Genomic DNA, 55845 nt, shown 5'->3' with positions numbered 1-55845 from the left:
GACGAGCAGGAAGGCCAGGAAAGCCGCCGACAGCAGCACGGCGAGGAGTCCTGCCAGCTTGAACCGACGCTCGGCGGCGTAGCGCCGGGCGATCCGCCTGCGCATCGCGTCCGACCTCCAGTCGGTGGGGTTGCGTGTCGCGGTCATTCGTAAGCCTCGCGATATTTCTTCACGACCCGCAGGGCCACGATGTTGAGCAGCAGCGTGACGATGAACAGTACCAGCCCCAGGGCAAAGGCCGCCAGCGTCTTGGCGCTGTCGAATTCCTGGTCGCCGGTCAGCAACTGGACGATCTGCGTCGTCACCGTCGTCACGCTGGCAAAGGGGTTGAGGGTGAGGTTGGCGGCCAGACCCGCCGCCATCACCACGATCATCGTCTCACCGATGGCACGGCTGACCGCCAGCAGCACGCCGCCGACCACGCCGGGCAGGGCCGCGGGGATCAGCACGCGACGGATCGTCTCGCTGGTGGTGGCGCCCATGGCCAGGCTGCCGTCGCGCATCGACTGCGGCACGGCGGCGATGCTGTCGTCGGCCATGGAGGAGACGAAGGGGATGATCATCACGCCCATCACCAGACCCGCCGCCAGCGCGCTTTCGGAGGAAGCGCCATGGATGCCGATCTTCACCGCGAAGTCGCGCAGGGCAGGGGCGATGGTGAGCGCCGCGAAATAGCCGTAGACCACCGTCGGCACGCCCGCCAGCATCTCCAGCGTGGGCTTCATCCACTTGCGCACGGTCGGGCTGGCATATTGCGTCAGGTAGATGGCGCTCATCAGGCCGAGCGGGATGGCGACGACCATGGCGATGATCGCGCCGATGAAGATCGTGCCCCAGAAGAGCGGCACGGCGCCGAAGGCATCGTCATTGCCATAGCCGAGCGCTGCCGACTGAGGGCTCCACTTCACGCCGAACAGGAAATCCACGGGGCTGACCATGGAGAAGAAGCGGAAGCTTTCCCACAGCAGCGAGGCGACGATGCCCAAGGTCGTGATGATCGCGAGCAGCGATGCGATCAGCAACGTCGCCATCACCAGCCGTTCGACCCGCGTGCGCGCCCGGAAATCGGGGCGGACGCGGGTGAAGGCATAGGCGCCACCGGCAAAGGCCAGCACCAGCGCAAGGGCTGCGCCCGCTATGCCATATTTGCCGATGGCGTCCTTATAGGGTTCGACAAGGCCCTGCGAGAGCGGGTTGAACGCCCCCGCCTGGTTCCCCGTCGCAATCGCCCGCGCCTCGCCCAGAACGGCCGAGCGCGAGAAATCGTCGGCGGGCAGGCTCTGCGCTGCCGGGCTGCTCAGCACGTCCTGCATGACGAGGCCGGGCGCGACATTCGCCCAGACCGCCAGGAAGATGCCGGCGGGCACCAGCGTCCAGAGCGCGACATACCAGCCATGATAGCCCGGCAGGCTATGCACGGCATCGCGGCGGCCCGAAGCCCGCGCGGCGGTTTGCAGCCGCATCGCACGGGCGCGGGCGCTGACCCAGGCGATGGCGCCAAGGCCTGCCAGCAGCAGGAGGATTGCAGGACCTGTCATATTTCCCGTCTTACTTGAGCTGCGAACCGTCGAGGACGGGCAGCGACTTGACCGCTTCGGCGCTGGCCTTGCGGACGGCTTCGGGCGCCGCGACCATGCCGCGCTTCGTCAGCGCGCCATTGGGGTCCCAGTTCGCCGCGAAGGTGTTGAGATAGGCCTGAAGACCGGGGATCGCCTGCATATGCGCCTTCTTGACGTAGATGTAGAGCGGACGGGCACCCGGATAGGTGCCGGTCGACACGGTTTCATAGCTCGCCTCGACGCCGTTGATCGGTACGTCCTTCAGCGTGTCCTTATTCTCTTCCAGATAGCTGAAGCCGAACACGCCCAGCGCATTGGGGTTGGCGGCCAGCTTCTGGACGATCAGATTGTCGTTCTCGCCCGAGTCGACATATTTGCCGTCCTCGCGGATGCGGGTGCAGGTCGCCTTGAACTCGTCCTCGCTCTTCTTCTTGAGCGCTTCCATCGCCGGATCGGTCTCGCAGCCCTTGGTCAGGATCAGTTCGGCGAGCGAGTCGCGCGTGCCGCTGGTGGACGGCGGGCCGAAGACGCTGATGGCGGTGGCGGGCAGGCTGGGGTCGACATCCTTCCAGGTCTGGGCCTTGTTCGGACCCTTGCCATAGGGGTTGGCGGCCAGCGCCTCATAGACGATCTTGGGCGTCAGCTTGAAGCCGGGACCCTTGTTCGATTCTGCAAAGGCCAGGCCGTCGACGCCGATCTGGATTTCGACGATGTCCTTGACGCCATTCTTCTGGCAGTCCTCATATTCCTTCTTCTTCATCCGGCGCGATGCGTCCGCGATATCGGGATGCTGGGCGCCGACGCCCGCGCAGAACAGCTTCATGCCGCCGCCGGTGCCGGTCGATTCGATGATCGGCGACTTCATGCCGGCATTGCCCTGAACGAACATTTCCGCGATCGCGGTGGCGAAGGGATAGACGGTCGAGGAACCGACCGCGCGGATCTGGTCGCGCGTGCCGCCGGCCGCGCCGCCGGACTGCTGGCCGCAGCCAGCGAGGGTAAGTGCAGCCGCAGTGGTCGCGGCGAGCAGTGCGATACGCTTCACGGGTAATCTCCTTCGTCCAAAGGCCGCGATTCGCTTCTCGCTGCCCCCCTCTGGGCATGCGCCGTAGCCGCGGTACGTCGCGCCTTTGTGACAATCGGATTGCACTTTTATGACAATGGCGCCGGAAGCGCGATCCGGCGTCCTATATTTTTCATCAAGCCCTTGCCGCCACGGCTTTTTCTTCGACGACCATGCGGGGCAGCAGGATGGTGATGGTGGTGCCCTTGCCCAACACGCTGGCGATGTCGAGCCGCCCGCGATGCCGCTCCACTATATGCTTGACGATGGCGAGACCCAGGCCCGTACCGCCCACCGCGCGGCTGCGCCCGGAATCGACGCGATAGAAACGCTCGGTCAGGCGTGGCAGATGATCGGGGCCGATGCCTTCGCCCTCGTCCGCGACGCAAAGGCGCAGCATGCCGCTGGGCCCGTCCGCCAGCGCGACGCGGATCGGCGTTCCGGCGCGGCCATATTTGACCGAATTGCCGATCAGATTGTGCAGCAGTTGCGACAGTTGCGCCCGGTCGCCCTGCACGTCGGGCAGGTCGGGCGCGATCTCCATCTGGACCTCGCGGCCGCGTTCGCCATGGCTGGTGCGGAACACGCCGACCACCTCGGCCACGAGGCCGGACAGGTCGACGGCGCTGTCGGGCGCGCGATATTTCTCCGCTTCGATGCGGGAGAGGGAGATGAGGTCGTCGATCAGCCGCTGCATCCGCCGGGCCTCGCCGTCCATGATCTTCAGGAAGCGCTGGCGGGTCTCCTCGTCCCGGCCCAGTTCCGGGTCGGCCAGCGTCTCGATGAAGCCCAATATCCCGGCCAGCGGCGTGCGCAGTTCGTGGCTTGCATTGGCGACGAAATCGACGCGCATCTTCTCGGCCGCATGGGCGCCGCTATGATCGGCCAGATGGACCAGCCGCCTGACCTGCTCAGGTTCCCCGACCGGTGCGATCCGCATCTGCCAGCGCTGTTCGCGACTGCCCAGGCCCACCAGTTCGACCATCACCGGCTCCGCCATCGGCGCCAGGCTGGCAAGCCGTTCGGCGGCGGCGGGGTGGCGGATGGCGATCCGCGCGTCCTCCCCCTCGATATGCGCACCCAGCAGGCGTTGCGCCGCACGATTGGCGCAGATGATCCGTCCGCGCTCGATCAGCATCAGCGGATCGGATATGCCCTCCAGCAGGCCGCGGGCATCGGGGTGGGCGATAATGTCCGGCATTTCCGCGACCGCCGCGGGTATTTCGTCCGGCCGGTCCTGCCCCCCCGCCGCGATGACGAGCACCACCAGCCCCGCCAGCACGGGCAGGATGATCTCGATCGGCCCCGCACCGATCATCAGCGCGCCCCCTGTCGCCAGCAGGAGGACCGCCAGGGAAGCGGTGATTTGGGAGCTGTTGAGGCGATTCATGGTTACCACGCTGGATATTCGGCGCATTTGCTGCAAAAGGCTGTCGCAATAGCGTGCAATTTTTACATTTTGGCAAGCGCGATAGCGGATCAGTATGACATGAGCGAGTCACTGCCTCATCAGGACAATCCGGAGCCGGACGAAGACGGGCTTGACCTGCCCGCGCCTTCGCGCCGCCAGTTGCTGATGGGTGGGGCGGTGGCGGCTTCGGCCATCGTCTCGATCCGCCCGGCGCTGGCGAATACGGCCGCTTCGGTGCTCAACTGCACGATCCCGGTGCCGGACCAGGGTCGTTCGGGCAATTATATCGCGCCCAATGGGCAGGTCGTGCCGGCGGGCACGCAGGGTGCTTTCCCCGGAGCCGGACGGGGTTATACGGGTGAGCAGGTGAAACAGGCGATGCGCGGCGGTCGTTTGCCGGGCACGGGCTATGAACAGAATCAGGCCTATCTGAACTATATCCGCCGCCTCCAGTCCGGGACGAGCGGCTTTACCTGCTACGCATCGTTGCAAATGCCGCGCTGAACGACGGCGCGATTCCCCGGCGGAATTTTTAAGGCCAGCGAACTTTTACGGCCAACGAACTTTTACGGAATGCCTGCGTTGACGGCGTCGTGAGTTCAACTTCCCGATACGGCGCAACAAGGGCGACCTCATGTTTCATGCACCCCATCGGGTGACGCAATATCATTCGGTTGCGATCTATCTTTACGAACCCAGTGATGGCGGCCTGGATCGGGTGGCGATCCTGCTTGCCAATCATCTGTGGAAAAGCGGCCTCGACGTCGAACTGTGGATGACACGGACGGACGGACCGGCGGCCGATATGATCGACCCCGGCCTGACCGTGCGCTGCCTGCCCGCTCCCCCTTTCAACCGGCGGCTGTCGATGATCGCGCAATTCCCGGCGCTGGCGGCGATGGTGCGGCGGCGCCGTCCCGACATCCTCTATTCGGCGGGCAATCAGAGCAACATGCTGTGCGCGCTCGCCGCAATGGGTACGGCGACGCGGGCGGTCGGCCGTATTTCCAACCCGATCGTCCGTCCCAACCAGCGCGGCCTGTCGGCCTGGATCAGGCGCACCCGCTTTCGCGCTATCGCCAGGGCCAGCGCGATGACGATCGTGATGGGGGAGGCGGACCGGTTGACGCTGGCCCGGGCCGGGCCTCTGGCGGGGCGCCGGGTGACGTTGCTGCCGCGTCCCACCGTCACCCCTTTATTGGAACGGCTGCGGCAGGATCGCGAGCCGAGGCAGAAGGGGGCGCCCTGGCGATTGCTGATGGTCGGGCGGTTGACGGAGCAGAAGGATCAGGCGACGGCGCTTCATGCGCTGGCCCGGCTGAAACATGTCGACTGGCGGCTCGATATCGTGGGGCAGGGGCCTTTGCGCCGCGATCTGGCGGCTCTGTGCGAGCAACTCGACATTGCCGGGCGGGTCGAATTTCATGGCTTCATCGGCGATCCGGCAAGATTAGGCACGCTGATGGCAGGGGCGGACCTGTTGCTCCAGCCGTCCCGTTGGGAGGGACTGGTCGCGACGCTGATCGAGGCGCTGGGTTGCGGGACCGGCGTGGTGGCGACGGATTCCACGCCCAATATCCATTCGGTGCTGGCGGCGGCGGGACAGCATGCACCGGTGCCGGTGGGGGATGCGGCGGCCTTTGCCGATGCCATCCTCTGGGCGCTGGCGCATCCGGTTTCGCCGGCCCGCCTGGGTGAGGCGGTGCGGGAACATGGTGCCGAACGCGCCCTCGACGCCTATTTGCGGGCCTTCGCCCGACTGGTGCCGCCCAATGGCCCTCAATGGAACGGTATCACGCAAAATGGCCTGACGCGTTAGGCACTTGGCTACGCCTTTGCTCTAAGGATGGCGCGACCTTCCCATGCTTGAGGCTCGTGACCATGCCCCGCCGCTATTGCCAGGACAGCCCGGATGCCATCACGTCCTGCGTGCTGGAGGACATGGTGCTGCTCTATCACCGGCCTTCCGGGCAGACCCATATGGTGATCAGCCCGGTGCCGGAGATTTTGGCGACGCTGGACGGCGGAGCGGCGCTGACGGCAGATGAGGTGCTTGGGCAACTGGCCTCGCTCTACGACCTGGGCGCGGCGGAGGAGGCAGGGCCGCAGGTCGAAGCGCACCTCGCCGAACTGACGGAATTGGGATTGGTGCGGATCGCGTGAACCATGCGCTGTCCCTCAGGATCGGTCCGGCGACCTTCCGGATCGGATCGACATGGCGCCGCCCGGTCGAGGCGCTGGTGGCGCTCTACGCCGATTATCCCGCGCCGGTGGACGGGGTCGCCGATTTCACCGTGCGGCTGGAGCCGGCGGGCCCGTTCCGGCGCTGGCTGCGGCCTTCCATCTTCATCACCGGCGATCACGGCCTGGCCGATGCCGCGCCGATGAGCCTTGCCCATGGGCTGCTGGCGGCGGAAATGGGGATGAACCTGCAAATGGCGCTGGGATGGCGGCGGCATCTGCTGCTCCACGCCTCCAGCGTCGAGAAGGACGGGCGGGCCCTGGTGATGACCGGCGAATCCGGTTCCGGCAAGTCCACCCTGGCCGCGCAACTGGGCGAGCGGGGATGGCGGCTGATGGGCGACGAATTCGCGTTGCTCGATCTGGATACGGGCGCGGTCTTTCCCTTTCCCCGCCTCGTCTCGCTCAAGAATCGCGCGATCGACGTGCTGGCGGCGGAAACACCCCAACGGCGTATGGGGCCGCTGCTCGCCGGGACGGCCAAGGGCGATATTCGCCACCTCGTTCCCAACCGCGATGCGATCGGCCGCATGGGGGAGGGCGCCAAGCCCGCGCTGCTGCTGTTCCCCCGGTTCGGCCATGCGGCCGATGTCCGCGCCGTGGGACAGGGCGAGGTCTTCATGCGGCTGACCCAGGCGTCGACCAATTATGTCGCGCTGGGCGAGCCGGGTTTCGCGGCGCTGACCCGTTTCGTCGCAGATGTGCCCGCGCGCGCCATCGACTTCCCGTCGGGGGATGAGGCCGTCGCCTTGGTCGAACGGCTGTGGAAGGAATGCGGATGAGCGCGCGAGGGCTCGTGCGCGCCTTGCGCGATCCCGATGTCGTCACTGCGCTGGACGCGGGCGGCTGGAACGGCCTGATCGCCATGGCGCGGGCGGAACGGCTGGTCGGCACCCTGGCCCTGCGGATCGGCGACCGGCGGGTGCCTGACGCGGTACGGCAGATCCTCGACGATGCGCGGCTCGACGCCGAACGGGAGGCACGGCAGGCGCTGTGGGAGGCGGATCGCGCGACAGAGGCGCTTGCGGGCATCGACGTGCCGGTCCTGCTGCTCAAGGGCACGGCCTATGCGGCGGCGGGGCTGCGGGCCGGGCAGGGACGCTTCATCGGCGATCTCGACATATTGGTGCCGCGCGAGGCCATGGAGCAGGTCGAACATGCCCTGCTCCGCGCGGGCTGGGAATGGGTGAAGGACGATCCCTATGACGACGCCTATTACCGGCAATGGATGCACGAACTGCCACCGATGATCCACGCCGGCCGCGACCGGATGATCGACGTGCACCACAGCATCCTGCCCCTGACCGCGCGGCAGGCACCGGACATGGCGGCGATGATCGCGGATGCGGTTCCCATTGCCAAAGGCCTATACATGCTCTCCCCGGAGGACAGGATCTGCCATGCGGCGGCGCATCTGCTGGCCGACGGCGATCTGGCCGGGGGGCTGCGCAATCTCTGGGACATAGTTTGCCTGCTCGACGGGATCGATCCCTCCGCGCTGGAGGCGCGCGCGGCACGGCACGGCCTTGCGGCCCATGTCGGACAGGCAAGGCGGCTGGCGGCGGCGCTCTATGGTGAGGGCGCAAGGCTGAGCTTCTGGGACCGGATCGTTGCGGCCCGGCTGCTGGCGCGCGACGGCTGGGGGCGAGAACGGCGCAAACCGCTCCGTTTCGCCTTCTCTGTCCGTTCCCACTGGCTGCGGATGCCGCCCGGATTGCTGGCGCGGCATTTGTTCACCAAATGGCGCAAGGGACACCGGCCGGTCTAGAAAGTGCAGCGCCGCGCCCTCTCAATCCCGCTTCAATATGCTCATCGCCAATACCGTCATGGCCTCACTGGCCGTGGCGATGACCTTGTCGGCCTGGGGTGCCCAGAACGGGCTGTGCAGGGTCGGCAGGCTGATTTCGCCCGCCGCCGCCTTGGCCATCTGGTCCGCCGGCACGCCGCCGACCCAGAATATGAAGCTCTCTATGCTCTTGTCGGCGCGGTAATAGCGGCCGAAATCCTCGCCAGCCATGGACGGCCGGGTTTCGCTGACCCTATCCGCAGGGAAATGGGCCTTCAGCACGTCCGCCATCTGGAGGGCAAAGGCCGGCGGGTTGTAGGTGGAAGGCGTGAATTCGTCCTTCACGGACACCACCGGCATCCTGTTGTCGGGAATGCCGGCCGCAATGGCTTCGCCCCTGGCGATACGCTCTATGCCCCGGATCAGCTTTTCGCGCGTTGCGTCCGAATAGCTGCGCACGGTCAGCAGCAATTTCGCGTCGTCGGGAATGATATTATGCTTGGTGCCGCCCATGAAGCTGCCGACGGTGACCACGGCGGGATCGAACGGGTCCTGTTCCCGGCTGACCAGCGTTTGCAGCGACGTCACGATCCTCGCGCCCAGCACGATCGGATCGCGCGTCCCCTGCGGATAGGCACCATGGCCACCCGCGCCGCGCACCAGCAGGTCGACACTGTCCACATTGGCGAGCGCGAAGCCGGGCGTATAGCCGATCTTCCCGGCTTCCAGATTGGCGGCGTCATGGAAGGCGATGGCGTGGGTCGGTCGCGGGAAGCGGGTGTAGAGCCCATCCTCCAGCATCAGCCGGGCGCCGCGCCCCACTTCCTCGGCGGGCTGGAGGATCATGACCAGCGTGCCCTTCCACTTGTCCTTCATCGACGACAGCAGCCGCGCCGTTTCGATGAAGGCCGTCATGTGCGTGTCGTGGCCGCAGGCATGCATCACACCGGTCTCGGTGCCCTCGGCAGTCCTGGCCCTGACCTTGGAGGCGAATTCGAGGCCCGTCTGCTCGGTGACGGGCAGGCCATCCATATCGGCGCGGATCAGCAGCACCGGACCGGACCCGTTCTTCATCACCGCGACGACGCCGGTGCCGCCGACCCTGTCGGTGACCTCGAACTTCATGGCCTTCAGGCGCCGGGCGAGCTTGGCGGCGGTGGCGCTTTCCTGTTCCGACAGTTCGGGATTGGCGTGAAGGTCGCGATAAAGCGCCATCAGCCCGTCCATGTCCTTCGCGATGGTCGCCGCGATTTCATTGGGCGGCGGGGCGGCGGCAGGTGGCGCGGGCGGCGCTGGCTGTGCGGGGGCAATGGAGGTAAGGCTGGCGGCGGCCAATATGGCCGTCAACACATGACGCATCGCTATATTCTCCCTGAACTGGCGCCGACCATAGGGAGATTTTCTCTGGGTTTTAAGAGGGCTTCTCGCTGTGCAAGGCGACCTCGTCCCTTATCGCGCGCCGATGGAATAGCTGGCGGCGGGATCGGGATCGCGCTGGGCCACGCCGCTGGCCGAGGGGCCGTTGGCGCCATTCAGCAGAAGGATTCCCGCCATGTGCGGCGCAGCCATCGACGTTCCTGACAGCGTGGCGTAGCTTCCGTTTTTGTAGGTCGACAGGATCGAACTGCCCGGTTCGGCATAATCGACGGGCGGCTTCCCATAGTTGGAATAGCGGGCGAATATATCTTTGCTGTCGGTCGCAGCCAGCGTGTAGATTCCGGTGCCGTTGACGCGCGCCGGCGAATAATCGGCCGCGTTGACCGAACTGTTGCCGGCCGCAATGGCCACGAATATCCCTTTGCTGGCAGCACCGGTCACCGCCAGGTCCATGGCGGGCATGGGCGATGTGATGAGGCTCAGGTTGATGACGTCGCCCGCCTTGCCGTTGGCGGTGGCATAATCGATACCGCTTACAACGTCGGCATCGGCCCCTGATCCGGTCGAATCCAGCACTTGAACCGCGACCACCGTGGCTCCGGCAGCGACGCCCACGACGCCTGTGCCATTATTCTTCGCGGCGATGATACCGGCGACATGGGTGCCATGGCCATTGCCGTCATTCGCGTTGGATGCACCGGGGACATAGCTGATACTTCTGTCCACATCGACGGCGAGATCGGGATGGGAGAGGTCGATCCCTGTGTCGATGATCCATACCACATTGCTGCCGGCATAATTGACTGGTCCTCCGACCCGCTTGACTCCCCAGGGTGTCGTCTGGGTCGATCCGCCTCCTCCCCCGACTGGACCGCCGCGGCTGATGACGCTTTCGATTATGGTCGGCGGGATGGTGGCGACCCGATCCTGCTGGCAGCCTTGGATCAGCGGGTTCTTTGCCATCATCTTCTGCACGGCGGCGGCGGGCAGATGCGCCGCGAACCCGTTCAGCGCATGGCTGTAGACATGGGTGACCCGGCCGCCGACGGCCGCGACCGATATGCGTGCCTCCGATCCGCTGCTGATCGGACCGGGCTTGAAGGTGCAGATATAGCTGTTGGGGATGGGGTCTCCCGCCTTGGCCAGAGCGATGCCCGGCTGGATCAGGCAAGCCGCGGTGATCAGAAGCATGATCCGGCCAGTCATATGCGGTCCCTCCAAGAGCGCGTCAGGCGCAGGAGGATAAACCGGCGAACAGCGGACCAACATTCCGCCTCGGCTATAGATCGAAGGATAGGAAGGCTGCGGGCGAGGGGCATTGCGCCGTCGCCCGCAGCCTTCACCTCATTGCGCGGTCCAGCCGCCATCGATGCTCATATTGGCGCCGGTGATGTTGGCGGCGGCATCGCTGCACAGGTACATCGCCATCGATGCCACCTGCTCCACGGTCACGAACTGCTTGGTCGGCTGCCCGGCGAGCAGTACGTCGTTCATCACCTGCTCGCGCGTCATCCCGCGCGCCTTCATCGTGTCGGGAATCTGGTTCTCCACCAGCGGCGTCCAGACATAGCCGGGCGAAATGCAGTTGGCCGTGATGCCGAAGGTCGCCAGTTCCAGCGCCAAGGTCTTGGTGAACCCCGCTAACCCATGTTTCGCCGTCACATAGGCGCTCTTGAACGGCGATGCGGTCAGGGAATGCGCCGAAGCGGTCTGGATGATCCGCCCCCACTTCTTCTCCTTCATATAGGGAATGGCGAGGCGGGAGGTGTGGAAGGCGCTGTTGAGGTTGAGCGCGATGATGAGGTTCCATTTGTCGACCGGGAATTCCTCGACCGGGGCGACATGCTGCATGCCCGCATTGTTGATGAGGATGTCGACGCCGCCAAAGGCATGGGCGGCTTCCTGCATCATCGCCTCGATCTGGTCGGTCTTGGTGAGGTCATGGCCGCTGTAAAGCGCCTTCGCCCCGCTCAACGCCTCCAGCCCCAGCCGTTCCTTCTCGATCGCGTCCGCATCGCCAAAGCCGTTGATCACGACATGGGCGCCTTCGCCCGCCAGCGCCTTGGCATAGGCAAGGCCGATGCCGGAGGTCGATCCGGTGATGAGGGCGGTCTTGCCGGCCAAAGATTTACCGGAATCCGATTGGCTCATGCCTGCTTCTCCTTGAGATGGTCGGGGGCGTCGAGGTCGAAAGTCGAGCTTTTCCCGTTGACGATGTTGCGGGCGATGAGGTCGCCCTTGTGCATCACTTCCTCCACCGCGTCGCGGCCCTGGGTCCAGTGATCCAGCATGGTGGAACGGGAAAATTCGAAGTCGCGCGCGCCGCTTTCCCAGGCGCGGCTGCGGTAGATGAGGTGGACGATATTGACCGATCCCGTATCCAGGAACTGACGCAGCCGCTGGGCATCGGCATCGTCCTGCAATTCGGGCGGCAATTTGTCGAGCAGCGCGCGGATCGCCTTATGCTCCTTGCGCAGCCGCAGATACTGGTCCGTCACTTGCCGGGTACGGCTGGAATATTGAATATCCTTGGTGCGGGAATAGACGTCGGTCATCTGCCGCGGCATCGGTCCCTCGGCGGGGAACAGGTCGACCTGGAACACCAGCATGTCCTCCGTCTGGTGGTCCAGCACATGGGCCAGCGGCGTATTGGACACGATGCCGCCGTCCCAATACCAGCGCCCGTCGATCTCGATCGGCGGCAGGCCGGGGGGCAGGGCGCCCGACGCCATGATGTGCCGCGCGTCGATCCGGGTGTTGCCGCCGCGCCCGCGCGTGTCCCAATAGGCGAAATTGCCGCTTTCCACGTCCACCGCGCCCACCGACAGCCGTACCGGCCCGTCATTCAGCAGGTCCCAGTCGACGCAGGCGTCCAGCGTGTCCTTCAGCGGCGCGCTGTCGTAGAAGCTGATCGCCCCCGTCGTGCCTTCGGGCATCAACGGCGCGGGCCACAGACGCGGGCGGAACATGCCCGGCACGCCGAATGTCGCGACGGTGCCCGCCGCCATCAGGTGGGCGGCCTCGCGGATATGGTCGATTTCCGGCAGCACGATATTGGGCATGCCGCCCGAGACGGTGAGCCAGAATTTCTTCAGCCGGCCGATCCGCTTGTGCGGCGGGTTGCCCGCGATGATCGCGGCATTGACCGCGCCGATGGAAATGCCCGCGACCCAGCTTATGTCGACTCCCAGCGCGTCGAGTCGCTGATAGACGCCTGCCTGGAACGATCCGAGCGCGCCGCCGCCCTGCAACAACAGCGCGACTTCGCGGGGTAGGGGCAGGGGCGTATTGGCGCGGTGGCGCGGTTGGGGTTCGGTATCGGCCATGTCGCAGTGCAATATAGAATTCTGCTTCGGCATTCCAACGGAATGTCTCGTGACAACTTGTTCATGGACCATCACGTCCCGCAACCCTCGATGCATCCGGGACGTTCCCACCCGCGGCCGAATGGATTAGGCAGGGCGAGGAAAGAGAGGGACGAGATGCGGCTGGACGACGAACGGGAAAGCACGAATTTCGAGGTGCAGGACGGCCGCGGCGGCGGCATGGGCGGTGGGCTCGGCGGTGGGCTGGGCCTGCTGTTACCGCTGATCGGCAACCGTTTCGGATGCGGCGGAATCGTCGTCGTGCTGATCGTCCTGGCGGTGATGGGCGTCAATCCGCTCAGCCTGATGAACGGCGGCGGCCAGATGCCCCAGGGCGGAGAGGTGAGTCGCGATGCGTCCAAGCTCAGCGACATCCAGCATTGGTCTTTGAAGGTGCTGGGATCGACCGAGCGGGTCTGGGGCCAGACGTTCCAGCAGGCCGGGCAGCAATATCGGCCGACTGTCCTGTCCTTCTATTCGCAGAACGGCGCATCGGGCTGCGGCGCGGCGCAGAGCGCCATGGGGCCCTTCTACTGCCCCAACGACCAGAAAGTGTATCTCGACACGGATTTCTTCACCGAACTCCAGCAGCGTTTCGGCGCGCCGGGCGATTTCGCCCAGGCCTATGTGATCGCGCATGAGGTCGGCCATCATGTGCAGGATCTGGAAGGCACCTTGGGTCAGGTGAACAAGCGGCAGCGCGCGGTCAGCGAGGACGAGGGCAATGCGTTGCAGGTGCGGGTGGAATTGCAGGCGGACTGCTATGCCGGCGTGTGGGCCAAGCGCACGGGCCTGATGGAGCCGGGCGACCTGGAGGAGGGGATGAAGGCGGCACAGGCGATCGGCGACGACACGCTGCAAAAGGCGGCCGGTCGGCGCCCCGTGCCGGAAAGTTTCACCCATGGCACCAGCGAACAGCGGATGACCTGGCTGCGCAGGGGGCTGGACAGTGGCGACCCTGCCCAGTGCGATACGTTCAAGGGGGCCTGAGGCGCCCTTATTGCGGCGCCCCGACCTGTTGCTCCGCGTTTTCGCCCGGCGCCGCTTCCGTTGCCGAAGCGGCGGGCAGACCGGCGGCGGGCAGACCGGCTCCGGGCGCGAGGAACGGCTTTCCCGCATCCGGCATGGGCTGGCCGAAGGATGCCGTGCCCGCATCGCTGACCGCCGGCGGCGGAGGCGGGCCAGGCTGGACCGGCGCAGCGACGGGCGCGATGCTTGCGGCCGGCGCTGCCCCCATGGGTGCTGATGCTGCCGGCTGGCCCGGCACGAAACTCTGTACCGTCAGCACGATGATGGGGGCTGCGATGAGGGTTATGGCGGCAAATGCCTTGTAGATCATGGTCGTGCTTCCCCCGGAAGATGCGCGATCTTAAACCGGGCGGGTAAATAAAGTGCTGATCGGGTGGACGGGGCCCGCCACCGCCTTCGCCAATTTTGACGCGATGCGCCTTCCCCGCCACCCCCGATCTCGTCCGGGTGCCAAAAAAGGGGACCGAATCTAATGCCGGTCGAGCTTCGCGAGCAGGTCCAGCATGTCGTCAGGGACCGAATCCCGCGCCGCGTTGAAGGTGGAACGCAACGCATTGCCGATGCCTTCATAGGGCTGCGGCACGCCGATATTCAGGACGCGGCGGATCGCGCCATCCTGAATGCTCGCCGACCGGCTGAGGGGCTTACGTTGCATTTCCATGTCCAAATAACCGCCAAAGCCGCGAAAAGTTTCTGGCGTTCGTCGTAAACGCACGCAATATCCGCTCCATTATGGGAGAGTTAGGGTGACGGACGGTTTGGCGGCTGCGGCAAGGATGCGGGCGCATTCGCCTTTTCTGGCGCGGCAGATGGATCGCTTTCCGGATGTGGCCGGACTGCTGGAAAATGGGGATTTCGAGGGAGCATGGGCCGCCGCGCAACAGGTTGCCGCGCCCGACGACGGCGTCGCCCGTTCCTTGAGGCGCAGGCGCGGCGCGGTGGCGCTGGTGACGGCGGCGGCCGATCTGGCGGGGGCCTGGGACGTCGACCGCGTGACGCGCACCTTGTCCGACTTTGCCGACCAGGCGCTGGAGGCGGCGTTGGCCGCAGCCATGGCGGAGCGTTATCCCGATGCGGAAAACCGCGGTTTCGTCGTGCTGGCGCTCGGCAAACATGGTAGCCGCGAGCTGAATTATTCCTCCGATATCGATCCGATCCTGCTCTACGATCCCAGGACCCTGCCCCATGGCGAGCGGGAAGACCCGGCCGACGCAGCCGTCAGGATCGGGCGGCGGGTCAGCGAATTGCTGAATGCCCGCGACGGCGACGGCTATGTGTTCCGCGTCGACTTGCGCCTGCGGCCATCCCCGGAGGCGACCCCCATCGCCCTGCCGGTGGAGGCGGCGATCGGCTATTATGAATCGACCGCCCTCGGCTGGGAGCAGGCGGCGTTCATCCGTGCGCGTCCGGCGGCGGGCGATATCGCGTTGGGCGATTATTTCATGCAGGCGATCCGCCCCTTCGTCTGGCGGCGGAGCCTGGATTTCGGCGCGATCGACGCGATCACCGACATTTCGCGCCGCATCCGCGACCATTATTCGCAGGGGCAGGCCTTCGGACCGGGATACGACCTGAAACGCGGGCGCGGCGGCATAAGGGAGGTCGAATTCTTCGCGCAGGTGCATCAGCTCATCCATGGCGGGCGCGATCCCTCGCTGCGGTCGGGCAATACGCGGGAGGCTCTGCGCGCGCTCGCGGCGGCGGGCGTGTTCGAACCTGAAGTGACCGCGAAGCTGGACGAGGCCTATGTCCTCTTCCGCACGATCGAGCATCGCCTGCAAATGGTCGAGGACCGGCAGACCCATGAACTGCCCAAATCGGTGGAGGCGATGGACAATGTCGCGCGGCTCCATGGGCTGGCGGACGGCGCGGCGCTGCTCGACCTGCTTCGCCCGCATGTCCAGTGGGTGGGAAGCAATTATGATCGGCTGACCCCGGCCGCGGCCGATGAATCGCTGTCCCATGACGAGGATCGGTTGAAGGCGCAGCTTGCCGGCATCGGCTTTGCCGATCCGGACACGCCCCTTGCCAGGATCACGCGCTGGCGCTCCGGCACGATCCGGGCGCTGCGCAGCGGGCCGTCACGGGAGGCGCTGGAGGAATTGCTGCCGGGGCTGATGCGCACGCTGGCGGCGGCGCCTGATCCGGCGCGGGCGCTCAACCGGCTGGACGACCTGATCGGACGGCTGCCGAGCGCGATCAACTTCTTCAAGCTGCTGGCGGCGCGGCCGGGCCTTGTCGAACTGCTGGCGGAATTGCTGAGCCATGCGCCGACTTTGGCCGATGCGCTGGGACGGCGGGCGGAACTGCTCGACGGCCTGATCGACACCTCCGCCTTCGACCCGCCGCCCTGCGTGGCCGTGCTGGCCCAGCAGTTCGCCCGGCTGGAGGAGGGCGAGGATTATCAGGCCCTGCTCGACCGGGTGCGGCAGAGGGTGAACGACCGCCGCTTCGCCCTAGGCGCACAGATCATCCGCGGCGGCGATCCGCTGGAGGCGGGGCGGGGCTATTCGCGCGTCGCCGAAGCCGCGATCGAGGCGCTGAGCGCGGCCACCGTCGCGGAGTTCGAACGCGCCCATGGCAAGGTGCCGGGCGGCGAGATGGTGATACTGGCGCTGGGCAGGCTGGGCGGCGGGGTGCTGACCCATGCGTCCGACCTGGACCTCGTCTATCTCTTCACCGGCAGTTTCGAAACCGAATCCGATGGGGCCAAGCCCCTGGGCGCGACGCAATATTTCAACCGCCTCGGCCAGCGGATCACCAATGCGCTCTCCGTCTCGACCGCCGCAGGGCCGCTCTACGAGGTCGACACCCGCCTCCGGCCCTCGGGCGCGCAGGGCCTGCTCGCTGTCAGTCTCGACAGCTTTGCCCGCTACCAGCGGGAGGAAGCCTGGACCTGGGAGCATCTGGCGCTCACCCGTGCCCGGCCTGTCTTCGGCTCCGATGCGGCGCGGGCCGCGCTGGGCGGGATCCTCACCGAAACGCTGGAACGACCGCGCGATTTCGACGAGCTGGCGCGCCATGCGGTGAAGATGCGCGGCGACATCGCCAAACATAAGCCGCCTGCCGGCGACCTCGACGTGAAGCTGGTGCCGGGCGGCCTCGTCGACCTGGAATTCCTGATCCACGTCACCCAGTTCCGCCACAATATGGCCTTCGATCCCGACCTGCGCGCCGCGCTGGAACAGTTGGTCGCGGCCGGTCATCTGCCGGGCGAACTGATCGCGGCGCATGACCTCATCACGCGTTTTCTTGTGGTGTCCCGCCTCGTTTCGCCCAAATCGACCGAGCCGCCCGAAGCCACCCGCCCGCTGGTCGCGCGCGCCTGCGGCGTCGAAAGCTGGAATGCCCTGCTTGAAAGCTATGCGGAGGCCCGGCAAAGCGTCAGCGACGCATGGGCGGCGCTCGCTGCCCCTTTCGAGGAGGACAAGTGATGCTGGATGTGGGCGATACCGTGCCGGACGTGGGCTTGAAGGATGCCGACGGCGCCGATTTCACCCTGGCGCGTTACCGGGGCAAGCCGCTGGTCGTCTATTTCTATCCCAAGGCGGACACACCCGGCTGCACCAACGAAGCCAAGGATTTCACCGCGCTCGGCGCCGATTTCGCGGCATTGGGCGTGCCGGTCGTGGGGATTTCGAAGGACAAGCCCGCCAGGCTCAAGAAATTCGCCGAAAAATATGGCCTGACCGTCACGCTCGCCTCGGACGAACCGGGCGATATGTGCGAGGCATTCGGCACCTGGGTCGAAAAATCGCTCTATGGCCGCAAATATATGGGCATCGAGCGCGCGACCTTCCTAGTCGGCGCCGACGGCAAGATCCTGCGCGTCTGGCCCAAGGTGAAGGTCAAGGGTCATGCCGCCGAGGTGCTGGAGGCGGGGCGGGCGCTTTGAATCTACCCGTTTCCCTCGACAATGTGGGTGCGGCCTGCGCCCATGTGCTGCTGACGCCCGATCCGTTGTCCAAGCTGATGGCGGCGCGGGCGGTGGCGCGGAACTGGCGGCTGGGGCGGTTGGCGCACCGCTTCGACACGGTCATGCCGGATCGCCCGGCCCGGCCGGAAAAGCCCGAACTGCTGCCGCCCAACCGGATGCCCAAGCGCGGCAGGGTCGGCTCGGAACGGGCGCGGATCGCGATGCTCCACGCGCTTGCCCATATCGAATTCGTCGCGATCGATCTCGCCTTCGACCTGATCGGCCGTTTCGGCGCCGAATTTCCGCCCGCATTCACCGACGAATGGATGCGCGTGGGCGCCGACGAAGCGATGCATTTCGCGCTGCTCGACCGGCGGTTGCGCCAACTGGGCAGTTTCTACGGCGCGCTCCCCGCCCATGACGGCCTCTGGCAGGCGGCCGATGAGACGGCGCATGATGCGCTGGCCCGCCTCGCCATCGTGCCCATGGTGTTGGAGGCGCGCGCCCTCGACATCACGCCCGCCACCATGGAACGGTTCGAAGGGGCAGGGGATGCAACGTCCGCACGCATGTTGCAGCGTATTATGACGGACGAGATTCGGCATGTCGCGGCCGGGACGACATGGTTCGGCCATGCGACGAAGCGATTGGGCGTGAACCCCGCAAATCATTACCAAATCCTTGTGAAACGCCACTTTCGCGGGTCGTTGAAGCCTCCGTTCAACGACTCGGCGCGCCGACAAGCCGGTTTAACGCGGGAATTTTACACGCCGCTTGCACAATAGGCCGGGACATGTCCTCTTGAGATCAGCGGGTGGCGGCATCAGCCGCATTTTGGTTAACGTGGGGATAGCCGAGAGGCGCAAAGCCTCCGGTCAATAGTCGGGGTCGGCATGTTGGTTCTTCATTCTGATAATGCGCGCGCTGCGCGATGGTTCCGTTCTGCACTGAAAATTGCCGGCGCGATGGGCATGGCAGGCGCACTTTGCGCCGCTGTCCCGGCCCAGGCGAAGAGTGACGACGATGATCCCTATGGCGATGCGTCGGAAATCAACACCAGTGCGCTCGGCCCGGCCGACGTCGGCTTTTCCAACCTCTTCTCCAGCCTTCAGCGGCTCGATGGCCAGGCCAAGTCGGCCAATTACATCCCCTCCGGACGTCCGGTCGAGAAACTCTCCCTGACCTCCAATTTCGGCGTCCGCTCCGATCCCTTCAACGGCGGTGCCCGGATGCACAAGGGCATCGATATTCCCGGCCCGATCGGCACCAGGATTTACGCGACCGCCGACGGCATTGTCAGCCGCGCCGGATGGGCCAGCGGTTACGGCAATCTGGTCCAGATTTCGCATGGCGGCGGCATGGAAACGCGCTACGGCCATATGTCGAAGCTGCTGGTCGCCGCGAACAGCTATGTCCATCGTGGCCAGTTGATCGGCCTCATGGGTTCGACCGGCCGTTCGACCGGCAGCCATCTTCACTATGAAGTGCGCGTCGACGGCCAGGCGATCAACCCCATCCCCTTCGTCGCCGGTCCCGATTATCTGGTGGCGATGAACACCAAGCCGCCGATCGCCATGGGTGGCCCGACCAAGGCACAGGAAAAGGCCGCCGACGAATAAGCGGCGCTTTCATCTCGCTTTTCAAAGCCCCGGTGCCGATGGGTTGCCGGGGCTTTTGCTTATTCCTATCTAGGCACCATGACCGATATCGATCTGACCCCCTCCGCTGCCGCCCGCGTCGCCGAGATCGCCACCAAGCAGGGCAAGCCCGCGATCCTGCGTCTCGCCGTCGAGGGGGGCGGTTGTTCGGGGTTCCAATATCGTTTCGGCCTGGCCGATGCGGTGGAGGCCGATGATGTCACGGTCGAGCGCGACGGCGTGACGCTGGTGGTCGACGATGTCAGCATCGACCTGGTGCGCGGATCGGCGGTCGATTTCGTGTCCGATCTGGCGGGGAAGGCATTCAAGGTGACCAACCCCAACGCCACCGCCGGTTGCGGCTGCGGCACCAGCTTTTCGATTTAAAATCCATCCGGCCCTTGTCGAAGGGCCGCTCACCTATCTAGGGATGCGCGCAAGGAGATTTCGTCGATGCGCATCGCCACCTTCAACATCAACGGGATCAAGGCGCGCCTGCCGCGCCTGCTGGAGTGGCTGGACGAAACCCGCCCCGACATTGCCTGCCTTCAGGAAATCAAGACGTCGGACGAGACTTTCCCCGTCAAGGACATTGAAGACATCGGCTATGGTGCGATCTGGCATGGGCAGAAAGGGTTCAACGGTGTCGCCATATTGGCGCGCGGCGAAACGCCGGTGGAGGTTCGCCGCGGCCTGGAGGGCGAGCCGGAGGACGAACATAGCCGCTATCTCGAAGCCGATGTGAAGGGCCTGCGCGTCGCCAGCATCTACCTGCCCAACGGCAATCCGCAGCCGGGCCCGAAATTCGACTATAAGCTGCGCTGGATGAAACGCTTGCGGGACCGTGCCGCTGAAATCTGGGCTGAGGAGGTGCCCGCCGTCCTCGCAGGCGATTATAATGTCATTCCGCGCGACAGGGACGTCTATTCGGTCAAGGCCATGGCCGACGACGCGCTGATGCAGCCTGAAAGCCGTGCCGCCTACCGTCGCCTGCTGGGTGATGGCTGGACCGACGCCATCGCTTCGCGCCATCCGGCGGGCGGGGTGTGGACCTATTGGGACTATCAGATGAACGCCTGGCCGCGCGATGCGGGTTTTCGCATCGATCATCTGCTGCTCAGCCCCGCCGCCGCCGACCGGCTCATCGACGCGCAGGTCGACAAGGATTTCCGGGGACGGGAAAAGGCGAGCGATCACGCGCCGACCTGGGTGGAACTGGGCTGATCTTCCCCGATGGCCGTGATGGGCCATGAGCGGAGGTCGACACCATCCGTCTCCCAGCGAAAGCCGGGATCCCGTGAGGTTGGCCCTCCCGCCTGAGATCGCGGCGTTCGCCGGGATAATGGGCGACAGGCAAGAATCCCCCCTTCATCCTCTCGCCGTCTCCGCTATTTTGATGCCAGGCAGGGCCCCGGTATCAACCATATCCTGCCCGATCCACGCATCGTCCTTCCGGAAATAGGCGACATGGTGCCCGCGCTGGAAGCTGGCGCCATCCCACACCACCACCTGCAATTCGACCTCGTCATGGCGGTGGACATGCAGCCAGTTGAAGCTCTGCGGCTCGGCATTGCGCAGCCGGGTGGAGGTCGCCGTTCCCGCCTGGATCACCAGCGCGCCGCCCGCATGGGCCACCATCTTCTCCGCCGCCTCCGCATAGGTGCGATGGAAATGACCGGCGAGGGCGATGTGGATGCCTGCCTGCGCGGCCGCCCGCACGGCATCCTCATGCTGCCCGACGGCTTCGCTCAATTCATTGCCCCGGCCGATCGGCATGGCGAACAGCGGGTGATGGGTGACGAGGATGCGCGTCTTTTCCGGCGCCACATGCGCAAACCGATCCCGCAGCAGCCGCATCTGGTCATGATTGATCCGCCCACCCTTGATCGTCAGGGATCGCGCCGTGTTGAGGCCCAGCATCGCAACCTCGTCATCTTCGAAAAAGGGACAGAGGTCGTTGCTGATGGCGCGTTTGTAGCGGCGCAGCGGCGCCCCGAAACGGCGGGCGAGGTCATAGAGCGGCACGTCGTGATTGCCCGGCACGACCAGCATTTTCATGCCTGCGGCGCGCAGCCGGTTGATCCATGCGCCGGCCTGCCGGAACTGGTCGCGTCGGGCGCGCTGGGTCAGGTCGCCGCTGATGACGACCAGGTCGGGCTGGCGCTGTTGCAGCCAGGCTTCGGCGGCGGCGACGATCCTGGGATCATGCGCGCCGAAATGAATGTCGGACAGGTGGGCGATACGGGCCATGTTTCGGGAACGAGCGTGGCCCGCGATTGGTTTCGGACCTCCTGGGCGCTTTGCGTGTTGTTGAGGCATGGAAACGAAATCGCCCGCCCCCGAAGCGCTGCCGCGAGACGCGGTCCTCATCGTCAATGTCCATTCCCGCCGGGGGGAGGCCCTGTTCCAGAATGCCCGAACCCTGCTGGAAGAGGCCGGCATGCATCTGATCGCGGCCCATGCGGTGAAGGATCCGGATCGCTTGCAGGAAACGGTCCGGCGGGCGGTTGCGGAAGGTGCGCCCATGGTGATCGTCGGCGGCGGCGACGGATCGCTGTCCGGCACGGTGGACGAACTGGTGGGCAAGGATTGCGTCTTCGGCATCCTGCCGCTCGGCACGGCGAACAGCTTTGCCCGGACCCTGGGCATCCCGCTCGATCTGGAGGGCGCGGTGGCGGCCATTGCCGGGGGTCGTCGGCGGCGGATCGACCTTGGCATGATCGACCGGGATTATTTCGTGAATGCCGCGTCGCTCGGCCTGTCGCCGATGATCGGCAAGACGGTGCCGCACAGGCTGAAGCGCTATCTGGGACGGATCGGCTATCTGCTCTGGGCGGTCAAATGTTCGATCGGCTTTCGCGCCTTCCGGCTGGTGCTCGACAATGGCCGGGGCGATCGGCGCATGTGGTCGACGGAGGTGCGCATCCTCAACGGCCCCTATCATGGCGGGGTCGAACTGTCCGATCAGGCTGACGTCGACACGGGGGAGATCGTCATCCAGGCAGTCGTGGGCCGCAGCCACGCACGGCTCGCCTGGGACTGGTACGCCAAATTCTTCAAGCTGCGCGACAGGGACGCGCATACGCAGGAGTTTCGCGGGCGATCCTTCCGCCTGGAGACGGTGCCGCCGCAGCGGATTTCGATCGATGGCGAAGTGCTGGCGAAGACCCCCGTCACCGTCAAGATCGCGGCCGGAGCGGTGGAGGTGGCGGTTCCATAATCCCCTCCCGCAAGCGACAGGGAACGGAAGCGGGGCTTATAAATCCTTCTCGTAAACCTGATAGACCTTGTTCACCCTGCTCTCGATCGCGTCGGCAATGGCGTTCATGCCCTGATTGTCGTCCAGCACCCAGCCGATCTCGCCCCGCGTCGCGCCATAGTGCGTGGTCGCGTTGCGGCGGATATATTCGATCATCATGAAGGCGAGCTGGCTCGCCATGCGCGACGATTGCAGCCGTTGCACCACGCCCATCAGCGGCACGCGCATGGTGCGCACCTTGGGCTTGCGCAGCCACCAGAGCAGCTTCGCCCAGCCGAAGGGGAAGAGCGAGCCGTTGAGCGGCGCGATCGCCTCATTGAGATCGGGCAGCGTCATCATGAACGCCACCGGCTCGCCCTCCAGTTCCGCGATCATGATGAGGTCGTTGAACACGATCGGCTTCAACTGCTTGCCGAAATGCGCGACCTCTTCGTCGGTGATCGGCACGAAGCCCCAATTATTGCCCCAGGCATCGTTCAGGATCGCGAGGATGATCGCCGCCTCGCTGTCGAATTTCGATTTGTCGACCTTGCGGATGCGGATGCGCGCATTCTTCTCGCCCGACTGGACGATGCGCTGGATCAGCGGCGGGAACGGCTGCGTGATGTCCAGCTCATAGGTCTTGAGCTGCTTGACCGGCCGATAGCCCGCACCCTCGACCATGGCCTGATATTCCGGCTTGGCGTGGCCCATCATGACCGTGGGCTTGTGGTCGAAGCCCTCGATCAGCAGGCCTGGCTCCTCCCAGATCGACAGCGAGATCGGCCCGAGCGAGCGGGTCATCCCCTTGGCCCGCAGCCATCCTTCCGCGGTCGCGATCAGCGCCGCGCCGACTTCGGCATCTTCCGCCTCGAACAGACCGAAATTGCCGGTGCCCGGCCCCATGCCCTGTTCGGCGGGCTGCGAAAGCGCGAGGTGATCGAGATGCGCGGACACGCGTCCGACCACCCTGTCACCCCGGCGGGCAAGGAAATATTGCGCCTCGGCATGGCCGAAAAAGGGGTTCTTGCCCGGCGTGATCAGGCTGACCACCTCATCCTTCAGCGGCGGCACCCAATGGGGATCATTGGCATAGAGCCGCCAAGGCAGATCGACGAAAGCCTTGCGGTCGGCCTTCGACATGACGGGGGTGATCACCAGTTCTTGATTGGCCACGGCGGAGCTTTCGCTGGAGCGGGAGGTTTGGGTTAGGACGGATCGTCGCTTGTCCGGCGAATGTCAATCGGGACATGATCGGATGGGATCATGATGGCCAAATCGTCATGTTGCTGCCCCAATTGCAGCGCATTTACCCTTTAGGAACCCCGGCATGACTGTGCACGATCCCCTTGTTGCGGCCGCGTCGCGGACGAAAAGCGCCATTCCCGATGATGCGGCGATGCTGCGCGCGGCGGCGGACCTGACGCGAGAGCTGTCGACGGCAAAGCCCGCCATCTATTGGCCCGACCTGCTGGTGTCGGCGCTGATCGGCTACGCCGCGCTGGCCGGTGCGATCCTGACCGAGGGCGCGACGATGCTGGCGTTCGGACTGGTGGCGATGCTGGCGCTCTACCGCGCGGCGAGCTTCATTCATGAGCTGACCCATATCCGCAAGGGCGCGCTGCCCGGCTTCCGCTTCGGCTGGAACCTGCTCGTCGGCATTCCGCTGATGATCCCCAGCTTCATGTATGAGGACGTGCATACGCAGCATCATGCCCGCACCCGCTACGGCACGGCGAACGACCCGGAATATCTGCCGCTGGCGCTGATGAAGCCCTGGTCGCTGCCTTTGTTCATCCTGGTGGCGGCGCTGGCGCCGATCGGTCTCATCCTGCGCTTCGGCGTCTTGACGCCGCTCAGCCTGATCGTCCCGCCGCTGCGCCGCAAGGTGGTGGCGGAATTTTCCGCGCTCTCGATCAACCCCGCCTATCGCCGCCGCGCGCCGGAGGGCGATTTCGCGCGGATGTGGGCCTGGCAGGAAGCGGGCGCTTGCCTCTTCGCGCTGGCGCTGATCGGCAGCGTCTTCGCCTTCGGCTGGAAACCGCTGCTCACCTATATGGCCGTTCATTCGGCCATGACCGTCATCAACCAGCTCCGCACGCTGGTCGCGCATCTCTGGGAAAATGAGGGCGATGCGATGACCGTCACCGCCCAATATCTGGATTCGGTGAATGTGCCGCCACCATCGCCCTTCGCCGCGATCTGGGCGCCGGTGGGCCTGCGCTACCACGCACTGCATCACCTGCTGCCAAGCGTGCCCTATCACGCGCTGGGCGAGGCGCATAAGCGGCTGGTGGCGACGCTGGCGAGCGATTCGCCCTATCACAAGGGCAATTATCCCGGCATGTGGCCGCTGGTCGGCAAGATCGCGCAGAGCACGATGGTTCGTCGATAAGGGTAAAAAAGGCCGGGCAATCCCGGCCTTTTCTCTATTCCTCCGTCCGGAACAGCACCGTTTCGCCCACCAGCAGGAACAGCAGAAACGGCGCCCAGGCCGCCAGGAACGGCGGATAGGCCCCCAGATTCCCCATGGCGAGCGAGAAATTGTCCGCCACGAAATAGGCAAAGCCCAGTGCCATCCCCATCACCGCCCGCACGAACAACTGCCCCGACCGCGCCAGCCCGAACGCCGCCACGGACCCCAGGATCGGCATCAGCAGCGCGGACAGCGGCCCCGACAGCTTATGCCACAGGCTGCCCTCCAGCTCCGCGGTCGGCCGCCCGGCATCGTGCAGGTCGCCGATCGCCGCCTGCAACTGGCTGAAGGTCAGTGCGTCGGGATCGACCTTGGCCAGGGTGAACTGATCGGGCCGGATGTCATGGCCGAAGCGGACCGTGCCGATCTGCCGTTCGGTCCCCCGCGCCACGTCGAACTGCCGCGCGCCTTCCAGTACCCAGCTCTTGCTGGCCGCGTCATAATGCCCCTTGGGCGCCTGGACGATGGTGGTCAGCGTATTGTTGACGCGGTTGAAGATCTCCACCTTGCGGAGCTGCACCGCCGTGCCGCGCCCGGCGACGATGGCGGCGGTCACCAGATTATTGCCGTCGCGCACCCACGGGCTGGCCTTGATGCCGCTATCGGGAGGGAGGGGGCCGTAATCCACCGCCTGCCAGGCCGAAAGCCGCGCGGTCGATCGCGCCACGATCCGTTCGTTGAAGGCATAGCTGATCATTGCCACGCCCAGCGCCGCCGCCAGCAACGGCGCCAATATCTGATGCGCCGACAGCCCCGCCGCCTTCATCGATATGATCTCGCTGTTCTGGTTGAGGCTGGCGAGCATGATCAGCGTGCCGAGCAGCACGGAGAAGGGCAGGAAGCGGGCAACGATCTGCGGCGCGCGCAAGGCCACATAATGCCAGAGTTGTGCGTCGCCATTGCCTGCATAGGCGAGGATGTCGCCCGATTCGCCCAGCAGATCCAGCGTCTGGAGCACCGCCACCAGCATCGCCAGCACCGCGAAGGTCCGGGTCAGGAACAGCCGCGCCATATACCAGCTAAGCTGGCGCGACGGGAAGAAATTCAGTTGGTGCATGGATCAGACGGCTCCTTCCGCCATGGTTGCCGCCCTTGGTTGCCGCCGCCGGACAAGACCCAGCAGGCGGAGGAATTGCTTGGCGATCTTGGCGAAGGCATATTCCAGCGCGGCGATCGGCTGGCCGCCCGGCCGGTGCGCGATCACATGATACATCCACAGGATCAGCCCGGCGAACAGCAGGAACGGCCCCCATAGCGCGATGATCGGGTCGATCTTGCCCAGCGATCCCACGCCCTGCCCATATTCGTTGATCTTGTGATAGGTCACGATGAACACGATCGAGAGGAACACGCCCAGCGCCGAAGTGGATCGCTTGGGCGGAATGGCGAAGGCGAGCGCGGCCAGCGGCAGCAGCATCATCATCGCCACCTCCACCATGCGGAAATGGAAATTGGCGCGGATCTCGTTGCGCAGCTTGTCGGGCGTACCGGGATCATGGCCGATCGTCACCAGTTCCGGGATGGTCTTTTCCCGGTCGACGTCGCGGCCCCGGAACTTCTCGATCTGCGGCAGGTCGATCGGCAGGTCGTGGCTGGAAAAGGACAGGATTCGCGGCGACTTATATTTGGGCGCGTCGTTCACCAGCACGCCGTCGCGCAGGCGGAAGATGATGGTGTCGGGATCGTCGGTCGCCAGGAATTCGCCCTGCGCCGCCGTCACGGCGACGGTCTGGCCGTCCTTGCCGATGGCGCGGACGAAAATCCCTTGCAGATTGCGGCCTTCGTCCAGGCTGCGCTCGATCCGCAGGGTCATGCGCTTGCCCAGATTGGTGAACTCGCCCACCTTGATCGATGCGCCCAGCGCGCCCGACCGCAGTTCGAAGCGCAGCGCCTCATAGGCATGGCGGGACAGCGGCTGGACGAAGCCGACAATGCCGAAATTGAGCAGCGCCAGCGCGATCGCATACATATAGGGCACGCGCAGCAAGCGGCCGTAGGACAGGCCGACGGCCCGCATCACGTCCAGCTCGGACGACATGGCCAGCTTGCGGAAGGCCAGCAATATGCCCAGCATCAGGCCGATCGGAATGCCCAGCGACAGATATTCGGGCATCATGTTGGCCAGCATCCGCCACACGACGCTGACCGGTCCCCCCTCCGCCGCGACGAAGTCGAACAGGCTCAGCATCTTGTCGAGCACCAGCAGCATGGCCGAGATCACCAGCGTCCCCAGCATGGGGAGGGCGATCAGGCGGGCGAGATATCTGTCGGTGGCTGTCAGCATTTCTCTATGTGGTCGTCCCATCACCATGATTTGGCCGCAAACCCCCCCCATATGCGAGTCAGGTAAGTTGCGGGGCGAACAGGGGCTCGCCGTCCGGTGTCAACGGGCGGCTATAGCTTCACGGAGTTGGATGGTCATGTTCAAAGTTGCAATGGGACTGATGTCGGTGGGGGCCTTGTTCGCGGCCGCCCCGGCCATCGCCCATGGTATGGAGATCGGCAACGACCTGGAACGTTGCTCCGCCACGGCGAAAGGGCCGGCGGTCCTGGTCGACGTGCGCGGCTTTGCCGCCTCGACCGGCACGGTGCGCGTGCAATCCTATCCCGCGACCAAGGCCGCCTGGCTGGCCAAGGGCGAATGGCTGGGCCGCATCGACGTGCCGGTGAAGGCCAGCAATGGCGAGATGCGCTTCTGCATGCCGGTGCCCCAGCCGGGCAAATATGGAATCGCCGTGCGCCATGACCGCGACGGCAACGGCAAGACCGACATTTCCCGCGACGGCGGCGGCTTTTCCAACAATCCGTCGATCAGCATCTTCAACCTGGGCAAGCCGGGGGTCGAGAAGGCGGCCTTCTATGCAGGCCCCGGCGTGACGAAGATCACCATCAACCTCAAATATATGTGATCCCCCGACCATGGTCCGCGTCGCCCTATTGTCCAATCCCAAATCCACGGGCAACCGGCAGACGCTTCCGCGCGTGCGCAGCTATTGCGCGAGCAACCCCGACATCTTCCATTATGAGGTGGAACATGTCGACCAGATCGGCCGGGCGCTCCAGACCATCGCCCGCGTCGATCCGGTCGTCATCGTCATCAACGGCGGCGACGGCACGGTGCAGGCGGCGCTGACCGAACTTTATCAGGGCGAGCATTTCCAGGGCCGCGTGCCGCCGATCGCGGTGCTGCCCAACGGCAAGACCAACCTGATCGCGCTCGACCTCGGCATTCATGGCGATCCGATCAAGGCGCTGGAAAGGATCGTCCAGATCGCCAAGGCGGGCGTCGACGACCATGTCGTGGCGCGCGAACTGATCGCGCTGTCGGACGGGCAGGCGGAAAGCCGGCCGGTGCTGGGCATGTTCCTGGGTGGGGCGGGGTTGGCGGACTATATGCTCTACTGCCGCAACCAGATCTATCCGTTGGGCCTGTCCAACGGCATCAGTCATTTCCTGACGGTCATCGCGGTACTCGTCTCGCTGGTCTTTGGGGTTCGTGCCCGATTCCTGCCGCAATCCAGCCGTCCGGTGCGTATCTCCCTGATCCGCGACGGGCAACTGGCCGGGCGCTTCGCCGTGCTGATCGTGACGACATTGGAACGATTGCTGCTCGGCGTGCAGCCGGGCGACAGCCGGCGCGGCAATATGAAGCTGATGGCCGTCGACCAGAATCTGGCCGCCCTGCTGCGCCTCTTCTGGGCCAGTGTGACCAGGCGTGTGGGCAAGGCCCAGATGCAGGGTATCCATCTGGAACAGGGCGACGTGATCCGCATAGAGGGCGACCACAGCAGCGTCATACTGGACGGCGAACTGTTCGAAGCGTCCGAAGGCAAGCCCATCGTCCTGCGCTCCACCGAGCCGGTGCCGTTCCTTCGCCTGGCGGCCTGATGGCTTCCGGCGGTTGGGGCGGACGGCGGACATCCCCCCTTCATCCCCCCAGGCTCCGGCCCCATGCTCCGGCCCCACGCTCCGGGTAAGGAGGATGTGACGGCCGCTCATGGCCCTTTCCCGACTCTGGCTCAGACCGACGGATGCCCAACGGCAACAGGTTGCTGAAAAACATCCTATTTACCAACGGGTGCCCATTTCACGCTGTCCTATTCCGCGCCCGCGGGTCTATCCCGCATCCCTCTTTGAACCGTCCGATCCTCCTGCCTCCGCACACGCGCGCCCTGGCACGCGCGCGCATACAGTGTGAACTTCGACGTAAAACAGCCATTTCCGGGCGATTGGCGCGCATCGCCGTCAATGCTTCGGCTTGAGCGCCTCCGCCAACGACACGGTCGCACTGCCGCGCCGCGCCGGCTTCGCCTGACCGGGATCGGCCTTCCACCCGCTCAGATAGACGATCGCCATCTGCTCCGCCGTTCGCCCGTCCTCATCCGCGGCGGCAGCGAAATGCCCGGCCGCCCCGGCGATCGCCTCCCGCCGCAATATGGGCGGTCGGGAAACCAGTAGATTGCCCGCCCCCATGCCGCGCAAGTCATGCATCAGCCGCAGCACATCGCCATAGCGCACCGTCAGCATATCCCCATCCGCGACCGGCATGGTAAAGCCCGCCCGCGCCAGCAGGTCGCCCGCCGAACGCACATCGACCTGCGGATGGACATGCTGGCCCGGCCGGTCGCCTTCGCCGGCCATCAGCGCGGCGCGCAGCCGGGGCAGCGACCCCGCGCCGGTGAAGGCCGCCAGCATCAGCCCGTCCGGCCGCAACACCCGCTGCATCAGGATCAGCGCGCCCGGCAGGTCGTTGACGCTGTCGAGCGTGCCGCAGGCGACCACCAGGTCGAAACTCTCGTCGGCAAAGGGCAGGGCGTCCTCATCGACCTGCACCCCGCCCTGCGCGCGCGCCGCGGCAAAGCCGGGATCGGCGCAGACGACCGTCTTCCCCATGGCCTCCAGAGCCGCCCTGGCGCTGCCGTCGGGGCAGCCGATGACCAGCACCTCCTTCAATTCGCGCTGCACGTCGCCCAGCCGGTCGAGCAGTTCGTCCAGCATCGCCCGGTAGAGGAAATCATGGTCGGCAAAGCGCGCCATCATCCGGTCGCGCCGCCTGGCGCGCAGGGTGCGGTCGAAGATGTCGGGATTGGTCATGGCGGGCCTTGTGCATCGGCGACGGAGCGGGAACAAGGGAGATGATGTCCCTCCCGCCGCTTTCCAAGGTCTCCCCCTTGCTCAAGAGCCTGCTGCGTCCCGCGTTCGACTATGCCCTTCCGCCGCGTTGCCCCGGTTGCGGGCTGATCGTGGATGCCGATGACGCCTTCTGCCTGACCTGTTGGACTGGCATGCGTTTCCTGGGCGAGCCTTGCTGCGCGCGCTGCGGCGTCCCCTTCGCCTATGAGCAGGGGCTGGGCGCGGAATGCGGCGCATGCCTTGCCGATCCGCCGCCCTTCGACAGCGCGCGGGCGGTGCTCGCCTATGGCGATGTGGCCCGCGCCGTCGCGCTGCGGCTCAAATATGGGCGGCGTATCGGCCTTGCACGCCTGATCGCCCGGCAGATGGCGCGGCAGCTTCCAGCGGTGGAGGAACCGGTGATCGTGCCGGTGCCGTTGCATCGCTGGCGCCTGTGGTGGCGCGGGTTCAACCAGTCGGCGCTGATCGCCCGGCATCTGGGGCGGATGGCGGGGCTGCCGGTCGATCACCACGCCTTGCTCCGGACCCGGCGGACCATGCCGTTGCGGGGCATGGGCATGAAGGCGCGGGCAAAGGTGGTGCGGGGGGCCTTTGCGCTGGCATCGGACCATGGCCTCCAGGGACGGGCCGTGCTGCTGATCGACGACGTGCATACCAGCGGGGCGACGGCGGCGGCCTGCGCCCGGACGCTGAAACGCGGCGGCGCGGCGAGCGTTCATCTTCTTTGCTGGGCGCGGGTCGTGCCGGATGCGGACGATTGACAAAGGCGCGCCGAGCCACAATTTCGGCAGACAAGGAGTATCGAGACAGATGGCGAAGGTCGAAATCTATACCAAGGCGTGGTGCGGCTATTGTGCCCGCGCCAAGGCGCTACTGGAAGGCAAGGGCGTTCCGTTCGAGGAATATGACATCACCATGGGCGGACCGAAGCGCGAGGAAATGCTGGGCCGTGCCCATGGCGGGACGACAGTGCCCCAGATCTTCATCGACGGCACGCATGTCGGCGGCAGCGACGACTTGGCGGCGCTCGACCGGCAGGGCAAGCTCGACGCATTGCTGGGAGCATAAGTCCGATGCGCGCCGCGATCTTCCAGATGACCAGCGGGGTCGATCCCGCCGCCAACGCCGCCGCGATCGCGGAAATGGCGGCGCGTGCCAAAGGGGAGGGGGCGGATATGCTCTTCACCCCGGAAATGGCGGGATATCTGGACCGCGACCGCCAGCGGGCGGCGGCGACGCTGCGATCCGAGGCTGACGATCCGGTGCTGGCCGCCGTGCGGGAGGCTGCGGCGAAACAGGGCTTGTGGGTGCATCTTGGGTCCCTGCCGCTGAAGGACGAACGCATCGACGGGCGCTGGGCCAATCGCAGTTTCATGATCGACGACAGCGGCGAAATCCGCGCCCGCTACGACAAGATCCATCTCTTCGACGTCGATCTGGCGACGGGCGAGAGCTGGCGCGAATCCTCGGTCTACGGGCCGGGCGAGCGGGTTGTCGCGGTCGACACCCCCTGGGCGCGGATGGGGCTGTCGGTCTGCTATGACATGCGCTTTCCCGACCTTTACCGGGCGCTCACCAATGCCGGCGCGACCGTGCTCCTGATGCCCGCCGCCTTCACCGTGCCGACCGGCAGGGCGCACTGGCACATATTATTGCGGGCGCGGGCGATTGAGGCGGGCTGCTTCGTCATCGCCGCCGCGCAGACCGGCCATCATGCCGACGGCCGCGACACTTATGGCCACAGCCTGATCGTCGACCCCTGGGGGGATATCGTCCTCGACATGGGCGAAACCGCCGGTCTGGCTCTTGCGCAGATCGACTTGTCGCGCATAGAGGAAGTGCGCGGGCGGGTGCCTGCGCTCGCCAACCGGCGATCATTGCCCATGGATGTGACAGTGTCGTGATCGTTTTCGACCTCAAATGCCAATCCCAAGGCCATGTGTTCGAGGCCTGGTTCGGTTCCAGCGCCGATTATGAGGATCAGAAGAGGCGGGGCCTGCTCTCCTGTCCGCTCTGCGGCGACGCCGAAGTGGGAAAGGCCGTGATGGCGCCCGCCGTCGCGCCCAAGGGCAACAGCCGGGCCGAGGCATTGCCGGCCCAGCTCGCCCCGTCCGATGGCGCATCGATCGCCATGGGTGCGGGCGAAGAGGCGAAGATGCGCGAACTGATCCAGGCACTGGCGCGGGCGCAGCAGAAGGCGCTGGAAGGGTCCACCTGGGTCGGGCGCGGCTTTGCCGAACAGGCTCGCGCCATGCATTATGGCGAACAGGACCGCAGCAGCATCCATGGCGAGGTCGCGCTGGAAGAGGCGCGGGCGCTGATCGCCGAGGGTGTGGAGGTCGCCCCGCTGCCTTTTCCGGTGGTTCCCCCTGAAGTGAAGAATTGACCGCATCCTTCGCGCAGCATAGAGCCGTCACGGCGCGCCCATAGCTCAGCAGGATAGAGCGTCGGATTCCTAATCCGAAGGCCACAGGTTCGAATCCTGTTGGGCGCACCATTTTCATCTCATGAATTCAATGGGTTTGAACTCATCCAGTGCGGGAACGGGCGATTTCGTGTTGCCATCGAAACCCGCGCAATTCCGCCATTTTCCCTTGATTTCCGAGATTTCCAAGCGGCTCCATGCAATGGGAATGCAACATGGACCGACCTTTGCCGCCAAGCGTCCGGACTATTTCATCGGGATCAGATGGCGATCATCTGGCAGGCCGCTATAGATTATCCGCGCATCATTTGGAGTACCCAGCGGATATGGGCGACGAATGTTGCGACTGAGGTATGCTCGTCCCCAGAAAGAATTGTCGAATGAATAAGGCGGTAATTGTGTATGAACTGCGTCCAATTATCGCCAGGTGCAAATTCATGGATAAGGGACGTATAAAATCTTATATACGGCCTATTGTAAAAGAATTCCACGAAGTCATTGCCTGATATCTTATTCAAAACGGTATGATAACGATGAAGTGCCGATAGCAGTTCCCGCGCATTCTTCCGTTCGCATTGCTGTTCTATATCCTGGAAAGCCTTCTCGATAAGGGCGATCTCGTCACGCTTGAGCTTTTTGTTCGTGACGCGGCGAACGCCGACGGCGAGCAGGGCCTCTGTGAACTCGAGGAAATTGAATAGCTGCTCCACCCCCAGCTTGCGGATGCGCGCACCTCTGTTGGCGATGAGTTCCACCACGCCCTCGCCCGCCAGAACGTGCAGCGCTTCCCTCACCGGTGCGCGGCTGACTCCATATTCTTCCGCTAAATCTGCTGCGATCAGGCGCTGGCCGGGGACATATTGTCCTTTCAGCACGCCTTCCACGATCGAGTCCACGACGAAACTCACAAGAGACGCGGCGCTCGATTCGTCCGTCTTCGACGGAGTTCCACCTTGGTTCTTCATGGCCGCCCTTTAACGCGGAACAAGCCTGCGGCCAAGCAACATCGTATTCATCATCGACAGACTTGCATGTCTACAAAAATGCATACAATATGGACGGCAAAATGGAAAGGATGTTCATGTCAGCTGCTGATAGGTCGCATAATCCGGAAATCATGGACCGCTTGCGCCAGATAGTGGGCACGGAGCATATGATCGAGGATGCGGAGCGTCGCGATTTCTTCTCCACCGATCTTAGTTGGCGGCCGGGCGAGGTGGCGGATGCGGTGATTCAGCCGGCTAGCATCGAAGAACTGGCCGCGTCCGTGCAGTTGGTGACCCAAGAGGGGCGGGCGGTCGTCGCGCGGGGAGGCGGGATGTCCTATACCAGCGGCTACACGCCCGTCGAGAAGAACAGCGTGCTGGTCGACATGCGGCGGATGAACCGCATTCTCGAAATCAACGAAGACGATATGTACGTGATCGTCGAATGTGGTTGCACGTGGAAGACCTTGCATGAAGCGCTATCGCCGCTCGGCCTGCGTACGCCTTATTGGGGGCCGCTGTCCGGTGCCTATGCCACGGTTGGCGGCGCATTGTCGCAGAACAGCCTGTTTCATGGCTCGGGAACGGGAGGAACAGCGGCGGAAAGCGTGCTTGGCCTGAAGGTGGTGCTGGCGGACGGGACCGTTGTCAGCACGGGATCCTGGGGGCACAAGCATGGCAGTCCGTTCTGGCGGCATTTCGGCCCTGACATGACGGGCATTTTCCTCGCGGACACCGGGGCCATGGGAATAAAGGCGGCCGCTGCTCTTCGCCTCGTTCCGGCGCCGAAGCACACCGGCTATCTTTCCTATCGGTTCGACACGTTGGCGGCGATGCTGGCGGCGCAGGTCCGCATCGCCCGGCTGGGCATCGCCTCTGAATGTTACGGGTTCGATCCCTATTATAATGCGGGTTTCGAGAAGCAGGGCATCACGTTCGAGGAAGGTCTTTCCATCGTCGGCAAGATCGCGCGCAAAGGCGGCCTGAAAGGGTTGAAGCGGGCGGCGAAGGTCGCGTTCGGCGGCAAGAAGATCCTGAAGGACGTGCCCTATTCGCTGCACATGACATTGGATGGTTTGACGGAAGGTGTCGCCGCCGAACATACTGACCTCGCCGCCGAAATCTGCGTCGAAGAAGGCGGAACGGAGATGGCGAGCAGTATTCCGACCGTATTCCGCAATGCTCCCTTTGGTGGCGTGCGTACGATCTTGCTGGGATCTGACGGCGAGATCTGGATTCCCGTCCATGGATATTTCCCTTTGTCGGTCGCGGTGAAGGCTGCCGAGGCCACGGAGAAATTTCTGGCGGAGCGCAAGCCGTTGATGGAGAAGCATGGGATCAAGACCTCCTATCTGACGTGTTTTTCGGGGCCGGAATTCGTGATCGAGCCGAGCTTTTACTGGCGCGATGCGCTCGGGCCGTTCCGCCTTTCACTGATCGAGCCTGAATTTGCGGAAAAGTGGAAGGATATCCCCGCCGATGAGGAACGGCGCGCCGTGGCGCTGGGACTGCGTGACGAATTGCGCGGTCTGTTCGATTCCCTTGGCGCCCTGCACCTGCAGATCGGCAAATATTATCCCTATCAGGAAATGATGGCCGACGGCACGCTGGTCCACCTGCTCAAGGGCGTGAAATCGGTGGTCGATCCGCAACGGCGGGTCAATCCGGGTTCGTTGGGGCTCTGAGAGTCTGTTTTACCATCGGGAGAGTGATAGATGGACGCGATTTCCTGGGGAAAATTCGGTCTTTACAATTGTCGGGACAGCGACCTTGACGAGGCGCCCGACCTGGAGTTTCCTTTTGCCGCAGGGTCCCGTTTCAGGGCAGTCAACACCGGCATCGACGAACCTGCCTGCCAGATCAATTATGAGGACTTCTTCAAGGGCGTCGACATTGTCTGGACACTTGCTCATGACGAAGTTCAATATGTCGTTTCCGGCCGGGCGGAGATCGAATATCATCTGCCACCGCTGATGCTGGAAACCGGCAAGGTCGTCGCCGAAGCCGGATCGGTCTATTTCCTGCCGCGTGGATGCCGCGTCGTGTGGCGCGTTCTGTCCGACGAACCTTTCCGCCATCTGTGCATCACCTATCCCAATCCGGGCTATCCCATATCGGTGGCGGCCAGCGTCGCCGCTCGGAACTGAAGCCCTTTCCTCGGAGATTTTCGAATGGTGCATGTGCGCAAGGCCTATTGCGAAACGGCGGAGGGAGAACAGGTCCATTACAGGCATGCGGCAGGCGACCGTGGCCCGGTGGTTTTCTTTCACCAGACTGCCAGTTCAAGCCAGATGTATCTGAAGACGTTCGAGCGGATCGGCGGTTCCTGGGACTGCTATGCCTTCGATACGCCGGGTTTCGGCGGTTCTTTCGATCCCGCGGCCGATACCAAGCCGCCCATGAGCCAATATGTCGACTGGATGTACCAGGCCGTCCGCTCCGCCGGCATCGATCGTTGCCATCTCGTCGGCCATCATACCGGCGCCTGTATCGCGACGGAGATGGCGGCGCGTTATCCCGATCTGGCCAAGAGCGTCACGCTGGCCGGCCCGGTGCCCCTGACGGCGGAGGAGCGGATCGAATTTTCCCGGCATTTCGGAACGCCGTTCACCCCGACCGTCAGCGGTTCCTATCTGCTCGACAATTGGGACTATCTCCGCGCATTGGGCGCGCATGAGGATGTCATGCTCTTCCATCGCGAAATGGCGGACATGCTGCGGGCATGGTGGGGCCGCGTCCAGTCCTACAACGCGGTATGGGGGCAGGATTTCACCCGCTTCTACCGCGAACTGGCATGTCCGATCCTGATCATGGCGGCGCCGCAGGACGTGCTCCGTCCCTATCTGGACCGTGCCCGTGAAATCCGTCCGGACGCGAGGGTGTTGGATATTGCAGGTGCCAATTTCGAACCCGATCTCGATCCCGACCGGTTCGCTCACGGCATCGCCGCCTTCTTCTCCGCAGTGGAGAAATCATCCTGAGACGAAACGGGGCCGATGTCGTCGGCCCCGTTCGCATTCCGGTCGGATCGTGCCGGCCCTTATCGAGGGCCGGCGACCAGTTCTCCGATGATGGCGTTCGATGCCGGGTCGGACCGGGATATGAAACGGCGCGTGAATCCCGGCGATTGCGCCTGGCCGACGACATTCTGCGTGATCCGCCACTGTTCCCCGACGGAAGAGAGGTCGAGCGATATCTCGATCAGCGGCGCATAGGCACCCGCATCGCCGGATACATATTCCGCCACATAGCATTGATAGTTGAGCGCGGGATCGCCCTCGGGCGCGACGCCCCAGAGCTTCACCCAATTGGCGGCGAATTCGGCGAGCGGTCCGTCGGTCCATACATCGTCCGCCGTCTTGCCCGGCTCGATCAGCAGGAAATCGAAATGGGTATAGGGAAAAGCCTCGGTGGGCCCGCCCGCGACCCGCCAGTTGGTATAATGATGCACCGGCGGGCGACTGTTGAAGAAGGGATTGTCGACATCCTGAAGCCATTGCTCATAGCCGCGCTCCTCCGAATCCGAGCGCGGCGTATAGGGCAGGAAGCAGATCAACCGGCTCATTCGCCGCACTCCTTTCGCGTCCAGCTGGCACGGAATTTCGACGATGTGCCCTGCTTGCCGGGCATATACGGGACCTTGTCGCCCACGTCCTCATCGCCCCACTTGTTGCGGCCTTCACCCTGGCGCCATGCCTGATAGGCGCTCGATTCCTCCTGCATCCGGGCGATCGGATGATCATGCCAGCACACATGTTCGGTCGGAACATCCCATGCGGCGCTGTCCATATAGGCCTGGGCCAGCTTCTCCGCTTCCGGATAGGGGCGTGGCGGCCAGGGATAGCCCATCGGGGCATCGGTATGCACCAGGATGAGCGCGCCGCTCCGTGACGCGAAGGGCGCATGATACCATTCCTGCGGGTGGACCACGACGCTACCGATGCCCATCTGTCCTTCATTGACCAGGAAGCAGTCGCCCTGCAGCAGGATGATTTCCTCGAAACATTCGTGATGGACATGTTCCCCCGCGGCGATCAGGCCGGGTTCCAGATATTGGAACCTTATATATCCGCCGGGCCCGCCGTCGAAACCTTCGTCCGTGGGATGGGGAACGGGGTCAGGCTTGCGCAAGGACTTGTGCATCGCCCCGGTGCAGCCCGGCATGCTGTTGACCCATTGTTCCTCCCACGGGCGGACGACACGGTTGCGCGTGTAGGGGAAGGGGAATGCAGGCATGTTGGGATTCCAGAAGGCGAGCGCGAGCGCGCCTCTTTCGGAATGGAGTTCGCCGCCGCCGCACAGTTGTGGAACATGGACATAGCCGGATGCGCCAACGCGATCGCCGTTGAGCGAGAGGTCGCCGCGCAGCAGGAAGAGCTCCAGGCTCGCGAGCTGGGCATCGGTCCGGCCGCGCCAGCCGGGCGGCAGGTCCAGCACGAAGGTGCGTGAGCCCGAGCGCGGATCGGCGCTCATCAACGATCCATTCAAGCCGTCAAGTATATCGGGAGCGTCGAGGCGGGATCGATTCAATCCCAGCAGATTGTAGAAGCCAGGTTCGTCCCGTCTTGTATGGTCCATGAATCACCTCCTAAATGATAAGCAAGAATGTATGCAAAATTTTGGGGATTGCCATCCCAAATTCGAAATGGCGCTAAAAGCCGTTCTTCAGCCGACATGCGGGGCCATCGGTACGGCAATAGAAAATATGGAATAAATAATTGATTTACAGTAATATTTCGTGATTCCAACCCGCATGCCGGTAGCTATCGCCGCCTCATTGCCGACAGCGTCGGCCTCGCTCGAATTTCCTGGTTCATTCGGAGGTCACGCGTCCCTCGGTCGTCCATCCTGGTTCTGCATCACGCTCCGGGGTCCGACGTTTCGCAGATCTATCGATATTTAATTAAAACACTGAAATATAATGATAAATCTTGATAAATCGAAGATTTTCGCTTGTTCGCATGCGTTCTTTCCATGTCGAAAGGCTGAATTTTACCGGTTGACACCAGGCCAAAATTCCATTCAATAATGTATACAAATAATGAGACACCGAAATGGAGTCCAGCTTATCCGACGCCTGAAGGCGCTGCTATCAAAAGGGGAAGGGAAAAAATGCTCAAGCTCACGACTTCCGTTGCCGCACTTGCCTATGCCGCTTTGGCCATGTCCGCCAATGCGCAGGATGTGGCCGCCGACAATAAACATCCCGTCAGCAAAGCGGCCAGAGCTGATGAGGCCGAGATCGTCGTGACGGGCCTCAAGCGCGATCAGGCCTTCGTGGAAGTGCCGGTTGCCGTCCAGGTGTTTGATGCGACCGCGATCCAGCGGGCCGGGATCACGCGCCCGCAGGATTTCCTTGCCATGACGCCGAACGTGTCGTTCCAGGTCGCCAACCACGCCGGCGAATTCTTCGTCAACATCCGCGGCCAGACCTCCATTCGCCAGTCCGAGGGCGCCGTGGCGGTGGTGATCGACGGGGTGCAACTGGCCACGCAGAATGAATTCAACGGCGAACTGTTCGACATTCAGCAGATCGAAGTGCTGAAAGGACCGCAGGGCGCGCTGTACGGTCGCAACGCGTCGGCCGGCGCGATCGTCATCACGACCAAGGCGCCTACGGACGATTTCGAGGGGCAGGTGACGGCCGGCTATGGCAACTGGAACTCCAGCCGCATGAACGGCAGCGTCAGCGGGGCGATCATTCCCGGCAAGCTCCGCTTCCGCGCCTCGGTGGCGTTCAACGACACGGATGGACCCTACACGAACATCAACACCGGCGAAAAGCCGATGCGGTCGAATGAAAAGCTGGCCAGGTTGCGGCTTGACTGGGAAGCGGGCGAAAACACCAATGTCGATTTCCGGCTCAACGGCAGCCGGCTGCTGGGCGGCGCCATCGCCTATAATGCGCAGGTCGTCGGCACGACCATCGGCGGCGTTCCCGTGACCCGGATCGACACCAACGACACCAGCCTGCCCTTCACCAATGATGTGCCGGGCCGCAATCGCCAGGACAAATTCTCGACATCGCTGAAGATCGATCATGACTTCGGATTTGCGAAGCTGACGTCTGTCACGTCCTACAACATGATCAGCGACAATTATCAGGCCAAGAACTATCCCTATGCAGGATGGTCCTATGGTGGAAACGACTTTGTCAGCGGTGCGCTGGGCGGGATCGATGCCCTGGTGCTGTTCGGCGACAATACGCAGAAATTCCGTATCGCCAACCGCGCCTTCATCCAGGAACTGCGCCTGACATCGTCCAATGACGGGCCGCTGCGCTGGCAGGCTGGTGTCTTCTTCCTGAAGTCCAAGCGCCGGTTCACCACCGAACAGGGATTGAACGGTCGTCTGCCGACGGATGGGGCGGGCAACTTGCTGCCCCCGTTCAGCGGGCTGGTTTCGCCGATCACGCGCAACCTGATCGGCGGCGGCAGCATCCTGCCCACGCGCGGGATCGACGGGCCTGAAACCAATAACGGCACGCTCAACTATGATGACAATCTCTACCGTGCCCGCAACTTCGCGCCGTTCGGCAATATCCAATATGACATTACCGACAATATCGAGTTCCAGGGCGCCCTGCGTTACGATATCGAGCGGCGGTCCATTCGGACGCTGACGCCCGACATCGCCAACCCCTTCTTCGGTGTCGCGACGGGCGCTCCTCAGGCGACCTACAATCTCTGCGTCGCGACGACCGGCCGTGCCGCTGCCGATTGCCATGCGGACCGGACGTTCAAGCAGATGCAGCCAAAGGCTACGCTGACCTATAAATTCCCTGGACGGAACGGGTCCATCTATGCGGGCTATGGCAAGAGCTTCAAGTCGGGCGGTTTCAACCCGATCGGGACGCGCGACACGCTGCTGGTCAGCCTTCCCAATGTTCTGGTCCAGGACAGTTATGGCAAGGAAGTCGCTGACTCCTACGAAATCGGCTTCAAGTCGTTGTGGTTCAACCGCCGGGTGAGCTTCAACGGCGCGGCCTATTACACCAAGGTCAGCAACGCGCAGCAGTTCGAATTCTTCCCGACGGGCGGTATCCAGTCGATTTCGCAGATCAAGCGGACCCGCATCCAGGGCTTTGAATTCGACATCAACGCCCGCTTGACCGACACGCTGACCATCTTCGGCGGCTATGGTCTTGCCGATACCAAGATCGTCGACATCGACAGCCAGGATCCGGTCGATCGGGCCGACATCATCGGCAAGCGCGTCCCGTTCGCCGCCAATTACAATCTCAGCGCCGGTTTCCAACTGACGCAACCGATCAACGACCGGCTGGATTTCCTGCTGCGCGGCGATTATTCGCGGACGGGTTCGATCTGGTACGATCAGCGCAACCAGCCCAATACCAAGCGTGACCCGGTCGATCTGGTCAATGCCCGTATCGGCCTCAGCAGCGATCGCTGGGAACTGGCGCTGTGGTCGAAGAATCTCTTCAACGAGAAATATAATAGCGAAGCCGTCGTGATCCTGCCCATCGCGCACGCCGTGTACCGGGCGCCGGATCGCAGCGTCGGCGTGGAAGCCAAGGTGAAGTTCTGATGGCGATCGGGCTGGCCCCTGCCGCGCGCTCCATATTCGAAGCGCATGACATCGATCATGCGGCGCTGGACCAGGCGCCGCTGTTCGACCTGCCCTTCAATCCGGGCGTGCGGATAAGGGGATATAGCGCGATCAACCAGCCCAATTGTCAGATCATCATCGAAGACTTCATGCCCGGTGACGAGTTCGTCTGGACCTTTGCCCATGACGAGATCCAATATGCCATTTCGGGCGAGATGGAGGTGGAGGTCTATATGCCTCCCCTCTATTCCGAAATGGTCCGGGCGACGATCAGGGCGGGAACAGTGTACAGCTATCCCGTAGGTGCACGAAAACATGTCAGGATCACGAGCAAGGAGCCATTTCGGCACATCTGCTTTTGTCCCCCAAGTCCCGATTATCCGTTCCCGACTCTGGAGGAGATCAGGAACGGCCGAACATAGTGCGGGACAGCCCGAGCCGGCGGTGTCGGCATGCAAGGAATGGCCGGAGACATCCGGCCGGGCAGCCGGCCGCCGGGCGGGTCGGACTGGATGTTGACGTTGCGATGGAAAGGAAAAGCTCATGGAAGCGGCAATTGATCTGAAAACCCAATATCGTCATGCGGTGTTGCCCAAGACGGTCTCCGACGAGGCGTCGCGGCAGGAATTCGTGAAGAGCCTGAAACTGCATCTTGCCAGCAAGGTGGCGCCCGGCAACCGGCTGGCCTATGAGGCGCGGGCGGGCAAGGCCTATGCCGCGGCGACAGGCAGCGCGCCGGCCAACTATCATGAAATCCGCAAGGCCATGGCCGACGATCCCTATTTCCGCTTCTGGTCCGCGCTCCAGCGCAACAGCCAGGAAATGATGTGGAATGCGGTGCAGGTCCCCGTTCAACGCTCGCTCGACACGCTGATCGATGTTGGCCGGACGGAAGGGGATGCGGGCGGCACGCTGACGCTGAATCCCGATATGGAGATTCCGCGCTACCACCGGATGGTCGACATCCATTGCATGCCGGGCGGATACCATACTGATTTCGCGCAGAATGACGTCGCGAACGGTGCGGTCTACGACCGGGCCGTCTATCTCTATGCCATGGGTCGCATGGGGCCATTCAACTCCGATATCGGCGATACGACCATCGCCTATCTGAAGCAGAATTTCCCCGATCTGAAGCCCCGACGCATTCTCGACATGGGCTGCACCGTGGGTCATTCGACGCTGCCCTATTGTGATGCCTATCCCGAGGCGGAGGTCTACGGCATCGATGTCGGCGCTCCGGTTCTGCGCTACGCCCATGCGCGGGCGCAGGATCTGGGCCAGAAGGTCCATTTCAGCCAGCAGAACGCGGAACATACCAATTTCGACGACGGCTTCTTCGACCTGATCGTCAGCCACATCCTGGTTCATGAAACCAGCCACAAGGCGATGCGCAACATCATGCGCGAAGCCCATCGGCTGCTCTCGCCGGGCGGCGTGGTCATTCATGCCGAAACCCCGCCCTATCGGGCGCTGGAGGCCTTCGATGCCTTCATGCTCGATTGGGACACGCGCAACAATAACGAGCCTTATTGGGGGGCGAGCCACGAAATCGTGTCGGCCGACATCGCCCGCGAAACCGGCTTCGACCCGGCGAAGGCGTTCGAGGGCATGCAGACCAGCGTGTTCGACGCTGCGGAAGCGGAGAGAACCAAGGTCTTCCAGGGCGGCGACTTTGGCGGCGCCGGCATGTGGTACGTCTGGGGCGCGCAGAAATAATAGGGAATGGCGGGGCGCACAGCCCCGCCGATATTGGCAGAGAAGACAGTCATCTATGGTAGAATTGCAGAAGAAGGCGCGCGGTCAGCGGCCGAGCTATTTCGAAGATCCCGCCGTCGACAAGCTGATGGCGATCACGCTGGCGCTGACGGGAGAGGTCGCCGTCCTGCGCGACCGGATCGACACGATCGAGCGCCTGTCCGCGGAGGGTAAATCGATCAGCCCCGAGGCGGTCGACGCCTATGAGCCCGATGAGAAGGTGCGCGAGATCCGGAACGCGTTGCGCGACACCTATCTGGATGTGGTGCTGCGCATCGTGCATCAGGAACGGGAGGAACTGGAACATCAGCTCGCGAACCAACCCTATGACGATGTCGTGACGACGGTATCGACCAATTGATTCCCGTCACCGGGACGGGCGCAAGCCTGTTCCCGCGCGGTCGAGAGAAAAATCCCGGCATAAGCCGGGATTTTTGTTTGTGCCGATGTCGGAGGAAATGGTCGGGAAGGCTAAATCCGTTCAAACTCGCCGAAGCAGGTCGATCGCGGCCTGTTCGCCAACCACCTCGGCATATTTGGCCTGGAGATCGAACAGGTTCGCTTCATGGGGGCCGGGATGCCGATCCGCGCAGGCATCGCGTATGACGAACGGGATGAAGCCATGCTGCAACGCGTCCACCGCCGACGCCCGGACGCAGCCGGAGGTGGAAAATCCCGTGATCAGAAGCGTGTCGACCCCCAGGCTGGTGAGCGTGGCGGCCAGCGATGTGCCGAAAAAGGCGGAGGCATATTGTTTGGTGACGACGATTTCGTCGCTGCGGGGCTGAAGCGTCTCCGGGAAGGCGCCCAGCGGCGACCCTTTCACAAACGCCTTGAGGGCGGGCACCTTCCTGAAGAACCGGCCGCCATCCATGCCGCCCGCCTGATATTCGACATTGGTGAATATGACCGGCACTTCCGCCGTCCTCGCGGCGGCCAGCAATCGCTGGTTCGACGCCAGCGCATCCTCTGCCCGGGCATAGAGGCTCGATGCCGGATCGAGATAGGCGCGAACGACGTCGATGATCAACAGCGCTATCCTGCGGCCCGGCCGGAGCGATCCGTCGAACGCTCCGGCATAGTTGGCGGCCAGTTCGTCCTTCATATGGCCGACACGGCCTTCAACCGCTCGAGCTCCGCCGCGTCCAGGCCGAGCAGTTCGCCGTAGATCGCCTCATTATCCTGCCCGATGGTGGCAGGGGCCAGCGTACGGATGCTGCTGGGCGTATCCGACAGTTTGGGGAAGGCGTTCTGCATCTTGAACTTGCCCCAGCGCGGGGAATCCACCTCCACCAGCGCATCGCGCGCCGCGAAATGGGGATCTTCCAGCATCTCCGGCGCGCGGTAGATCTTGCCGGCGGGGACGCTGTGTTTGATCATCAGCGCCTCGACGGCTTCGACGGTCAGCGTGCGCGTCCAGCTTTCGATCAGCTCGTCCAGTTCCTTCTGATTCTGCCCGCGCGCCAGATGGGTGGCATAGCGCGGATCGGACGCCAGTTCGGGCCGGCCCATGGCTTCGCAAAGCCGTGCGAAGACCGCGTCCTGGTTGGCGCCGATCAGATATTCGCCATCGCTGCACTGGTAGACATTGGAAGGCGCGACGCCCTCCAGGACCGATCCGGTGCGCTTCCGGATATGATGGGAGATCATATATTCGGGCACCAGGCTTTCCATGACCTGCAGGACGGCCTCATAGAGGGCGCTGTCGACCACCTGGCCTCTGCCGGTCCGCTCGCGGGCGTGAAGAGCGGCAAGGGCGCCCATGCAGCCATAGGTCGCGGCCAGGCTGTCGCCGATCGACACGCCCACGCGGCTGGGCGGACGGTCCGCGTCGCCGACGATGTAGCGCCAACCGCCCATGGCCTCGCCGATGCCGCCAAAGCCGGCATAGCTGGAATAGGGGCCGGTCTGCCCATATCCCGACACGCGCACGATGATCAGGCGGGGGTTGATGGCGTGCAGCGCATCGGAACCCAGGCCCCATTTCTCCATCGTGCCGGGCTTGAAATTCTCGATCAATATGTCCGCAGTGGCCGCCAGTTTGCGGACGAGTTCCTGCCCCTCGGGGATGCGGAGGTTGGCGGAAACGGATTTCTTGTTCCGCGCCACGACCTCCCACCATAATTTGGCGTCGCCATGCCCCCAGTTGCGCATCGGATCGCCCTGGGCGGGGGGTTCGACCTTGATCACTTCCGCGCCCATGTCGCCCAGAAGCTGGCCGCAGAACGGCCCGGCGATGAGCTGTCCGAGTTCGATCACCCGGATGCCCGCGAGCGCGCCTTCAACATTCTTCGTCATAATCTCACTCGGCTGCGATATGTTGGGAATTCCACCGGGGCTGGACGGGGGCGGGGAGGCCGGTCTCCTCCAGGCTGCGCTCCCTCAGCGTCTCAAGGTCTGGCCCGAAGTCGAAAACCCCGACCGCACCGCGTTCCCGGCGCATATTGTCGCGCAGGTCGGCGGTCGCCCGTTCATCGACGCTGCCCTCGCCATCGAGCACCACGCCATAGGCACGGGCACCCTGGACGGTGACGAGGCCCTGGACGACCTCCTTCGCCACCAGTGCGGGATCGCGGTCGAGCGGGTCGCCCCAGCCGCCGCCGCCCCAGGTGATGAAGTGCAGGACGTCGTCGGTCTCGACCGTGAAATCCTCGACCTTGTTGCCGATGATCGTCCGGGTGCCATCGGGCTTTTCCAGTATCTTGCGCGCCCGCGCGCCGGGGCGGCCGCCATTGACGCCCCAGGGCGGCACGAACCAGCGGTCGTCATGGACGGCGATCACGCCGGGCTCCAGAAAGCGGTAGGACATGACGATCCCGTTGCCGCCGCGATGCAGGCCCGCGCCGCCCGAATCCGCGACCGTGCCATATTGTTCGATGACCAGCGGGAAATAGCGCTCCAGAAATTCATTGGGCACATTGGTGAACCCCGGCCAGAGCGAGTGACCGTCCGGCCCGTCGCCCAGCGGACGGCCGGGAATGCCGCCGAAGCCGATCTGGAACAGTTGGAACCAGTCCCCCTTCCGGTCGGTGCCGGCATAGAAGAGATGGGGCGAGGAAGAGAAACCGGCCGCATTCAGGAATTGCGGCGTCTTCTGGCCGAGCAGGCCGCCCAATATGTCGAAGATCCGGCCCAGGGCATGGGTGCGCCCCGAAAGCGCCGCCGGGAATTTCGGTTTCAGCAACGATCCATCCGGGATCCTGACGTCGATCAGGTCGTAGAAGCCGTCATTGAACAGGATCATCGGATCGAAAACCATGATCATGTAGATGCCGAAGAACATCTTGAACATGTTTTCGTTGAGATAGAAGTTGATCGACCCGACCGATTGGGGATCGGTGCCGGTGAAGTCGAGAATGACCTTCTCGCCCTCGCGCCACATCGTGCATTTCAGCTTATATGGCCCATATCCCATCCCGTCGTCGCAGATATAATCCTCGAAACTGACCTTTTCCTCACTGATGGCCTGACCTAGCAAAGTCTTCATCGCGCGATAATTGCGCGCCAGAAGTTCTCCCGTGGCCGTGACATAAGTGTCGATGCCGAAGCGATCGGCCATCTCCTCGATCCGCCGCGCTGCCACGCGGCAGGAAGCGATGAGGGCATTCAGGTCCGCGGCGCACCAGTCGGGCGTGCGCGACTGGTGGAGCGCGAGCTTCACCAGATCTTCGTTATACAGCCCGTTGCGATAGATCTTCACCGGCGGGATGCGCACCCCTTCCTGGAAGATGCTGGTCGCGTCGATCGGCATCGATCCGGGAACCTTGCCGCCAATGTCGGACTGGTGTCCGAACATCGCCGTATAGGCGAGCAGCCGGCCGTCCTTGAACACCGGCAGCAGCACCAGCCAGTCATTGCTGTGGCTGACGGCGCCTTCCACCGAATAGGGATCGGAAAGAAGGAACATGTCGCCTTCCTCCACCGTGCCGTCATATCCGTTCAGGAAGCCGCCGATGAACGAGCCGAACTGGCCCACGATCATGCGTCCTTCATGGTCGGCGATCAGCGGGAAGGCGTCACCCTGTTCCCGGATGCCGGGCGACATGGCGGTGCGAACCAGGGTCGCGTCCATTTCGGTGCGCGCATTGCGAAGCGCGTTTTCAATGACTTCGAGCGTCACCGGGTCCACGGTCGTCTTGGCGAAGCTCGTCTCGTTGCTCTGGATTATCCGTGCGGGCATGGATCGCGTTCCGTTCAGGCCAGGGTGATCAGGATGTTGCCGACATGGTCGACGGTGGCGACGCAGTCGGCTTCGATGAGGGTCGTGGAGTCCATTTCCACCACGATGGCGGGACCCTTGATGACGTCCTTCGCCTTCAGCTTCGCGCGATCGTAGATGACGGCCGGTTGCATGCGGCCGTCGATCCATAGTTCATGATCGCGGATCTTGGCTTCGCACGGATCGCCATTCCCCTCCGGCAGGCGTGCGGCCGGCAGGTCGAGCGCCTTGCCCAGCCCGATCGCGCGCAGGTTCACGATCTCGTGCTGGCTGTCCATGTTGAAGGTGAACAGGCGGCGATGCTCATCGTCGAACCGGCGGGTGAGGTTGGCGATACCTTCGGCTTCAAGGGCGTCGAGCGTGACCGGCATCGGCACTTCGAAGGCCTGACCGGAATAGCGCACGTCGACCTCGAAATCGACTTCGGTGTCGTCGGCCGTGATGGCATCGGCCATGTCGCGCAGGATACCGCAAAGCTCATCCACCGTCGTGTCCGATGCCAGCTTGGAGAAGGAGCGCGCCGTTTCCGTCCGCATCCGTGTGGTGGCATCGCCCAGGGCGCACAGCACGCCGGGGGAAACCGGCGAAACGGCGGGCCAACTGCCCATCAGCCGCGCCACCGCGTTCACATGGAGCGGACCGGCACCGCCGAACCCCATCAGCGCGAAGTCGCGGGGGTCGTAGCCCTGCTGGACGGAGATCATGCGCAGCGCCCCGAACATATTCTCGTTGACGATGTCGATGATGCCCCGCGCCGCTTCGAACAGGTCGATGCCCAACGCGTCCGCGATGGTCTGGACGGCGGCGACGGCGGCTGGCCGGTCGAGCTTGAAGCTGCCGCCGAGCAGCGCTTCGGGAAGGTAACCGAGCACGACATTGGCGTCGGTCACGGTCGGAAGCGTACCGCCCTTGCCATAGGCGACGGGGCCGGGCACCGCGCCCGCCGATTGCGGGCCGACACGCAGCGCGCCCGTCAACTGGGGCACATAGGCGATCGAACCGCCGCCGGCGCCCACCGTCTTGACGTCCAGCGCGGAGGCGCGGACCGCCAGATGCCCGACTTCGGTGGTGCGTACGCGGCGCGCTTCCAGATTCTCGATGAGCGCGACGTCGGTGGACGTGCCGCCGACATCCAGCGTCAGGATGTTCCTGATCCCGGCATTCTTGCCGACCCAGATCGCGCCGGTGACGCCACCCGCAGGACCGGACATCAGCAGCGATACCGGCTGTTCCTCGGACTTTTCGGACGACATCAGGCCGCCGTCGGAGCGCAGGAGGCTGAGTTGGCCCGCCATGCCCGCATCGCGTAGCTTGGCGCGCAGATTGCGGACGTAACGGCCGACCACAGGACGCACCGCGGCATTGGCGACAGTGGTCAGCGTCCGCTCATATTCCTGCATTTCCGGCAGCACTTCATGGCTGAGGGACACGGGAACATCCGGCAGGATTTCGGCCGCCAGTTCGCCCACGCGGCGTTCATGCGCGCCGTTGAGATAGGCGTTCATCAGCGACACGGTGAGCGCTTCGACGCCCTGCGCCTTGATCTTCAGCAAGGCGGCGCGGATATCGTCGTCGTCGATCGGCCGCAACTCGTTGCCGCGCGCATCCATGCGCCCCATGATCTCGAACGTGTCCTCCAGCGCGGCGAGCGGCTGGGGCTTGGGCCATACGATCCATCCCGCCAGTCCGCCCGGCACGAAACTGCGTGCGATCTGCATGATCTGGCGATAGCCCTGGGTGACGATCAGCCCCACGCGCGCGCCCTTGCCCTCCAGGACGGCGTTGGTCGCGACGGTCGTGCCGTGCAGGAATATCTCCACGTCGGACGGCGTGATCCCGGCCTTGGCGCAGACCGCCTCCACCCCGGTCAGGATGCCGACCGAACTGTCATGCGGAGTCGATGGCGTCTTGTGGCGCCAGAATGTGCCCTTGTCCTCGGCGAACAGGAGCAGGTCGGTAAAGGTGCCTCCGACATCGACACCCAGGCGGTAGCTCATCGATCATCCTTCGTGGCTGGAGAAATGGGACGGGGAAAGGGGCCTGCGCGGCTGAGCAGGGCAGGAACGTCGCGGTCCATCTGCTGTCCCAGCCACAGGGCGGTTTCGATCGCCCGATCGAGCCTGATGCCCGTCGACACGCCGGAGCGGTCGAGCATGTACAGCAGATCCTCGGTGGCGATATTGCCGGTGGCGTTGGGCGCGAACGGACACCCGCCGATGCCGCCGACGGCGGAATCCAGCGTTGCCGCGCCCGCCTGGATGGCTGCCCATGCATTGGCATAGCCGGTGTTGCGGGTATTGTGCAGATGGACCCGAACGGGAAGGGGGGCGATGGCGCGGCGCACCCGTTCCACCAGATCATGGACCTGGGCGGGCACCGCGACGCCGATCGTGTCGGCCAGCGCTATCTCCACCGGTCCCGCTTCCGCCAGGCGGGCCGCCATGGCCACGACCCGATCGGCGGGAACCTCCCCCTCGAACGGGCAGCCGAAAGCGGCGCCGATCGTGATCTGCGCATCCCGGCCGTCCGTGCGGGCGATGCGGACGATGTCGCCCGCAACATCGGCGGATTCGGCGGAGCTTTGTCCCTGGTTCCGCTGCGCGAAGCTGTCGCTGGCCACGCAGACCGCGCCGATCTGGCCGATCTTCGTCTCCAGCGCACGGAACAGGCCCCGCTTGTTCATGACCAGCCCTATCGTCACGACATTGTCGGGCAGGGCGAGACCCGCGATCACGGCTTCGGCGTCCGCCATCTGGGGCACGCGATCGGCCCGGACGAAGCTGACCACCTCGATCCGTCGCGCGCCCGCCGCCGCCATATGCTCGATCAGCATGATTTTCTGTTCCGTCGAGAACAGCGTCTTCTCATTCTGCAGTCCGTCCCGCGGGGCGACCTCGACGATCTCGATGAAGGGTTTGTCCGGAATCATGTAGGCAGTATTGTATACAAAAATAGGGTTGTAAAGGGGAGAAGCTGGGATGTGGGTGAAGAAAGGCCTGTAAATGTGCACAGGCGATGGTATGCGTTGCCGGTCAGGCTTTCATCTGGCCGGGACGGCAAACGGAATTGGAGATCATGAACGCAAGCGAGCGCGCCTATGCGATCATCCGGCAACGCATATTGGACGGGACCTTCCCTCCGGGAAGTCAGCTTCGGGAGGAGGAAATAGCCGAGGCGTGCGGCGTGTCGCGAACGCCCGTGCGGGACGCGATGAGGCGGCTGGAAACCGAGATGTTCGTGGAGCGGAGCGACAGCAACCGGTCCTTCGTGACGGTGTGGAAGGAGAGCGATCTGGAGGAGCTGTTCATGCTCCGATCCGTACTGGAAAGTCATGCCGCGGAGCGGGCGGCGAAAGCGATCACGGCCGATGTCGTGGATCTACTGAAAATCTCCAACAACCGGATAGCCGAGGCCATCGCCAAGGAAACGCCCGACATCGAGACCTTCCTCAAGGAGAATGCGACCTTCCACGAGCTGGTCGTGGGGGCTGCGGCGTCCGAACGGCTGGCGTTCATGATTTCACGGCTGGTGTTCATCCCCGTTGTATACAAAACAGCCATCCGTTACGACCGCGAGGAGCTGCACAAGAGCCTTTCGGACCATCGCGAGATCACCGCGGCACTCGAAGCGGGCGACGCGGAATGGGCGGGTGCCGCCATGAAATCGCATATCCGCCGCGCCTATCATGCGCAGGCAAAGCGATCATGACGGCTGCGATGCCGGGTTCAGGCAGCCGATAACCACGGACGGTCTTGCGCCGTCATATGCTCATGGTCGTCGATCGCGCTTTCCATCGATAATGTCAGGCCGATCTCATCAAGTCCCTGAAGCAGGCACTGGCGACGAAACGCGTCGATCGCGAAAGGGAAGACGTCGCCAAGATTTGATGTAACAGTCATCGTTTCGAGATCCACGATGATCTCATGATTCTTCGTGACCTCGATCAGTCGATCGATTGCAGGCTGCGGCAGTGTAACGGTCAAAATGCCGTTCTTGAACGCGTTGCCGGAAAATATGTCGGAAAAACTCGGTGCGAGAACGGCTTCAATTCCCATGTCGGCCAGGGCCCATGCGGCATGTTCACGGCTGGAGCCGCAACCGAAATTATCGCCCGCGATCAGGATGGGGGCCCCTGCATAGCGTGGATCGTCGAAGATGTTGCCGGGCTGGGCACGCAGGCTTTCGAACGCCCCTTTGCCAAGGCCCCGGCGTGAGATGGTCTTCAGCCACTGTGCGGAGATGATCACATCGGTATCGACATTCTTGGCGCCCCAGGGATAGGCGCGCCCTTCGACCTTGCTGATCGGCTTCATGGGGTCAACTCCCGGGCGTTGCCCATAAGTTCGCGCACGTCGGCCAATCGACCCGTCACGGCGGCGGCCGCCGCCATGGCGGGCGACAGAAGGTGCGTGCGTGACCCGGGTCCCTGTCGGCCGACGAAATTGCGGTTCGACGTCGATGCGCAGCGTTCGCCGGCGGGAATCCTGTCGGGGTTCATGCCCAGGCATGCGGAGCATCCCGGTTCCCGCCATTGAAATCCGCTTTCGATGAAGATGCGGTCCAGCCCTTCCTCCTCGGCCTGGCGCTTGACGAGGCCCGATCCGGGCACGGCCATCGCCTGCCTGATGCGGGAGGAAATCTTCCGCCCCTGCAGCACCGCGGCGGCGGCGCGCAGATCCTCGATCCGGCTGTTGGTGCAACTTCCGATGAAGACATGTTCGATGCCGATATCTTCCATCCGGCGATGGGGAACCAGGCCCATATAATCCAGCGAACGCCTGGCGGCATCGCGCCTGGAATCGTCTGCGAACTGTTCGGGATCGGGAACCGATCCGGTGATCGGCGTGACGTCTTCCGGATTTGTGCCCCAGGTGACGTTGGGCGCTATGGTTCCGGCGTCGATCAGAAGCCGCTTGTCATATGTGGCGCCCGGATCGCTGGGCAGCGTTCTCCACCATGCAAGGGCGGCTTCCCACGCATGATCCTTCGGCGCCATGGGACGGCCCCGCAAATAGGCATAGGTTTTTTCGTCAGGCGCGATCAGTCCGGAGCGTGCGCCATGTTCGATGGCCATATTGGCCACGGTCAGCCTGCCCTCGATCGACATGTCGCGAATGGTGGACCCGGTATATTCCGCGACGAAGCCGCTGCCGCCGGCCGCACCGAGTTGCGCCACGATCTGGAGGATGACGTCCTTCGGGCCGACGCCGAAGCCCAGGCTGCCCTCGATGCGAACCTCAAGTTTTTTCGAAGACTTCAACAGGAGCGTCTGCGTGGCCAGGACATGTTCTATCTCGCTCGTGCCGATGCCGAAGGCGAGCGCTCCGAGCGCGCCGTGTGAAGCGGTGTGGCTGTCGCCGCAGACCAGGGTGGCGCCCGGCAGCGTAAAGCCTTGTTCCGGGCCGACGACATGCACGATGCCCTGTTCGGGCGCCGTGGCGTCGAAATAGCGTATTCCGTATTGCGCGGCGTTCTTCCGCAGGAGGGCAAGCTGTTGGGCCGATTGCGGATCGGCGACGGCCACCGACCGGCCCTGCGGGTCGACCCGCGCCGTTGTCGGCAGATTATGATCGGGCACCGCCAGCATCAAATCCGGTCGCCGGACGGTGCGCCCAACCGTGCGCAATCCCTCGAAAGCCTGAGGGCTGGTCACTTCATGGATGAGATGGCGATCTATGTAGATGAGGCAAGTGCCATCGGGGCGCCTGTCCACCACATGAGCGTCCCATATTTTCTCGTAAAGGGTTTGGGGGCGGCCTGTCCGCATGCTTTCCATTGAAGGCCCTTCTCCAGAGATGAAACGCATTGCGCTTCTCGATGTATCGCGAAAATGTATACTATAATTAGTATTGTAAAGGATTATAGCCCTGATAATTGCGGAAAAATCCGCAATCGTCAATATGTATGTATACAATTATCGAAATCACGGAGGCCGCGATGCGGCATTGGCGCAGCGCCTGTCCTGCGCCTCACGCAGGAAGGTGCGACGGTGACGACCAGCAAGTGCCGGCCATGATCGATGGAAGCGGCGCCTTTCGAAGCGAAAAAAGCCCCGCCGGAGCACAAGCTCAACGGCGGGGCCGAGGTTCAGGGCCGCCCGAAGGGGGAACGGGCGGTCTGGTTCTTCTTAAGGTCGAAAGATGAATTTCCGATGACCGGCGCCGCCGCCTTTCATGACAAATTGTTAACCCTATGGGCCTGGAGCGATGTCAAGTGAGATGGAATATCTCACGACTCATAACTCACGGAAAATAAATAAATAAATTAACGTATTCCGTTTAATCTGATCGGCACATGCTTTAATCACGAAGCGGTTCGGACAGGGCGATATCCATATCCGCCAGCGCCAGCCGCAGCAATTCCACCATGGTGGACCGCGCCGCGGCCGTGTCGCGGGCGGCGATGGCGTGATAGACCGCCTTGTGATCGGGTAGGGGGTCGCGCGGCAGCAGCTTCTTGCGATGCTTGAAGGTGGTGGTCCAACTCACCGCCGCCCCCACCGAGCTTGCCAGTGCGGCGAGCGCGTCATTATGGGTCGCGGCGAGGATCGCATGGTGGAAACGCTGGTCGGCGGCGCGGCCTTCAGGCGTCGATAGGCCGCATTTCTCCATATCCTCCAACGCCCGCGTCATCACGGCGAGCTGGTCGTCGGTGCGCCGCCGCGCGGCGAATTCCGCCGCCGCCGGCTCGATCACGCCGCGCAGTTCGAACAGGTCGCGGATGAAGTCGCGGTCCGGTTCCCCCGCGAACATCCAGGCGAGCATTTCGGGGTCCAGCACATTCCAGCGGCTGCGCGGCAGCACGCGCGTTCCGGCCTTGGGGCGGCTTTCCAGCATGCCTTTGGCAATCAATATGCGTACCGCCTCCCGATAGGCGGTGCGGGAGACGTGGAGCCGTTCCGACGCCTCGATCTCCCCTTCGAACAGGTCGCCGGGCTTGTGGACGCCCATCAGGATCGCTGTGCCCAACTGTCGGGCAATGGCCTGATGGATGCGGAGCGAGCCTTCTTCCGCCGCGAACTTGCGTTCCGTCACGTCCTTGCGCTCGCTCCCCAAAACCCCGGCTCCCCTTCTGTCAGTCCTCGAACGCCGTCGTAGGGCAATGCCGCCCGCAAAGAAAGGCATCGGCCACCAATCGCAACGGAGCGATATCGGCATCGATCGCCTTGTCCGCCGTCAATTGCACGAATCGGCGGTACATGGCCGGATATTCCTCGTCCGGCGCCTTCACCTGAACTTCGCCGTCCAGCCGCAGCATATTGCCGCCCTCTGACAGCAGCAGGCGGCCATTTCCCGTTTCGACTGCGATGTCCCAGGTCTGCGGCCCGGTCTGGCGCCAGTCGAACACCGCCTCCACCGGCGCGCCCGAAGCGGTTGCCATCTTGAGCGCGGCGCCGATCGGCGCATCCTTGTTCTGCGGCACCTCCAGGCTGGCGGACAGCAGGGTGACGGGTTCGGGCACGATCTCCGTCAGGATGGAAAGCGCGTTGATACCGGGATCGAACACGCCGAAACCGCCCGCTTCCCAAATCCAGGGCTGGCCGGGATGCCAGTGGCGCACATCCTCGCGCCACTGGATGTCGATGCGCTCGATGGTGCGCGACGCCAACCACGCCTTCGCCTGCGCGACGGCGGCGGCATAGCGGCTGTGCCAGCTCGCATAGAGCGTGACGTTCCGCGCCTTCGCCAGCGCGACCAGCGCCTCCACCTCCGACACGGTGGCGCCCGGCGGCTTTTCCAGGAAGACATGTTTGCCCGCCAATATCGCCTGTCGCGCCGCCTGATAGCGGACCTGCGGCGGCTGGCACAGGATCACGGCATCGAGTTCCGGCTCGCCCGCCAGCATGGCATCAAGGTTGGGATAATTGCTGACCCCTTCACCCTGCGCATTGCGGCTGGCGACCGCGACCACTTCTATGCCCGCGGTCTTTTCGATCGCGGGAAGATGCTGGTCGCGGGCGATCTTGCCCAGGCCGACAAGGCCTGCCCTGATCGTCATGCGGCGACTTCCAGCCTGCCCTCGACGCGACGGGTGAGCTTCCACGGATTGGCGGCCTGAAGCGCGGGTGGCAACACCGCGTCGGCCACATCCTGATAGCAGACCGGGCGCAGGAAGCGCATCATCGCCAACGTGCCGACGGAGGTGGTGCGCCCATCGGAGGTCGACGGGAAGGGGCCGCCATGCACCATGGCATGGGTCACTTCCACCCCGGTCGGCCAGCCGTTGGCCAGCACGCGACCCACTTTCCGGGAGAGCGTGGGCAGCAGCTTCGCGGCATCGGCCTGATCGCTTTCGTCCATCTGGAGCGTCGCGGTCAACTGACCCTCCATGCGGCCGATGGTGTCGATGACTTCCTCGACGGTCGCGCATTTGACCAGGATGGAGGAAGAGCCGAACACTTCATGCGCCAGCGCCGGATTGGCGCGGAACTGCTCGCCGGTCGCCGCGAACAGCGCGTGCTGCCCGCGATTGACGCCGTCCGCCGCCGCGCCGCGCGCGATGGTGGTGACGCCCTTAGCCCCGGCCAGGGCGGCGACGCCCTTTTCATAGGCGGCGTGGATGCCGGGCGTCAGCATGACCTGCGCACCATTGCCCGACAGCGCCCCGGCGGCGGACGCGACGAAACGGTCGAGATCGGGGCCGTCCAGCGCGATCAC

56 protein-coding genes, 1 tRNA gene and 1 pseudogene (2 of these 58 cut by a window edge) are annotated in these 55845 nt (G+C 64.0%); 30 read left to right on the top strand and 28 right to left on the bottom strand.

What is annotated here, in order from left to right:
* From pstA to YP76_RS17390, 4 genes are all read right to left on the bottom strand, one after another.
* Positions 1-147, bottom strand: partial view of a phosphate ABC transporter permease PstA gene (gene pstA, locus YP76_RS17405; protein ID WP_046764847.1) — the 5' end (the start) only. The gene continues 1098 nt to the left of window position 1, outside the view; only the first 147 of its 1245 coding nucleotides appear in the window; its start codon is at positions 145-147; its stop codon lies off the left edge, out of view.
* Positions 144-1538 carry a phosphate ABC transporter permease subunit PstC gene (gene pstC / locus YP76_RS17400; protein ID WP_046764846.1) on the bottom strand — a complete coding sequence of 465 codons (1395 nt, stop codon included), beginning with the start codon at positions 1536-1538 and terminating at the stop codon, positions 144-146. The genes pstA and pstC overlap by 4 nt, the downstream gene beginning before the upstream one ends.
* A 10-nt stretch (positions 1539-1548) precedes the next feature.
* Positions 1549-2604 (bottom strand): substrate-binding domain-containing protein, encoded by a 1056-nt coding sequence (locus tag YP76_RS17395; RefSeq protein WP_046764845.1) that lies wholly within the window; start codon positions 2602-2604, stop codon positions 1549-1551.
* A gap of 154 nt (positions 2605-2758) precedes the next feature.
* Entirely contained in the window at positions 2759-4012 is a 1254-nt protein-coding gene (locus YP76_RS17390) for an ATP-binding protein (RefSeq protein ID WP_046764844.1), read from the bottom strand.
* Positions 4013-4111: 99 nt separating this feature from the next.
* Between YP76_RS17390 and YP76_RS17385 the strand changes: the two genes are divergently transcribed.
* The 5 genes from YP76_RS17385 (at position 4112) to YP76_RS17365 (ending at position 8042) form a co-directional block, all read left to right on the top strand.
* A complete protein-coding gene (locus YP76_RS17385; RefSeq protein ID WP_046764843.1) occupies positions 4112-4537 on the top strand; it encodes a hypothetical protein in 426 nt (141 codons plus the stop codon).
* A gap of 130 nt (positions 4538-4667) precedes the next feature.
* The gene (locus YP76_RS17380) at positions 4668-5852 is read left to right on the top strand and encodes a glycosyltransferase (protein ID WP_046764842.1); all 1185 of its coding nucleotides are present in this window, start codon (positions 4668-4670) and stop codon (positions 5850-5852) included.
* Positions 5853-5914: 62 nt separating this feature from the next.
* The gene (locus YP76_RS17375) at positions 5915-6196 is read left to right on the top strand and encodes an HPr-rel-A system PqqD family peptide chaperone (protein ID WP_046764841.1); all 282 of its coding nucleotides are present in this window, start codon (positions 5915-5917) and stop codon (positions 6194-6196) included.
* A complete protein-coding gene (locus YP76_RS17370) occupies positions 6193-7056 on the top strand; it encodes an HprK-related kinase A (RefSeq protein WP_046764840.1) in 864 nt (287 codons plus the stop codon). The genes YP76_RS17375 and YP76_RS17370 overlap by 4 nt, the downstream gene beginning before the upstream one ends.
* Positions 7053-8042 carry a nucleotidyltransferase domain-containing protein gene (locus YP76_RS17365; RefSeq protein ID WP_046764839.1) on the top strand — a complete coding sequence of 330 codons (990 nt, stop codon included), beginning with the start codon at positions 7053-7055 and terminating at the stop codon, positions 8040-8042. Before YP76_RS17370 ends, YP76_RS17365 begins: the two co-directional genes overlap by 4 nt.
* 21 nt (positions 8043-8063) lie before the next feature.
* On the opposite strand, the gene YP76_RS17360 is transcribed toward YP76_RS17365, so the two are convergent.
* From YP76_RS17360 to YP76_RS17345, 4 genes are all read right to left on the bottom strand, one after another.
* Complete coding sequence (locus YP76_RS17360; RefSeq protein WP_046764838.1) at positions 8064-9419, bottom strand: amidohydrolase; 1356 nt, start codon at positions 9417-9419, stop codon at positions 8064-8066.
* A 90-nt stretch (positions 9420-9509) separates the two neighbouring features.
* Entirely contained in the window at positions 9510-10643 is a 1134-nt protein-coding gene (locus YP76_RS17355) for a S8 family serine peptidase (RefSeq protein WP_232307593.1), read from the bottom strand.
* A gap of 138 nt (positions 10644-10781) precedes the next feature.
* Positions 10782-11588 (bottom strand): 3-hydroxybutyrate dehydrogenase, encoded by an 807-nt coding sequence (locus tag YP76_RS17350; protein WP_046764837.1) that lies wholly within the window; start codon positions 11586-11588, stop codon positions 10782-10784.
* Complete coding sequence (locus YP76_RS17345) at positions 11585-12763, bottom strand: patatin-like phospholipase family protein (protein WP_046764836.1); 1179 nt, start codon at positions 12761-12763, stop codon at positions 11585-11587. The genes YP76_RS17350 and YP76_RS17345 overlap by 4 nt, the downstream gene beginning before the upstream one ends.
* A 156-nt stretch (positions 12764-12919) precedes the next feature.
* Here YP76_RS17345 and ypfJ point away from each other — a divergent pair, with 156 nt between their 5' ends.
* Positions 12920-13792, top strand: a complete 873-nt coding sequence (gene ypfJ, locus YP76_RS17340; RefSeq protein WP_046764835.1) for a KPN_02809 family neutral zinc metallopeptidase — start codon at positions 12920-12922, stop codon at positions 13790-13792.
* Positions 13793-13799: 7 nt separating this feature from the next.
* Here ypfJ and YP76_RS17335 read toward each other — a convergent pair whose 3' ends face one another.
* Entirely contained in the window at positions 13800-14141 is a 342-nt protein-coding gene (locus YP76_RS17335; protein WP_046764834.1) for a hypothetical protein, read from the bottom strand.
* Positions 14142-14300: 159 nt separating this feature from the next.
* Positions 14301-14492, bottom strand: a complete 192-nt coding sequence (locus tag YP76_RS17330; RefSeq protein ID WP_046764833.1) for a hypothetical protein — start codon at positions 14490-14492, stop codon at positions 14301-14303.
* Between the two features lie 115 nt (positions 14493-14607).
* Here YP76_RS17330 and YP76_RS17325 point away from each other — a divergent pair, with 115 nt between their 5' ends.
* The 6 genes from YP76_RS17325 to xth all read left to right on the top strand — a co-directional run bounded on the left by YP76_RS17325 (position 14608) and on the right by xth (position 20608).
* Positions 14608-17265 carry a bifunctional [glutamine synthetase] adenylyltransferase/[glutamine synthetase]-adenylyl-L-tyrosine phosphorylase gene (locus YP76_RS17325; protein ID WP_408640452.1) on the top strand — a complete coding sequence of 886 codons (2658 nt, stop codon included), beginning with the start codon at positions 14608-14610 and terminating at the stop codon, positions 17263-17265.
* Positions 17265-17726: a thioredoxin-dependent thiol peroxidase gene (gene bcp, locus YP76_RS17320; protein WP_046764831.1), complete on the top strand. Its 462-nt coding sequence runs from the start codon at positions 17265-17267 to the stop codon at positions 17724-17726. The genes YP76_RS17325 and bcp overlap by 1 nt, the downstream gene beginning before the upstream one ends.
* Positions 17723-18532: a ferritin-like domain-containing protein gene (locus tag YP76_RS17315; protein ID WP_046764830.1), complete on the top strand. Its 810-nt coding sequence runs from the start codon at positions 17723-17725 to the stop codon at positions 18530-18532. Before bcp ends, YP76_RS17315 begins: the two co-directional genes overlap by 4 nt.
* 108 nt (positions 18533-18640) lie before the next feature.
* Positions 18641-19366, top strand: coding sequence for a M23 family metallopeptidase (locus YP76_RS17310; protein WP_347337857.1), 726 nt, complete (start codon positions 18641-18643; stop codon positions 19364-19366).
* A 78-nt stretch (positions 19367-19444) separates the two neighbouring features.
* Positions 19445-19771 (top strand): iron-sulfur cluster insertion protein ErpA, encoded by a 327-nt coding sequence (gene erpA, locus YP76_RS17305; protein WP_046764828.1) that lies wholly within the window; start codon positions 19445-19447, stop codon positions 19769-19771.
* A gap of 66 nt (positions 19772-19837) precedes the next feature.
* Positions 19838-20608, top strand: coding sequence for an exodeoxyribonuclease III (gene xth / locus YP76_RS17300; protein ID WP_046764827.1), 771 nt, complete (start codon positions 19838-19840; stop codon positions 20606-20608).
* A gap of 144 nt (positions 20609-20752) precedes the next feature.
* On the opposite strand, the gene YP76_RS17295 is transcribed toward xth, so the two are convergent.
* Entirely contained in the window at positions 20753-21634 is an 882-nt protein-coding gene (locus tag YP76_RS17295; protein ID WP_046764826.1) for a metallophosphoesterase family protein, read from the bottom strand.
* Between the two features lie 67 nt (positions 21635-21701).
* On the opposite strand from YP76_RS17295, the gene YP76_RS17290 reads away from it, so the two are divergent.
* Positions 21702-22604: a diacylglycerol/lipid kinase family protein gene (locus YP76_RS17290; protein WP_046764825.1), complete on the top strand. Its 903-nt coding sequence runs from the start codon at positions 21702-21704 to the stop codon at positions 22602-22604.
* Between the two features lie 36 nt (positions 22605-22640).
* Here YP76_RS17290 and YP76_RS17285 read toward each other — a convergent pair whose 3' ends face one another.
* Positions 22641-23798, bottom strand: a complete 1158-nt coding sequence (locus YP76_RS17285) for a hypothetical protein (protein WP_046764824.1) — start codon at positions 23796-23798, stop codon at positions 22641-22643.
* A gap of 154 nt (positions 23799-23952) precedes the next feature.
* On the opposite strand from YP76_RS17285, the gene YP76_RS17280 reads away from it, so the two are divergent.
* Complete coding sequence (locus tag YP76_RS17280) at positions 23953-25017, top strand: fatty acid desaturase family protein (RefSeq protein ID WP_046764823.1); 1065 nt, start codon at positions 23953-23955, stop codon at positions 25015-25017.
* Between the two features lie 34 nt (positions 25018-25051).
* Here YP76_RS17280 and lptG read toward each other — a convergent pair whose 3' ends face one another.
* Positions 25052-26155: an LPS export ABC transporter permease LptG gene (lptG, locus tag YP76_RS17275; protein ID WP_046764822.1), complete on the bottom strand. Its 1104-nt coding sequence runs from the start codon at positions 26153-26155 to the stop codon at positions 25052-25054.
* Positions 26156-26158: 3 nt separating this feature from the next.
* A complete protein-coding gene (gene lptF / locus YP76_RS17270; protein WP_046764821.1) occupies positions 26159-27382 on the bottom strand; it encodes an LPS export ABC transporter permease LptF in 1224 nt (407 codons plus the stop codon).
* Between the two features lie 130 nt (positions 27383-27512).
* Here lptF and YP76_RS17265 point away from each other — a divergent pair, with 130 nt between their 5' ends.
* Complete coding sequence (locus tag YP76_RS17265; protein ID WP_046764820.1) at positions 27513-28007, top strand: DUF2141 domain-containing protein; 495 nt, start codon at positions 27513-27515, stop codon at positions 28005-28007.
* Between the two features lie 10 nt (positions 28008-28017).
* The gene (locus YP76_RS17260) at positions 28018-28986 is read left to right on the top strand and encodes a diacylglycerol/lipid kinase family protein (RefSeq protein ID WP_046764819.1); all 969 of its coding nucleotides are present in this window, start codon (positions 28018-28020) and stop codon (positions 28984-28986) included.
* Positions 28987-29343: 357 nt separating this feature from the next.
* Here YP76_RS17260 and YP76_RS17255 read toward each other — a convergent pair whose 3' ends face one another.
* Positions 29344-30192, bottom strand: a complete 849-nt coding sequence (locus YP76_RS17255; protein ID WP_046764818.1) for a methyltransferase domain-containing protein — start codon at positions 30190-30192, stop codon at positions 29344-29346.
* A 41-nt stretch (positions 30193-30233) separates the two neighbouring features.
* On the opposite strand from YP76_RS17255, the gene YP76_RS17250 reads away from it, so the two are divergent.
* From YP76_RS17250 to YP76_RS17230, 5 genes are all read left to right on the top strand, one after another.
* Positions 30234-30992 (top strand): ComF family protein, encoded by a 759-nt coding sequence (locus YP76_RS17250; protein WP_046764817.1) that lies wholly within the window; start codon positions 30234-30236, stop codon positions 30990-30992.
* 49 nt (positions 30993-31041) lie between these two features.
* Positions 31042-31299, top strand: coding sequence for a glutaredoxin 3 (gene grxC / locus YP76_RS17245; protein WP_046764816.1), 258 nt, complete (start codon positions 31042-31044; stop codon positions 31297-31299).
* A gap of 5 nt (positions 31300-31304) precedes the next feature.
* The gene (locus YP76_RS17240) at positions 31305-32135 is read left to right on the top strand and encodes a carbon-nitrogen hydrolase family protein (RefSeq protein WP_046764815.1); all 831 of its coding nucleotides are present in this window, start codon (positions 31305-31307) and stop codon (positions 32133-32135) included.
* Entirely contained in the window at positions 32132-32617 is a 486-nt protein-coding gene (locus YP76_RS17235) for a DUF1178 family protein (RefSeq protein WP_046764814.1), read from the top strand. Before YP76_RS17240 ends, YP76_RS17235 begins: the two co-directional genes overlap by 4 nt.
* 34 nt (positions 32618-32651) lie before the next feature.
* Positions 32652-32728, top strand: a tRNA-Arg gene (locus tag YP76_RS17230).
* Between the two features lie 221 nt (positions 32729-32949).
* Here the strand turns inward: YP76_RS17230 and YP76_RS26720 are convergent.
* Complete coding sequence (locus tag YP76_RS26720) at positions 32950-33621, bottom strand: GntR family transcriptional regulator (protein ID WP_084733225.1); 672 nt, start codon at positions 33619-33621, stop codon at positions 32950-32952.
* Between the two features lie 152 nt (positions 33622-33773).
* On the opposite strand from YP76_RS26720, the gene YP76_RS17220 reads away from it, so the two are divergent.
* Genes YP76_RS17220 through YP76_RS17210 form a run of 3 tightly spaced genes read left to right on the top strand, consistent with a single transcriptional unit; the run spans position 33774 to position 36623 of the window.
* A complete protein-coding gene (locus YP76_RS17220) occupies positions 33774-35327 on the top strand; it encodes an FAD-binding oxidoreductase (RefSeq protein ID WP_232307592.1) in 1554 nt (517 codons plus the stop codon).
* A 30-nt stretch (positions 35328-35357) separates the two neighbouring features.
* Complete coding sequence (locus tag YP76_RS17215; protein WP_046764813.1) at positions 35358-35789, top strand: cupin domain-containing protein; 432 nt, start codon at positions 35358-35360, stop codon at positions 35787-35789.
* A 24-nt stretch (positions 35790-35813) separates the two neighbouring features.
* A complete protein-coding gene (locus YP76_RS17210) occupies positions 35814-36623 on the top strand; it encodes an alpha/beta fold hydrolase (protein WP_046764812.1) in 810 nt (269 codons plus the stop codon).
* Positions 36624-36682: 59 nt separating this feature from the next.
* On the opposite strand, the gene YP76_RS17205 is transcribed toward YP76_RS17210, so the two are convergent.
* Positions 36683-37207: a hypothetical protein gene (locus tag YP76_RS17205; RefSeq protein WP_046764811.1), complete on the bottom strand. Its 525-nt coding sequence runs from the start codon at positions 37205-37207 to the stop codon at positions 36683-36685.
* Complete coding sequence (locus YP76_RS17200; RefSeq protein WP_046764810.1) at positions 37204-38220, bottom strand: cupin domain-containing protein; 1017 nt, start codon at positions 38218-38220, stop codon at positions 37204-37206. Before YP76_RS17200 ends, YP76_RS17205 begins: the two co-directional genes overlap by 4 nt.
* A gap of 534 nt (positions 38221-38754) precedes the next feature.
* Between YP76_RS17200 and YP76_RS17195 the strand changes: the two genes are divergently transcribed.
* The 4 genes from YP76_RS17195 to YP76_RS17180 all read left to right on the top strand — a co-directional run bounded on the left by YP76_RS17195 (position 38755) and on the right by YP76_RS17180 (position 43330).
* Complete coding sequence (locus YP76_RS17195; RefSeq protein ID WP_046764809.1) at positions 38755-41190, top strand: TonB-dependent receptor; 2436 nt, start codon at positions 38755-38757, stop codon at positions 41188-41190.
* Positions 41190-41633 (top strand): cupin domain-containing protein, encoded by a 444-nt coding sequence (locus YP76_RS17190; RefSeq protein WP_046764808.1) that lies wholly within the window; start codon positions 41190-41192, stop codon positions 41631-41633. The genes YP76_RS17195 and YP76_RS17190 overlap by 1 nt, the downstream gene beginning before the upstream one ends.
* A gap of 121 nt (positions 41634-41754) precedes the next feature.
* Complete coding sequence (locus YP76_RS17185; protein ID WP_046764807.1) at positions 41755-42930, top strand: class I SAM-dependent methyltransferase; 1176 nt, start codon at positions 41755-41757, stop codon at positions 42928-42930.
* Positions 42931-42985: 55 nt separating this feature from the next.
* Entirely contained in the window at positions 42986-43330 is a 345-nt protein-coding gene (locus YP76_RS17180) for a hypothetical protein (RefSeq protein ID WP_046764806.1), read from the top strand.
* A 120-nt stretch (positions 43331-43450) separates the two neighbouring features.
* Here YP76_RS17180 and YP76_RS17175 read toward each other — a convergent pair whose 3' ends face one another.
* Genes YP76_RS17175 through YP76_RS17155 form a run of 5 tightly spaced genes read right to left on the bottom strand, consistent with a single transcriptional unit; the run spans position 43451 to position 50117 of the window.
* Positions 43451-44074, bottom strand: coding sequence for an N-carbamoylsarcosine amidohydrolase (locus tag YP76_RS17175; protein ID WP_046764805.1), 624 nt, complete (start codon positions 44072-44074; stop codon positions 43451-43453).
* Positions 44071-45267 carry a CaiB/BaiF CoA transferase family protein gene (locus YP76_RS17170; RefSeq protein ID WP_046764804.1) on the bottom strand — a complete coding sequence of 399 codons (1197 nt, stop codon included), beginning with the start codon at positions 45265-45267 and terminating at the stop codon, positions 44071-44073. Before YP76_RS17170 ends, YP76_RS17175 begins: the two co-directional genes overlap by 4 nt.
* A gap of 4 nt (positions 45268-45271) precedes the next feature.
* Positions 45272-47149 carry a hydantoinase B/oxoprolinase family protein gene (locus tag YP76_RS17165; RefSeq protein WP_046764803.1) on the bottom strand — a complete coding sequence of 626 codons (1878 nt, stop codon included), beginning with the start codon at positions 47147-47149 and terminating at the stop codon, positions 45272-45274.
* Between the two features lie 14 nt (positions 47150-47163).
* Positions 47164-49185: a hydantoinase/oxoprolinase family protein gene (locus YP76_RS17160; protein ID WP_046764802.1), complete on the bottom strand. Its 2022-nt coding sequence runs from the start codon at positions 49183-49185 to the stop codon at positions 47164-47166.
* Positions 49182-50117 (bottom strand): hydroxymethylglutaryl-CoA lyase, encoded by a 936-nt coding sequence (locus YP76_RS17155; RefSeq protein WP_046764801.1) that lies wholly within the window; start codon positions 50115-50117, stop codon positions 49182-49184. The genes YP76_RS17160 and YP76_RS17155 overlap by 4 nt, the downstream gene beginning before the upstream one ends.
* Before the next feature lie 146 nt (positions 50118-50263).
* On the opposite strand from YP76_RS17155, the gene YP76_RS17150 reads away from it, so the two are divergent.
* The gene (locus tag YP76_RS17150; RefSeq protein ID WP_046764933.1) at positions 50264-50896 is read left to right on the top strand and encodes a GntR family transcriptional regulator; all 633 of its coding nucleotides are present in this window, start codon (positions 50264-50266) and stop codon (positions 50894-50896) included.
* Positions 50897-50913: 17 nt separating this feature from the next.
* Here YP76_RS17150 and leuD read toward each other — a convergent pair whose 3' ends face one another.
* Both leuD and leuC read right to left on the bottom strand, forming a co-directional pair.
* A complete protein-coding gene (gene leuD / locus YP76_RS17145; RefSeq protein ID WP_046764800.1) occupies positions 50914-51501 on the bottom strand; it encodes a 3-isopropylmalate dehydratase small subunit in 588 nt (195 codons plus the stop codon).
* A complete protein-coding gene (gene leuC, locus YP76_RS17140) occupies positions 51498-52955 on the bottom strand; it encodes a 3-isopropylmalate dehydratase large subunit (protein ID WP_046764932.1) in 1458 nt (485 codons plus the stop codon). Before leuC ends, leuD begins: the two co-directional genes overlap by 4 nt.
* A gap of 252 nt (positions 52956-53207) precedes the next feature.
* On the opposite strand from leuC, the gene YP76_RS17135 reads away from it, so the two are divergent.
* Positions 53208-53405, top strand: coding sequence for a hypothetical protein (locus YP76_RS17135; RefSeq protein WP_046764799.1), 198 nt, complete (start codon positions 53208-53210; stop codon positions 53403-53405).
* Between the two features lie 82 nt (positions 53406-53487).
* Here the strand turns inward: YP76_RS17135 and YP76_RS17130 are convergent, their stop codons facing one another.
* The 3 genes and pseudogenes from YP76_RS17130 to YP76_RS17120 all read right to left on the bottom strand — a co-directional run.
* Positions 53488-54243 (bottom strand): FadR/GntR family transcriptional regulator, encoded by a 756-nt coding sequence (locus tag YP76_RS17130; protein WP_046764798.1) that lies wholly within the window; start codon positions 54241-54243, stop codon positions 53488-53490.
* 19 nt (positions 54244-54262) lie between these two features.
* Positions 54263-55186, bottom strand: a complete 924-nt coding sequence (locus YP76_RS17125) for a Gfo/Idh/MocA family protein (RefSeq protein WP_046764797.1) — start codon at positions 55184-55186, stop codon at positions 54263-54265.
* Positions 55183-55845: pseudogene (locus tag YP76_RS17120) on the bottom strand (aldehyde dehydrogenase (NADP(+))); it runs 914 nt beyond the window's last position. Before YP76_RS17120 ends, YP76_RS17125 begins: the two are co-directional and overlap by 4 nt.

The organism is Sphingobium chungbukense (genome assembly GCF_001005725.1).
GTDB lineage: Bacteria > Pseudomonadota > Alphaproteobacteria > Sphingomonadales > Sphingomonadaceae > Sphingobium > Sphingobium chungbukense.
The sequence above is the reverse complement of the archived record's forward strand: the minus strand, read 5'-3'. Positions and strand labels throughout refer to the sequence as shown.

Bases quoted from the DNA above. Each gene is read 5' to 3' on its own strand.
- pstC (WP_046764846.1), bottom strand. From the start codon at position 1,538: ATGACAGGTCCTGCAATCCTCCTGCTGCTGGCAGGCCTTGGCGCCATC.
- YP76_RS17390 (WP_046764844.1), bottom strand. From the start codon at position 4,012: ATGAATCGCCTCAACAGCTCCCAAATCACCGCTTCCCTGGCGGTCCTC.
- YP76_RS17385 (WP_046764843.1), top strand. From the start codon at position 4,112: ATGAGCGAGTCACTGCCTCATCAGGACAATCCGGAGCCGGACGAAGAC.
- YP76_RS17380 (WP_046764842.1), top strand. From the start codon at position 4,668: ATGTTTCATGCACCCCATCGGGTGACGCAATATCATTCGGTTGCGATC.
- YP76_RS17375 (WP_046764841.1), top strand. From the start codon at position 5,915: ATGCCCCGCCGCTATTGCCAGGACAGCCCGGATGCCATCACGTCCTGC.
- YP76_RS17365 (WP_046764839.1), top strand. From the start codon at position 7,053: ATGAGCGCGCGAGGGCTCGTGCGCGCCTTGCGCGATCCCGATGTCGTC.
- YP76_RS17360 (WP_046764838.1), bottom strand. From the start codon at position 9,419: ATGCGTCATGTGTTGACGGCCATATTGGCCGCCGCCAGCCTTACCTCC.
- YP76_RS17355 (WP_232307593.1), bottom strand. From the start codon at position 10,643: ATGACTGGCCGGATCATGCTTCTGATCACCGCGGCTTGCCTGATCCAG.
- YP76_RS17350 (WP_046764837.1), bottom strand. From the start codon at position 11,588: ATGAGCCAATCGGATTCCGGTAAATCTTTGGCCGGCAAGACCGCCCTC.
- YP76_RS17345 (WP_046764836.1), bottom strand. From the start codon at position 12,763: ATGGCCGATACCGAACCCCAACCGCGCCACCGCGCCAATACGCCCCTG.
- ypfJ (WP_046764835.1), top strand. From the start codon at position 12,920: ATGCGGCTGGACGACGAACGGGAAAGCACGAATTTCGAGGTGCAGGAC.
- YP76_RS17335 (WP_046764834.1), bottom strand. From the start codon at position 14,141: ATGATCTACAAGGCATTTGCCGCCATAACCCTCATCGCAGCCCCCATC.
- YP76_RS17330 (WP_046764833.1), bottom strand. From the start codon at position 14,492: ATGGAAATGCAACGTAAGCCCCTCAGCCGGTCGGCGAGCATTCAGGAT.
- YP76_RS17325 (WP_408640452.1), top strand. From the start codon at position 14,608: ATGCGGGCGCATTCGCCTTTTCTGGCGCGGCAGATGGATCGCTTTCCG.
- bcp (WP_046764831.1), top strand. From the start codon at position 17,265: ATGCTGGATGTGGGCGATACCGTGCCGGACGTGGGCTTGAAGGATGCC.
- YP76_RS17310 (WP_347337857.1), top strand. From the start codon at position 18,641: ATGTTGGTTCTTCATTCTGATAATGCGCGCGCTGCGCGATGGTTCCGT.
- erpA (WP_046764828.1), top strand. From the start codon at position 19,445: ATGACCGATATCGATCTGACCCCCTCCGCTGCCGCCCGCGTCGCCGAG.
- xth (WP_046764827.1), top strand. From the start codon at position 19,838: ATGCGCATCGCCACCTTCAACATCAACGGGATCAAGGCGCGCCTGCCG.
- YP76_RS17295 (WP_046764826.1), bottom strand. From the start codon at position 21,634: ATGGCCCGTATCGCCCACCTGTCCGACATTCATTTCGGCGCGCATGAT.
- YP76_RS17290 (WP_046764825.1), top strand. From the start codon at position 21,702: ATGGAAACGAAATCGCCCGCCCCCGAAGCGCTGCCGCGAGACGCGGTC.
- YP76_RS17280 (WP_046764823.1), top strand. From the start codon at position 23,953: ATGACTGTGCACGATCCCCTTGTTGCGGCCGCGTCGCGGACGAAAAGC.
- lptG (WP_046764822.1), bottom strand. From the start codon at position 26,155: ATGCACCAACTGAATTTCTTCCCGTCGCGCCAGCTTAGCTGGTATATG.
- lptF (WP_046764821.1), bottom strand. From the start codon at position 27,382: ATGCTGACAGCCACCGACAGATATCTCGCCCGCCTGATCGCCCTCCCC.
- YP76_RS17265 (WP_046764820.1), top strand. From the start codon at position 27,513: ATGGTCATGTTCAAAGTTGCAATGGGACTGATGTCGGTGGGGGCCTTG.
- YP76_RS17260 (WP_046764819.1), top strand. From the start codon at position 28,018: ATGGTCCGCGTCGCCCTATTGTCCAATCCCAAATCCACGGGCAACCGG.
- YP76_RS17255 (WP_046764818.1), bottom strand. From the start codon at position 30,192: ATGACCAATCCCGACATCTTCGACCGCACCCTGCGCGCCAGGCGGCGC.
- YP76_RS17250 (WP_046764817.1), top strand. From the start codon at position 30,234: ATGATGTCCCTCCCGCCGCTTTCCAAGGTCTCCCCCTTGCTCAAGAGC.
- grxC (WP_046764816.1), top strand. From the start codon at position 31,042: ATGGCGAAGGTCGAAATCTATACCAAGGCGTGGTGCGGCTATTGTGCC.
- YP76_RS17240 (WP_046764815.1), top strand. From the start codon at position 31,305: ATGCGCGCCGCGATCTTCCAGATGACCAGCGGGGTCGATCCCGCCGCC.
- YP76_RS26720 (WP_084733225.1), bottom strand. From the start codon at position 33,621: ATGAAGAACCAAGGTGGAACTCCGTCGAAGACGGACGAATCGAGCGCC.
- YP76_RS17220 (WP_232307592.1), top strand. From the start codon at position 33,774: ATGGACCGCTTGCGCCAGATAGTGGGCACGGAGCATATGATCGAGGAT.
- YP76_RS17215 (WP_046764813.1), top strand. From the start codon at position 35,358: ATGGACGCGATTTCCTGGGGAAAATTCGGTCTTTACAATTGTCGGGAC.
- YP76_RS17210 (WP_046764812.1), top strand. From the start codon at position 35,814: ATGGTGCATGTGCGCAAGGCCTATTGCGAAACGGCGGAGGGAGAACAG.
- YP76_RS17205 (WP_046764811.1), bottom strand. From the start codon at position 37,207: ATGAGCCGGTTGATCTGCTTCCTGCCCTATACGCCGCGCTCGGATTCG.
- YP76_RS17200 (WP_046764810.1), bottom strand. From the start codon at position 38,220: ATGGACCATACAAGACGGGACGAACCTGGCTTCTACAATCTGCTGGGA.
- YP76_RS17195 (WP_046764809.1), top strand. From the start codon at position 38,755: ATGCTCAAGCTCACGACTTCCGTTGCCGCACTTGCCTATGCCGCTTTG.
- YP76_RS17190 (WP_046764808.1), top strand. From the start codon at position 41,190: ATGGCGATCGGGCTGGCCCCTGCCGCGCGCTCCATATTCGAAGCGCAT.
- YP76_RS17185 (WP_046764807.1), top strand. From the start codon at position 41,755: ATGGAAGCGGCAATTGATCTGAAAACCCAATATCGTCATGCGGTGTTG.
- YP76_RS17180 (WP_046764806.1), top strand. From the start codon at position 42,986: ATGGTAGAATTGCAGAAGAAGGCGCGCGGTCAGCGGCCGAGCTATTTC.
- YP76_RS17175 (WP_046764805.1), bottom strand. From the start codon at position 44,074: ATGAAGGACGAACTGGCCGCCAACTATGCCGGAGCGTTCGACGGATCG.
- YP76_RS17170 (WP_046764804.1), bottom strand. From the start codon at position 45,267: ATGACGAAGAATGTTGAAGGCGCGCTCGCGGGCATCCGGGTGATCGAA.
- YP76_RS17165 (WP_046764803.1), bottom strand. From the start codon at position 47,149: ATGCCCGCACGGATAATCCAGAGCAACGAGACGAGCTTCGCCAAGACG.
- YP76_RS17160 (WP_046764802.1), bottom strand. From the start codon at position 49,185: ATGAGCTACCGCCTGGGTGTCGATGTCGGAGGCACCTTTACCGACCTG.
- YP76_RS17155 (WP_046764801.1), bottom strand. From the start codon at position 50,117: ATGATTCCGGACAAACCCTTCATCGAGATCGTCGAGGTCGCCCCGCGG.
- YP76_RS17150 (WP_046764933.1), top strand. From the start codon at position 50,264: ATGAACGCAAGCGAGCGCGCCTATGCGATCATCCGGCAACGCATATTG.
- leuD (WP_046764800.1), bottom strand. From the start codon at position 51,501: ATGAAGCCGATCAGCAAGGTCGAAGGGCGCGCCTATCCCTGGGGCGCC.
- leuC (WP_046764932.1), bottom strand. From the start codon at position 52,955: ATGCGGACAGGCCGCCCCCAAACCCTTTACGAGAAAATATGGGACGCT.
- YP76_RS17135 (WP_046764799.1), top strand. From the start codon at position 53,208: ATGGAAGCGGCGCCTTTCGAAGCGAAAAAAGCCCCGCCGGAGCACAAG.
- YP76_RS17125 (WP_046764797.1), bottom strand. From the start codon at position 55,186: ATGACGATCAGGGCAGGCCTTGTCGGCCTGGGCAAGATCGCCCGCGAC.